Here is a 42,714-nt window from a genome sequence, read left to right as displayed (position 1 = left end):
CCGGCGGCGCTCGCCCCCGCGCTCGCTCCGGCGGCGGAGCTCGACGGGCTGGCGCTGGTGGCGGGACCGGCTCTGCGTACGTACGGACCGGTGGCGGCCGCCTTCGCCTTCGGGCTGTTCGAGGGCTGGCTGCTGGGCCGGCTGACCACCATGAGCCGGCAGCTGAAGGCGGCGAATCAGACATGAGCGACGCAGTCGTGAGCGAAGCGATCGTGAGCACGGGCACGGGCACGGGCGGCATCCCGGACACGAGCGCAGATGCAGGCGCAGGCGCAGACACCGGCACAGGCCGGTATGGACAGTCCACCGACAGCACCTACGCCCGCGCCGGTTTCGGCGCGCCGGTGCGCCGTGGCGGCAGGCCCGCGATCGTCGTCGTCGACCTCACCCGCGGCTTCACCGATGATGCCTTCCCCTCCGGCGCCGATCTGACCGAAGTGGTGCGCGCGACCGGCGAGTTGATCGAAGCGGGCCGCCCGGCCGGCGTCCCGGTCATCTTCACCGCCATCTCCTACTCCCCTGCCGAGGCGGCCGGTGACTCCGTCGCCTGGCTCCAGAAGGCGCAGGGCATGCGGGCGCTCGTCGAGGGCAGTGAGGCGGTCGCCATCGACCCGCGGCTGCCGCGCCGCCCGGAGGACCTGCTGGTGGTGAAGAAGGGGGCGTCCGCGTTCTTCGGCACCTCGCTCGACGCAGCCCTGACCGGTCTGGGCTGCGACACCGTGCTGGTGTGCGGTGCGACGACCAGTGGCTGTGTACGGGCCACCGCTGTCGACGCGGTGCAGTCGGGCTTCCCGGTTCTGGTGGCGCGCGAATGCGTCGGCGACCGCGCCCAGGGCCCGCACGAGGCGAATCTCTTCGACATCCAGGCCAAGTACGGGGACGTCGTCGACCTCACCGATGCCGCCACGTATCTGGGCCGACTGCCCGCTGTCCGGCCCGTGTCGGCCCGCTGACTCACCGCTCCGCCCCGCCCCGTACGCCTTCAGGAGGTTCCCGTGCCACACCCGCAGCGGTCCGTACCGCAGTCCGCTCTTGCCGATCTCGCCGACATCCCCGCCACCGGCCGGTGGGTGCGCTCCGGGTCCGCCCGCCTGCACATCCTCGACTACGGGGGCGACCGCACCCCGCTGGTGATCCTGCCCGGCATCAGCAGTCCCGCGGTCACGATGGACTTCGTGGCCCGTGAACTCACCGACCTGGTACGCCCGTTGGTGGTCGACATCCGCGGCCGCGGGCTGTCCGACGGCGGTGGCACATACACCCTGGAGGAGTACGCCGAGGACACCGAGGCAGTCGTGTCGGGGCTCCGCCTGGAACGTCCGCTGCTGTTCGGGCACTCCATGGGTGCGCGGATCGCGGCGGTCGTGGCGGCGCGCGGCAAGGTTCCGCTCGCCGGCACGGTGCTGGGGGATCCGCCGATGAGCGGCCCAGGCCGTGGCCCGTACCCGACGAGCCTCGACGCCTTCCTCGGCCAGCTGGCCGAGGCCGAGCGCGGCACGGACGCCGGGAGTGTGGCCCGGGCCTGGCCCCGCTGGCCGCGCCGGGAACAGGAGTTGCGGGCCCGCTGGCTGTCCAGCTGCTCGCGGGAGGCGATCGCGGCCACGCACCGGGGCTTCGAGACGGAGGACTTCTTCGACTGGTGGCCTTCGGTGCCCGGCCCGACGGCGCTGCTGTACGGGGCGGACAGCCCGGTGGTCACGGCGGCCGGGGCCGCGGAGGCCGCCGCCGTGCAGCCATCGGCCGCCCTGACCCGGGTCCCGGACGCGGGCCACATGCTCTTCTGGGACAACCCTCCTGCCGCGCTCGGCGCACTGCGCGAGACGTTGCGGCGGATGCCTGCGTGACCACACTGCGGGCCGGGCGGGGCCCCCGGACACGCCGTGATTGAGTTGGCCCATGGTTGACGCATCCGCCTCCGAGTCCTCGCCCGTGATTCCCGCGGCCCTGACGACCGCGCCCGGCTATCAGGTACGCCGCCTCTACCAGGCGTACCTCGCGGCGTGGGTCCGTGCGGTCGACCCGACGCTCACCGGACCGCAGTTCGCCGTACTGACCGCCGTGGACGCGGCGCCGGGCCACGACCAGCGGTCGATGGCGTCGGCCGTGGCCCTGGACACCTCCACGATGGCCGATGTGGCCCGGCGCCTGGAGAGCCGCGGCCTGCTGGTGCGCCGCACCGCTGCCGACGACGGGCGCCGCAAGCTGCTGTATCTGACCGAGGAGGGCACGAAGACCCTCCATGACGCGAACAGACGGGCGCGCCTGCTCGACCAGCGGCTCCTCTCGCCGTACGACCCGGCGCAGCAGAACGAGTTCATGCACCTCCTGACGTCCCTGGCCGACCACTGGGAGGCCCTGGCCAGGGAGTCCTGACCGCACCCGGACGACACGGGTGCTTCCGACACCGCCTTACCGAGGGAGAACCCGTGACGGACCACCACATCGGCATGATCGTCCCCAGTTCCAACCTGACCATGGAGACCGAGCTGCCGCGCATGCTGCGCTCCCGCGAGCAGGACCGGCCCGATGACCGGTTCGTCTTCCACAGCAGCCGTATGAGGATGCAGCACGTCACACCCGAGCAGTTGCGCGGCATGAACGCACAGACGCAGCGCGCCGCGCTCGAACTCGCCGACGCACGGCCCGATGTCGTCGCCTCCGCCTGCCTGGTGGCGATCATGGCGCAGGGACCCGGCCACCACTGCACGGCGGAGGCCGAGATCACAGCCGCGCTCAGCGAAGGGGGCTCGCAGGCCCCGGTGGTCTCCAGCGCGGGGGCGCTGCTGGACGGCATCGCGGCGCTCGGCGCCCGCAGGATCGCCGTCATCACCCCGTATCTGAAGCCGCTGACCCAGCTGGTCGTGGACTACATCGAGGACGCGGGCGTGGAGGTCGTCGACGCTCTGAGCCTGGAGGTCCCGGACAATCTGGCGGTCGCCCGCCTCGATCCGGCCGCTCTGCGCGAGCACTGGCGGAAGCTGGACCTGGGCAGGGCGGACGCGCTGGTGCTCTCCGCCTGTGTGCAGATGCCGTCGCTGGCCGCGATCCAGCCCGTCGAGGACGAAGCGGGCCTGCCGGTGCTGTCGGCGGCCACCGCCACGACGTACCGCATCCTTGCGGAACTCGGTCTGGACACGGTCGTCCCGGATGCGGGGAGCCTACTGAGCGGCCGGGTGCCGCACCCTGCCGCATCCGGCGCCGGGGCGGGCGGCAGCGGCACGACGGGCTGACCGTACGCGGCCTCCTGGAGACAGCCGGCGGAAGGCCGGGCTGCCGCACGGGAACAGCGGGGCCGGTCGGCACGGTTGCACCGTTCGAGGGACCGGTGTCCACGGGCGGGGACACGGCGGCCGCAAGGCCGCCCGTATCACCACGCCCCGGGCCCGGCACCGCGGTACACCCGCCGCGCCCTCGGACCACGATGTATTTCCGCAGGAGGACTTTTTCCATGGCTGACCGGCCCTTGACGCTCATGGCAGTACACGCCCACCCCGACGACGAGGCCACCGGAACCGGAGGGGTCCTCGCGCGGTACGCGGCGGAAGGAATCCACACGGTTCTCGTGACCTGTACCGACGGCGGTTGCGGTGACGGCCCGGGCGGTATCAAGCCGGGCGATCCCGGGCACGATCCGGCGGCCGTCGCCGCGATGCGCCGTCAGGAGCTCGAAGCGAGCTGTGACGTCCTGAAGATCAGCGATCTGGAGATGCTGGACTACGCCGACTCCGGGATGACGGGCTGGCCGAGCAACGACGCCCCCGGGTCCTTCTGGCAGACCCCCGTGGAGAAGGGCGCCGCCCGGCTCGCGGAACTCATGCGTCACTACCGGCCCGATGTGGTCGTCACTTACGACGAGAACGGCTTCTACGGCCACCCCGATCACATCCAGGCCAACCGCATCACCATGGCCGCGCTGGAGATGACCGATCTGACGCCGAAGGTGTACTGGACGACGATGCCGCGCTCGATGATGCAGCGGTTCGGGGAGACCGTGCGCGAGTTCTCGGAGGACATGCCGGAGCCGGACCCCGCCGAGGCCGCCGCGCTGGCCAAGATCGGCCTGCCCGACGACGAGATCACCACATGGGTGGACACCACCGCGTTCAGCGGTCAGAAGTTCGACGCCCTGGCCGCGCACGCCAGCCAGGGCGAGAACATCTTCTTCCTCAAGATGGGCAAGGAGAGGTTCAGCGACTTCATGGGCATGGAGACCTATGTACGCGTCAAGGACGCCACCGGCGCGGCCGTACCGGAGAACGATCTCTTCGCCGGACTGCGCTGACCTTCTCTTCGCAGGACTGCGCTGATCCGCCCGTGCGGCCGGGGGCCGGGGAGGCTCACCGGCCGCACAGCGCGAGCGGGGGGCCGGTGCGGCCAGTTGGAGGACTGTGTGGGGTCGACGGACACCGTGGTGGAGCGGCCCTCGATGCGGGACTCGCACTCCTCGACCTTGCCGTCGCCCGCCGACTGGAAGACTGGCGCGATGGACAGTGACAAGGCGCTGCCGCACGGCGTGCTGGGTACCGGTGTCGTATGAAGGGCGCCGACGGCTTTCTGGAGACCCTCGACCAGCGCGGTCTGCCGCCCCTGCGCGGCGGCCGTCCCCCTGTCGAGGACTTCCGTGCGAGCGTGGTGAGCCGTGATCTGGGGCCCTTGCGGCTGACCGAGCTGGTGACCCCGCAGGGAGAGTGCTTCCGCGATGCGCGGTCCGTGCGGGCCGCCGACAGCGAGCTGTGGCAGGTGGAGGTGGTGGTACGAGGGCAGGTCCGCGCCGAGCAGGGCGGCAGCACCGCCGTGCTGGGGGCCACGGACCTGGTCCTGATCGACCCGGTGCGGCCGGTCCGGTTCGCCAGTTCCGCGACCACCCATGTGACCGTGCTGATGCCGCGGCACTTGCTGCGGCTCGGAGCTGATGACGCCGCCCGGCTGACCGGTGTACGTATTCCAGGTGACCGTGGTCCCGGCGCTCTGGTGTCCTCGCTCGTACGCGACATGGCGCGGTCCCTGGAAGGATTCCGTGCCCATGAGGCGGACCGGTCGGCAGCTGCGGTGATCGAGCTGATCGCGGTGACGCTGTCGGCCCGGCTGGGTGATGCGCGTCCGGTCGCCGACGAGGTGCTTCGCACGCGGATCACCGGCTTCATCGAGGCGAGGCTGTCCGACCGGGATCTCACCCCGGCCAAGGTCGCCGCGGCACACCATGTGTCGGTACGGCGGCTGCACAAGCTATTCCAGGATCAGCCGCTGACGGTGGCGGCCCTGATCCGCCGGCGGCGCCTGGAGCGGTGCCGCGCGGACCTGGCTGCCCGGCAGCACTCCACGGTCGCGGCTGTGGCCGCCGGCTGGGGGTTCGCCGATCCGGCGCACTTCAGCCGGCTGTTCAAGGCCACCTACGGATACAGCCCGGGGGCGCACGTATCCAACGACTGTGCACAGATGGTCAAGGGGTCCGTCGCCCGGCCCGGCGAGGATGGTGGCTGAAAGCGCAAAAGGCAGAAAGGCCATGACATGGAACCTACGGTTGAAGCTCTGAGTGCTGTCCCCGCCCGAATGATCGAGGGATGGAACCGCGGCGACGCCGCCGCGTTCGTCGCCGATTTCGCACAGGACGCCGAGCTCGTGGACTTCGACGGAACCGTCCACAAGGGACGCGACACAGTGATCGCGTCCCAGCAGCCGGTCTTCGACACGGTGCTGAAGGGCTCCCGGCTCGTGCGGAGCGAGGTGTCGTTCGCCCGGGTCGTCGGGCCGGGCTGGGGCGTGGTGCACCACCGTTTCGGCATGGTGATGGCCGGTGAGAAGGAGCCGCTGCCGAGCCGCTACTTCCTGCAGTTGTTCGCATTGGTCTGGCAGAACGACCGCTGGGAGGTCGCGACACTGCTGAACTCGCGTCTGGTCTCGCTGGACGCCGCGATGGCTCTGGACGGACAGGCCGCCGGGTAGGGGCTCGTGCCCGGGAGCCGTGCTCTCTCAGCCGCTGTGGAGGATCCGGAAGCGGCCTGGTTCCGCCGGGTCCCGGTCGACGACCTGGACCGGTGCCCAGGTCCACTGCCGGACGCTGATCCCCGGCGTACGGGAGAACCGGATCGGCCCGCGGGTGCCGTCGACCACCACGCCGGGCCATGACCCGGCGATGGCCTCCCGGCCGGTGCCGTGGGAACGCAGCACAGCGGCGAGCACGGCCACGGTGTCCCAGCCCTCGAAGGCGACGAAGGAGGGCGCTTCGCCCAGCCGCTCGCGGAGCTCCTTCGCCACGCGTTCGCCGAGCGGGCCCAGGCGTGCGGGCAGGTAGCGCAGGAACGGGATCCCGGCGCCGTCCTCACCCAGTGCCGCCGTCCATTCGGCGAACTCCGGCTGGCCGGCCGGAGCACCGATCAGGATCTCCGCGAGCCGCCGGTCGCCCCGGACCGCCCTGACGATCGGCACCGCGGGCTCCGGATGTCCGACCAGCAGGAGGAGCGCCGTCGCGCCACAGTCGACGAGCGCGTCGCAGAGGGCATCGGGGGTGAGCGCGTTCGTGTCGAGCTCGACGACGGTTCCGCCCCGGGGAGCGAGGTGGTCCCGCAGGACGCGGGTCCCTGATGCCCAGTAGACGCTCGGCTGGGTCGCCACGGCGATCCGGCGCCGACCCGCGCCGAGCAGGAAGTCCGCGTAGCTCCGCCAGCCGTGGGACTGGGCCGGGGCCAGGCGTGCGACCCACTCCGTCGGCTCGTCGGTCAGCGCGTCGAGCACCGCGGACGAGCAGAGGAACGGCACGCCGAGGGCGTCGGCACGGGCGGCGGCGGCGCGGGCGACGACGCTGTGGTACTCGCCCGCCAGCGCGGCCACGCCCAGACCGGCCAGCTCCTCCACGGCCGCCGCGGCACGCTCCGGGTCGGCCGCGGTGTCCCGGACCACCAGCTCCAGCGGTCTGCCCGCGATCCCGCCTGCGTCGTTCACCTCGCGCGCGGCCAGCTCAAGTCCTGCGAGCAGATGCCGGCCCGCCTCGGCCCAGCCGGGCCGTGTCAGCGGGACGAGAACGCCCAGGCGGACGGACTCCCCCTCCAGGTGCTCCACAGCTCGTTCTCCCTGCTTCCTCTGCTCCCCCTCCGGGCGCTCCACAGTGCGCTCCCCCTGCTCCCCCTGCTCCCGCTGCTCCCCCATGTGCCCCTCTGTGTGTTCCGGTCCCGGTGGTCTGCTCCGGTCTGCGTCCTCTGCTCAGGACGGCGATCTCGGTGCCGGTCATTGGACCCGCCGCATCGCCGAGAAGCAAGCGGTTATTCACCGGCTTCGGGAGCCCCGCGGACCCCTTACAGACTGTTCTGCCGACAGGTGAGACACTCTTGTCATCATCTGAAGACATCACCTGAAGACATCGCTCGAAGACATCAGCCGAGGACATCGTGCGACGACCGCACTCGGCACCAGAACTCAACGGCAACGCCCGACGACAGGAACGGTCCGCCCCCGTGCATCCGATATCCGGCCCCACCCCCGCTTCCGCTGCCGCCCCCTCCCCCTGGCGGCAGCGGGCACTGGTCCCCGTGCTGGTCTCCCTCGGCATGCTGGTGGCGATCATCAGCAGCCTCGGTGCCCCGCTGATTCCGACCATCGCGGCCGCCGACCACGTATCGGTGGCGAACGCGCAGTGGTCCCTCACGGTGACCATGCTGGTCGGGGCCGTCGCCACCCCAGCCATGGGGCGGCTCGGAGACGGACCCCACCGCAGGAAGGTGATCCTGACCGGTCTCGCCGTGGTGCTCGTCGGGAGTCTGCTGGCCGCTCTGCCCCTCGGGTTCGCCTGCCTCATCGTGGGACGGGCGTTCCAGGGTGTGGGCATGGGCCTCGTTCCGCTGGCCATCGCCACCGCGCGGGACTCCGTGCCGCCCGAGCGCGCCAGGTCGGCGCTGTCGACGCTCTCGCTCACGACGGCGGCCGGTGTCGGTGTCGGCTATCCGCTGACCGGTCTCCTCGCCGAGAGCTTCGGCATGTACGCGGGGTTCTGGTTCGCCGTGATCGCCACCACCGTGGCCCTCGTCGCGGCGGCCGTCGTCCTCCCCGCGTCCCCGCCGCGTCCGGCACACCCGATGGACATCCCGGGTGCGCTGCTCCTCACGCTCGGGATGAGCGGGCTCCTGTTCACCCTCACCCAGGGCGAACACTGGGGCTGGGGATCGCCCCGGCTGCTGGTGCTCGGGGCCGTCTCGGTGCTGCTGCTGGCCGGCTGGGTGCTGCAGGAACTCCGTACCGCACACCCCCTGGTGGAGCTGCGGCTGGTCCGTGACCGTACGGTCTTCGCCGCGCATCTCACCACCATGATGGGCGGCGTCGGCATGTATCTGCTGATCTCCCTCGTGACCCGGTACGTCCAGACGCCGTCGGGCGCCGGGTACGGATTCGGGGCCTCGGTGGTCGTCACCGGCCTGGTTCTGGTGCCGTTCTCGGTGGGCAGCCTGGTGGCCGGCCGTGTGGTGCGGATCCTGGTCCGCAGCCAGCCGCCGGTCCGGATGCTGCCCGTGAGCTGTCTGCTCTCCTTCGCCGCCCTGCTGAGCTTCGTGTTGGCCCACGACCGTCTGTGGGAGGTGTTCGTGACGATGGCCCTGGCCGGACTCGGCGTCGGGGTCAACTTCGCGGTCACACCGGGGCTCGTCGTCGGAGCCGTGCCCGCGCACGAAACGGGGAGCGCGATGAGTTTCAATCAGGTCGTGAAGTACATCGGCTATTCGACCGGCAGCGCCCTCAGCGCCGTGATCCTCCAGGCCGCCACCACGTCCGGGGACGGTCTGCCCCCGGAGAGCGGTTACCGTACGGCGGGGCTCACGGGCTGCGCCGTGTGGGCCGCCACCGCTGTGGTGGCGTACGTCCTGACCCGCTCGGGCGCCCGTCGCACCTCGGCGGTCCGGGGCGGGCGTCCGGCGCCCGCGGGCGTCAACGGCCCGGTCCCGGACGGCGGGGACCTCCTCAGGAACACCGGGGCGGAACAGTGAGCGGCGGGCCCCAGGGGCGCCGCCGCGACGCGGCCCGCAGCCGCGAACTGCTGCTGACGGCGGCCAGCGAGCTCTTCGCCGAGCGGGGCTTCGACCGCACCACCATCCGCGACATCGGTGAGCGTGCCGGAGTCGATCCGGCCCTGATCGCGCGCTATTTCGGCAGCAAGACGCTGCTCTATGTGGCCGCGCTCCACGCCGAACAGGGCGATGTGACCCCGGCCGACCTCTTCGACGAGCAGCGGCTGCACGAGGTCCTCGACAGGACCGACCGGCGCGGCCCCGTCCCACTCCTCCAGGTCGCGGTACAGCCGCTGAGCGATCCGGGGGCACAGGACGCCGCACGTGCGGCGCTGCACACGCGGCTCGTCGAGCCGCTCCGCGAGCGCTTCGCCCGTGAGGGTGCGGACCGGCCGGCGCTGCGCGCCGAGCTGGTGGTGGCCGCCGTGACCGGGGTCCTGCTGGGCCGGCACTCCGGCGCCTTCGACGAGCTGGCACGGGCCGATTCGGGCGATCTGGTCGAACTGCTGCGGAGCACTCTCCTGCGGGAGGACTGACCGACCGCCTGTCGCCGTTGGTGCCGGCCGCACCCGAGGACCGGCCGCCGCTGCCCCCGTCCGGTCGTGACCGGCGCGGTACCGCCGGTGCCCCGTCCCGCCGCACCCGAGGGCCGGACCGCCGGTGGTCCTATCCGGCCGTGCCGAGGACGAGGCCGCTGGTGGGCACCCCGGTGCCCGCGGTCACCAGGACATGGGTCACGTCGGGCGGCTGGTTGACGGAGGTGCCACGGACCAGTCGTACCGCCTCGGCGATGCCGTTCATCCCGTGCAGATATGCCTCGCCGAGCTGGCCGCCATGGGTGTTGGCCGGCAACCGGCCGCCTATTTCGAGGTGGCCGTCGGCGATGAAGTCCTTCGCTTCGCCCGTCGCGCAGAAGCCCAGCTCCTCCAGTTGCGGCAGGACCAGCGGGGTGAAGTGGTCGTAGAGGACGGCGGAGTCCATGTCGGTGGGGCCGAGGCCGCTCTGGCGGTAGAGCTGTGTCCCGACCAGCCCCATTTCCGGGATGGCGGAGGTCCCTGTCCGGTAGTAGCTGGTCATCATGTGCTGGTCTCGGCCCGACCCCTGTGCCGCGCCCAGTACGCGGACCGGCGGGTGCGGCAGATCACGGGCGCGCTCCGCCGATACGAGTACCAGCGCCTGGCCGCCGTCGCTCTCCTGGCAGCAGTCGAGCAGCCGCAGCGGTTCGGCGATCCACCGTGATGCCTGGTGGTCATCCAGGGTGATGGGCCGCTCGTAGAACCACGCCGCCGGGTTCGTCGCGGCGTGCTTGCGGTCGACGACCGCGACCCGGCCGAAGTCCTCGCTGGTGGCGCCGTACTGGTGCATGTAGCGGCGGGCGAACATCGCCACCCACTGGGCGGGAGTGCTCAGCCCGTGGGGGGTCATCCAGGAGTACGCGGCCCTGTCGGCGCTGGTGTCCATGGCCCGGTCGGCCTGTCCGAGCCCGTAGCGCTCGCCGGAGCGTTCGTTGAACGCGCGGTAGCAGACGACGACTTCGGCCACTCCGGTGGCGATCGCCATGGCGGCCTGCTGCACCGTTCCGCAGGCCGCTCCCCCGCCGTAGCCCACACGGGAGAAGAACGTCAGCTCGCCCATGCCGGTGTTGCGGGCGATGTGGATCTCGGAGTTGGTGTCGGCGGTGAAGGTCACGAGTCCGTCGACGTCGGACGGTTCGAGCCCCGCGTCCGCGACCGCGGCGAGCACCGCCTCGCAGGCGAGCCGCAGTTCGCTGCGGCCGGAATTCTTGGAGAACTCGGTCGCGCCGATACCGGCGATCGCCGCGGCTCCGGACAGGCCGTTCATCGGGGTTCCTCCTGGGGAAGCCGGTGGGGCGGGGGTGCGGAGGCCACGGCCGCCGCACCCCCGCTGTCTTCTTCGTTCACTGTCCGCGCGGCGCCCACTTCGTACGCTGTCCGCGCGGCGCGGACCCGGGGCCTGTCACGAGCGGCGTCATGACACGACGGTGTTGCCCCAGTTGTCGCCCCGTGGGCTGGACCCCTCCACCAGGACGCAGCGGGTGCCGTCGAAGGACGCCGGCATGCACTTGTTGCAGTGGATGCACAGGGAGGGGGTGGCCTCGTCCTGCCGGATGCGGTTGACGAGGTCCGGCTCGCGGAGCAGGGCACGGGCCATGGCCACGAACTCGAAGCCCTCGGCCATGGCCCGGTCCATGACCGGTTTGTCGGTGATACCGCCGAGCAACACCATCGGCATCTTGATCGCGGCCCTGATCTGCCGGGCGTCCTCCAGCAGGTAGGCGTCCCGGTACGGGTAGCTGCGCAGCTTGTGCTTCCCGAACAGCTGGACGCCGAGCTTGACCGGCTGCGGCATGACCGCGGCGAACTCCTTGAGCGGCGCATCGCCCTTGAAGAGGTACATCGGGTTCAGCAGCGAGCTGCCCGCGGTCAGTTCGAGTGCGTCGAGGCAGCCGTCCTCCTCCAGCCACTGGGCGACCGAAATCGCCTCGTCGAGCCAGATACCGCCGGGAACGCCGTCGTCCATGTTCAGCTTGGCGAGGACCGCGATCCGGTCGCCGACGGCCTCCCGCACCGCCCGGGTGATCTCGCGGGCGAACCTGGCCCGGTTCTTGAGGCTGCCGCCGTAGCCGTCGGTCCGGTGGTTGATCTTCGGGCTCAGGAACGAGCTGGCCAGGTAGTTGTGACCGAGGTGGATCTCCACCGCGTCGAAGCCTGTGTCGGCCGCCATCCGTGCCGCGTCCGCGTGGGCGCGGATGATGCGGCCGATGTCGTCGTGGGTGGCCTCCTGCGCGAAGCTCAGTGTGGTGAGGTGGAACTGCCGGCTCGGCGACAGCGCGGGCATGCCGTTGCCCTTCGGGTTGGCTACGGGCCCGCCGTGCCCGATCTGTGCCGATATCGCGGCGCCCTCGCCGTGGACCGCTTCGGCGAGTTTGCGCATGCCTGGCGCGGCCCCGGCCTCCCAGAGCAGCTGGTGCCGGTCGGTCCGCCCTTCGGGGGCCACGGCGCAGTAGGCGACGGTGGTCATGCCCACCCCGCCCGCGGCGTACCGCCGGTGGAACTCGATCAGTTCCTCGGTGACCCGGCTGCGGTAGCTCAGGGCCTCGTAGGTGGCCGCTTTGATGATCCTGTTGCGCAGGTTCACCGGGCCGAGCCTGGCGGGCGCCAGGACGTCGGGCACCGCGGGGCGGTCTGAGGTCGAAGGGGTCTCTGGGCTCATGAAAGTCCTCCGTCCACGCGCGGGGCGTGGGGCGTGTGGCGGGTGGCGGCCGGCCGGTGGCCGGTCATCCGAAATGCGCCTGGCCGCCGTCGAGCGGAATGGTGGCGCCGGTCAGATAGCGGGCATCGGGACCCGCGAGCATCACGACCGCGCGGCCGATGTCCTGTTCGCAGTCGCCGATGTAACCCAGGGGGATCGTCCGCCGGAAGGCTTCCGCCTCGTCCGGGTTGGTGTCCGCCCAGTTCTTCAGAGCGGGGGAAAGCGCGTGGGGGGCGATGGAGTTGGCGCGGATCCCGTCGGACCCCCACTCGGCGGCGGCGGTACGCGTCAGCGACCGCAGCGCCTGTTTGGCGGCGGCGTAGGCCCCGTACGTCGTCGGGTCCCAGCGCACCATGGCGGAGCTGACCAGATTGACGATGCAGCCGGTGCCGCTGCGCCTGAGGTGCGGATGGCACGCCTTCATGAACGCGAAGGCGGCGAACGGGCCGCTCAGGAAACCCCGCTGGAAGTCGTCCTGGCTCATGGACAGCAGCGGTCCGTACGCACCGCTGTAGGCGTTGTTGACGAGGATGCCCACCCCGCCGAGGTCGGCGGCCACCGCGTCGACGACGTCGGGAATCGTCTCGGTCCTGCTCACGTCGCAGGGATACGGTTCTGCCCGTACGCCCCGCTCCCGCAGCGCCGCACAGGTCGAATCGAGCGGGGCGCGGGTGCGTCCGACGACCGCGATGTCCGCTCCCTCGGCGGCCAGCGCCAGCGCGATGCCCCGGCCGACCCCCTGGCCCGCGCCGGTGACGAGTGCGACCTTCCCCGCGAGGCTTCCCATGGGTCTTCCTCCCGTGATCGTCTGCTGGATGGCCCATCATCGGCACGCCGTGACGCGGGCGGCGCCGGGTGTCCCGCTCATCGGGACCGAAGCCCCGCCCGGTTCCCGGGGCACGGCGACAATGTCGGCGCACGGGGCTCGACGTCACCGAGGGAGAGATAAGACATGGCCAGGCCGACGGATCAGCGTGTGGTTCATTCCGCCCCAGCGCCCGGCCCGACCGGGCCGGGCGAAGCGTTCGAACTCGTCGACGAGGAGGTGCTCGGCGCCCGGATGCCGGTGTTCAGAAACCGGCGCAAGGCCCTGCACGAAGTGCTGGCCGACTCGGTGCGCCACGGCGAGCACGACTACATCGTCACCGCCGACGAACGGCTGACCTTCGCCGGCCACGCCGCCCTGGTCGCGTCGCTGGCCGAGGCGCTGCGTACCGACTACGGCGTACGCAAGGGCGACCGGGTGGCCGTGGCCGCGGCCAACTCGCCCGAGTGGATCGTCACGTTCTGGGCGGCCGTCTCCATCGGGGCGGTCGTCGTCGGGTTCAACGCCTGGTGGTCGCGGCGTGAGCTGGCGTACGGCATGGGACATGTCCGTCCCGCGGTCGTGATCGCGGACGCCAAGCGGGCGGCCCTGATCGACGATCCGCGGGTGCCCGTACTGACCGTCGAGGAGGACGTGCCGTCCCTGGCGCGGAAGTACCAGGAGGCCGCGCTGCCGTCCTGCGACGTCGACGAGGACGACCCGGCCGTCATCCTGTACACCAGCGGGACCTCGGGCCTGCCCAAGGGCGCGGTCCACTCGCACCGCAACCTCCTGGCGGTGATCGACTTCCTGGGGCTGAACAACGCCCTCGCACAGGCCGCGGGCGCCCCCGCGGCCCCGCGCCGCCATCTGCTCGCGCTGCCGCTGTTCCACATCGCCGGCCTGCACAATCTCGCGGTGCCCCAGCTCGCGTGCGGAGGCACGGTGGTGATGCACAGGGGCGCGTTCGACGTGGACCGGGTGCTGCGGCTCATCGAGCAGGAGCGGGTCACCAACTGGGGTGCCGTACCGACCATGGCCACCCGGCTCGTCGAGCACGGTGATCTCTCGGGCTACGACCTGTCGTCGCTGACCGCCTTCTCGCTCGCCTCCGCACCCTCGTCGCCGGCGCTCAAGGACCGGCTGCGCGAGACGCTGCCCGCGGCACGGCAGGCGCTCGTGGACAGTTACGGGCTCACCGAGACGTCCACCGCCGTGGCAGCGGCCTCACCCGCGGACCTCGCCGAGTCACCCGGCACCCTGGGGCGTCCCGTGACCACGGTCTCGCTGGAGATCCGGGACCCCTCGGGGGCGCCCCTTCCCGAGGGCGAGGAGGGCGAGGTGTGTGTGCGCAGCGCGTTCAACATGCTGGGTTACTGGGAGGACCCGCAGGCCACAGCGGCGACGATCAAGGCCGGCCGCTGGCTGCACACCGGTGACATCGGCCGGATCGACGACGGAAGGCTGCGGCTGACCAGCAGGCGTTCGGACCTGATCCTGCGGGGCGGTGAGAACGTCTACCCGGCGGAGGTCGAGAACGTTCTGACCGAGCATCCGGACGTCCACGAGTGCATCGTCCTGGGTGCGCCCCACCCGGACCTCGGGCAGGAGGTCGGCGCCGTCGTCGTGGCGCGCGCCGGCACGGCACCGACCGAGCAGGAGCTGACGGCGTACGCGCGAGAGCAACTGGCGTACTACAAGGTGCCGTCCCGGTGGCGGATCACGGGCGATGCGCTGCCGCGCGGGGCCAGCGGGAAGGTCGTGCGCCGGGACGTCGGGCTCTGACACGGCGACACGGCAGCACGGCAGCACGACAGCGGGACGGGGGCGGGGCACCGGAGAGATCCGGTGCCCCGCCCCCGTCCCGCTGTGCCGCGCCGGTGAGCAGAGCTGTTCTTCTCGTCCGCTCAGCGCGGGCGCGCGGGCTGCACGGCGATGAAGAGCCCCTCGGCGCTGACACAGACCTCGCCGCCGGCCTCGATGGTGCCGACCGTGCGGATCTTGCGTCCTTCGACCGATGTCTGGCGCCCGGTCACGGTCAGCGGCTCGAACAGCGGGGTCGGGCGGTGATAGCGGAGGGTCAGTTCGGCCGTCATACCGGAGGGGCCTCCCCAGTGGTTGGCGACGCCGAGCGTGTGGTCGAGCAGCAGCGCCGAGATCCCCCCGTGCACATATCCGGGCGGCCCCTGGTAGGGCAGTCCGAGCGTGACCGTGGCAGCCACCGACCCGTCGTCGTTGCCGCTGAGCAGCAGCGGCGGTGCGATGGCGTTCTCGGGGCCGGTGACCGGGTCGTGGCGGTTGACGCCCTCCCCGGCCCACATGGCGACGAGGCGCTCCTTCAACGGCGGGGCGTGCGAGTCGAGATGGTCGGCCAGCGCGTGCAGCGTCCCTGCCACCCGGCGGAGATCGGCGTCCGCTGTGTCGCCCGTGCCGAGCAGCGAGGCGATCACCCTGCGGGCCGCGGTCACCGCGGCGTCGAGGCCGTCCTCGCGGGTGTCGGCGATCAGGGCCGGTCCTCCGTCGGGGCGGGCGGTGGGCTGATCACCGGTGGGCTCAGCAGTGGGCTGGTCCGCGGGCTGAGCCGTGGGCGTTCCGGGCTCGGTGGTCATGAGCTCACCGCCGCGGTACCGCGGCTCAGCACGGGTGCGCCGTCGCGCTCCGGGCAGGTCGTCTCCAGGGTGAGTGTGCCGCCCTCGCGCCACACCGCGGTACGGAGGGTCTCTCCCGGCAGCAGCGGCCCCGCGAACCGGACCGAGAGCCCGGTGAGGGCGTCGGTGTCCCCGCCCAGCACTCCGTCGGCCAGGGTCTTGGCCACCACCCCGTACGACGCCAGCCCGTGCAGCAACGGCCGCTCGAAGCCCGCGGCGGCCGCGAATTCCGGGTCCACGTGCAGCGGGTTGAGGTCGCCGTTGAGCCGGTAGAGCAGCGCCTGCCCCGGTGTGGTCCGTGCGTCGAGGACGTGGTCCGGTACGCGCCCCGGCCGCTGCCAGGGTTCCTCCGTACCGGGGTCGCCGCCGAAGCCGCCCTCGCCCCGGGCCCAGATGTCCATGGTGGCGCTCCACAGCGGCTCGCCGTCCGGATCGGCCGCGGTCTGTTCGAGGGTGACCAGTGCGGCCTTCCCCTTGTCGCGGAGTCCGGTCACCGTGGTGGTGATGTCCGCGGTGCCCGAGGCCGGGAGCGGCCTGTGCACGGTCAGGCTCTGTCCGGCGTGCAGCATTCCGCGCGGGTTCAGATCGAGGCCGGGCAGGTCCATCGGCGCCGCCGTCCGCTCGCCCGCGGAGGGTCCGCGGCCGGCCACCATCGCGAAGGTGGGCAGCACACGGAGCCCGCGCTCGTAGGTGTACGGGAGTTCGGGGCCGGTGGCCGCGTCCGCGCCTGCGCCCAGCGAGAGGTGGTAGAGGAGGACGTCCCGCGCGGTCCAGCTCACGCGGTCGGCCGGTGTGCTGGCGCCGAGCGCCTTGTCGGGATCGATGGGCATCGTCGCTGTTCCTTCGTTCCGTGTTCGGTTGCGGGTCCGTTCCCTGTTCGGGTAACGGCCGTCGGGGTTCAGGTACGGGCGGGCGGCGCGGGGTCGCGGGAGAGCCCGAGCAGACGTTCGCCGATGATGTTCAGCTGGACGTCCGTGGTGCCGCCCGCGATCGAGAGGGAGCGGGTGTTGAGGAACATCCAGGTGGCGGTGCGCGGTGCGGAGGTACGCAGTGACTGCGGCCCGTCCTCCGGGCCGGACTCCGGCGCGGGCGTCACGGTCAGCGCGTCGGACCCCTGCCAGTCCATCGCGGTCTCCCACACCTGCTGGATGTGTTCAACCCCGAGGAGTTTGGCGACGCTGGATTCGGGCCCGGGCTGGCCTCCGGCCAGTGAGCGCAGGGTCTGGCGCAGGGCGAGCAGCCCCGTCGACTGGGCGTCGCAGAGGATCTGGCCGAGGGTGCTGAGCCGCTGTTCGCCCGGCTCCTGCCCTGAGGCGTCCTGGACGAGTGCGAGCAGCGTCTCTCCCCCGGAGCCGAGCGAGGAGTCGTTCGACAGCGAGACGCGCTCGTTGGCCAGGGTGGTGCGGGCGAGTTTCCAGCCGTCTCCCTCCCCGGCGACCAGCATCTCGTCGGGCACGAAGACCTCGTCGAGGAAGACCTCGTTGAACAGCGCTTCTCCGGTGAGTTCCCGCAGCGGGCGGATACCGATCCCGGGGCTGCTCATGTCCAGGAGGAAGTAGGAGATCCCCTTGTGCCGGGGTGCGTCCGGGTCGGTGCGGGCCAGGCAGATGCCCCAGTCGGCCTGGCGCGCCATGGACGTCCACACCTTCTGGCCGGTGAGTTTCCAGCCGCCTTCGGTCTTCTCGGCCCTGGTGCTGAGCCCGGCCAGGTCCGATCCGGCGCCCGGCTCGCTGAACAGCTGGCACCAGACGAGGTCACCGCGCAGCGTCGGCGGCAGGAAACGCGCTTGCTGTTCCTTGCTGCCGTGCTGGATGAGGGTGGGCACCACCCAGCCGCCGATGATCATGTCGGCCGGTTCCAGGCCGGCCGCGCTCAGCTCATCGGCGATGACGAGCTGCGCCACCGCGTCCGCGCCCTTGCCCCAGGGGGCGGGCAGATGCGGTGCGGTGTAGCCGTGGTCGGCGAGGTAGGTGGTGCGCTCGGCGCCGTCCAGGGCGGTGGCGGGCCGCAGTTCCTCCCGTATCCCGGCACGGACCGTCTCGGCCTCGGGCGGGAGGTCGACGGAGAGCCTGCGCCGGGTGCCGCCCCGGGTGAGTTCGGCGACCCGTCGCTGCCAGCCGGTGGTCGGGCCGAGCAGGATACGGAGGGTCTGGGCCCGGCGCAGCCCGAGGCCGGCGTCGTGCTCCCAGGTGAAGCCGATGCCGCCGAGTGTCTGCACACAGTCCTTCGCGGTGGTGAAGGCCGCCTCGACGCTCGTGGCGCCCGCGACCGCTGCCGCGAGTGCGGCCTCTTCGGCGGTCGTGACGGCGCCGGGTTCCTGGGCGCGGGCCGCGTCCCAGGCGCAGGCACGGGCCTGTTCGGCGCGGGCCGCCATCCGTGCGCAGCGGTGCTTGACGCCCTGGAACTGCCCGATCGGCCGCCCGAACTGCTCCCGTACCTTCGCGTAGTCGGCGGCGGTCGTCGTGGCCCGGTCGGCCAGCCCGGACGCCTCGGCGGCGAACAGGGTGGCGGCGAGGTCCAGCGGGAGGCGGGGATCGATGGCGTCGAGCAGCCGGTCCGCGTCGAGCGGCAGCCGCTCGACGGTCACGCGGGCCAGGCGGCGGGTCGGGTCGTGGCCGTCGATGGGGGTGACCTCGGCCTCGGTACGTGACACGGCGGCCCAGAGGGTCTGCCCGCCCGACTCGACAGGCAGCACGAACACGTCGGCGAGGCCACCGCCGAGCACCGGCGCGGAGGTGCCCGTGACGCTCAGGGTGCCGGCCGGGTCGCGGGTCGCTCGCAGTGTGCCGGGGCTGAGGACCGTGGCTCCCACCGCGCTGCCGTCCGCCAGCCGCGGCAGATGGGTCCGGTGGCCGGCCCGGTCCAGGATCGCGCTGGTGAGCACGGTGGACAAGAACGGTCCCGGGGTGAGGTGGCGGCCCAGTTCCTCGGTCACCACGGCGAGTTCGGGCATTCCGTACCCGGCGCCGACGTCATCGGGGAGATGCAGGCCGAACAGGCCCTGGTCGGCCAGAGCGGTCCAGAACGGCGGAAGCCGCTCGGAGTCCGCGTCGACCGCGGCCCGGACGACGGCCGGGGTGATGTGCCGTGCGGCGAAGCCGCGGACGGAGTCGCACAGATCGCGGTGCTCCTCGGTCAGTGCCATGGTCATGGTGGATCAGATCCGTTCGATGATGGTGCCCGTGGCGTGGGCTCCGCCGGCGCACATGGTGATGAGGGCGGTCGACCTGTCGGACCGTTCGAGCTCGTGCACCGCCTGGGTGAGCAGCCGGGCGCCGGTGGAGCCCACGGCGTGTCCCAGGGCGATGGCACCGCCGTTGACGTTGACCCGGTCCATGTCGGCCTTGTGGGCGCGGGCCCAGGACACGACGACGGAGGCGAACGCCTCGTTGATCTCGACCAGGTCGATGTCGGAGAGCGACATTCCGGCCTTGCGCAGGACATGGTCGGTGGCGGCGATGGGCCCGTCGAGGTGGTAGTAGGGGTCGGAGCCGATCAGCCCGGAGGCGATGATGCGGGCGCGGGGGCGCAGTCCGAGCTCCCGGGCGCGCTCGGCGCTCATCAGCAGGACGGCCGCCGCGCCGTCGCTGATCTGCGAGGAGTTGCCGGCGGTGTGGATCCCGTCGGGCACCACGGGGCGCAGCGCGGCCAGCCCTTCGGCGGTGGTCTCCCGGAGCCCCTGGTCCCGTGTGACGACGGCGGCGTCGCCCGGCGTTCCGTCCGGTCCGGGGGCGGGCGCCTGTACGGGGACGATCTGGCTGTCGAAGCGGCCGGCCGCCCACGCTTCGGCGGCCCGCTGCTGGGACGCCAGGCCGAGGGCGTCGGCGTCGGCGCGGGTGACGCCGCGGTCGCGGGCGATGCGTTCGGCCGCCGTGAACTGGTCGGGCATGTCGAGTGCCCAGCTGTCCGGCGCGGGGGATCCGGTGTCGGGCGTGCTCGCCTGGCCGAGGAAGACCCGGCTCATGGCCTCCACACCGCAGCCGATCCCGGCGTCGATGGCGCCCGACGCGATCAGTCCCGCCACCAGATGGACGGCCTGCTGGGAGGAGCCGCAGGCGCAGTCGATGGTGGTGCAGGCGGTGGTGTACGGCAGGCCGTTGTGCAGCCATGCCGTACGGGTGACGTTGTTGGACTGCTCTCCCGCCTGGGTGACACAGCCGCCGATCACCTGCCCCACCTCGTCCGGTGCGATGCCGGCGCGTTCGACGACACCTCGCTGCGCGGCTCCGAGCAGTTCCGCGGGGTGCAGTCCTGACAGGACGCCGCGGCGGCGTCCCACCGGCGTACGCACGGCTTCGACTATGACGGCCTCAGGCATGGGTTCTCCTCGCTGGGTGGCCGCGGGACAGCGGCTATCACAGCAAAACTAGAATGAATTCTCGTTCAGGACAAGAGCGGGGCGAGTGAATCTGTCGGAGTGTCAGAAATCCTCGGGCCCCCGCAGCGTGACCTCGGCGCCCCCGTCGACGTACACGACCTGACCGGTCATGTGGGTGTTCTCCGGCGCGATCAGCCAGCCCAGGGCGTGTGCCACGGCCTCGGGCGCCGCGTGTCCGTTCAGCGGCATGGGGACGGCCTGCCGTATCACTTCGAGCATCCGCTCGTCGTCGACCAGCGCGGCCGACATCGGCGTCAGCACCACACCGGGGGCCACCGCGTTGAGCGCGATCCCGGCGTCGGCCCAGCCCGGCGCCACACACGTACGCCGGACCCACTGGGCGAGCGCGGCCTTCGTCGAGGGGTAGAGCTTCTGCGCCTCGTCCAGGGCGACCACCTCGTCAGCCCGTGCGAGGGCCGCGGCCTCGTCACCGGCCAGACAGGCGGCCACGGTCCGCGGATCGTTCGGCTGCGTACCGGAGATGGAGCCGACCGCTCCGACCCGCGGCTGCTCCGCCGCGGCGAGCTCCGGGCGCAGCGCGGTCACGAGTTCGGTGGTGCCGAAGTAGTTGACGCTGACCATCAGCCGGCCGGGCTTCGCCACCCCGGCGCAGGTGACGAGCGCGTCGAGGACACCGCCGCAGCGTTCCCTGATCCCGTCGGCCGCTTCCCGGCGCCCTTCGGGCGTGGAGAGGTCCGCGCAGACCTCGGCGCCGGCCAGGTCGACACCGATCACCGTGTCCCCGCGCGCGGTGAGCTGGGCGGCGAGGGCGCGGCCGATTCCGGATGCGGCGCCGGTGACGGCGACGTGGCGTGTCATGTGGTTCTCCTTGGTGAGAATGCCGCTGGGTCTCTCAGCAGCGCGAGCCGGTACCGCTCCCCCGGGGCGCCCCGCGCCGCCCGTGCTGACGGCGGACGTTAGCGGGCGCGGGATCGGCGCACGTGCTTCCTCCCGGTGACCGGGAGGAAGCACCCGCCCGCGCCCGTTCCGCCGCGCCCCGGTACCACTGAGCGGAACGGACACACCGATGCGAGGCGGGCCGCGGTTCACTGGCCGCGGTACGGCCCCGGCGGACGTACGGCCGCATCGCGGCGCACACGGGCACGGGCACGGGCACGGAACAGGGCGGCCCGGCTCGCAGCCGCCGCCCCTGAGGCAGCCGACGAGCCATGTGCGGAACCGCGCGTCGAGCCTTGCGCGGGCCACCGGGAATGGGGGCTGTGCCGGTCGGACCCGGGGCGCAGCCCGCTCCATCCAGTCCGTCCCGGGCCGCCCCCGTCTCAGACCAGGTTGTCCTCGACCGTGAGGCCGAACACGCCCTTGCCGTACATCGCCAGGGTGCGCGGCGCGTCGTTCGCCACATGCACGCTGCCCGCGTGGGCGTCCCGCCAGGCGCGTTCGACGGGGTTGCCCCGCTTGAGGGAGTTGCCGCCCGCCGTCTTGAAGAGGATGTCGACCGCCTCCAGTGCCCGCTCGGTGGCGCGCACCTGGTCCCGGCGGGTCCGCAGCCGCAGTTCCATGGGGATCTGGCCGCCGCTCCCCGCGCAGGCGTACAGCTCACCGATGTTGCGGTCCGTCTGGAGGATCGCCGCGTCGATCTCGGAGGCCGCGCGCGCCACCGCGACCTGCGCGAAGCCGTCATCGGCGAAGCGTCCGCCGCCCAGGCTCCGCCGGAGCCGGTCGCTCATGGCGTCGACGTACGACCGGTAGCAGCCGGCCACGGCGCCGATGACGGGTGCGGTGATCGTGGACGTGAAGACGGCGCCGAACGGCATCCGGTACAGCGGCCCCGGGTTCACCTCCTGTCCCGGTCCGCGCAGCCTGGAGTGCTCGTAGTTGCGCAGGATCCGGTGCTCGGGGACGAAGACCTTGTCGGCCACGATGTCGTTGCTCGCGGTGCCGCGCAGCCCGATGACGTCCCAGACGTCGAGGATGCGGTAGTCCGCACGCGGCACCAGGACCGTGAAGAAGTCGACCGGCCTGCCCTCGGCCCCCACCACCAGTGCGCCCAGGAGCGCCCAGGAGGCGTGTGCGCAGCCCGAGGAGAAGCTCCAGCGGCCGCTCAGCTCGTAGCCCCCGTCGACGTGGGTGAGCCGGCCGACCGGGGCGTACGAGGACGAGACCAGGGTGTCGGGGTCCGGGCCCCACACCTCGTCCTGGGCGCGCTCGGGGAAGAGCCCCAGCTGCCAGGCGTGCACACCGAGCACGGAGGCCACCCAGCCGGTCGAGCCGCAGGCGCCGGAGACCTCCCTGACCACCTCGTAGAAGTGTGTGGGGTCGCTCTCGGATCCGCCGTACCGCTTCGGCTGGAACATCCGGAAGAATCCGGCGGCGGTGAGTTCACGGATGCTCTCGGCGGGGACCGCCCGGTTCTCGTCGGTTGCTCCCGCGCGGGCCGCGATGGCGGGGAGCAGCGGGCGGACCGACTCCAGAACGTCGTTGCTCGCCATATGTCCTCCCAGGGTGTCGGAACTGCCGGGCCCGATGGTGCGCCGTCTCCGCCGCCCCGCACCCCGGCGGTTCCGGTCAGTGGGACTCGCCGGGCGCCCGCCCGCGGCCCCGGCCTACGTTGCGGCAGGAGGAAACCGGGCTCTCAAGGGATGGGTGAGCATGACCGCAGTGGAGTCTCAGAACGACGTGGTCCGCAGCATCGAGGCCGCGGCGGCGCCGGTCCGCTTTGCCCGTGGCTGGCACTGCCTGGGCCTGGCCGAACGGTTCAAGGACGGTTCGCCGCACGCGATCCACGCCTTCGGGCAGAAGCTGGTCGTCTTCCGGAGCGGTGACGGCTCACTGAACGTGCTGGACGCCTACTGCCGGCACATGGGCGGTGACCTGTCGCAGGGCACGGTCAAGGGCGACGCGCTGGCCTGCCCGTTCCACGACTGGCGCTGGGGCGGGGACGGCCGCTGCCGGCAGATCCCCTACAGCCGCCGGGTCCCGCTCCGGGCTCGCACGGCCGCCTGGATCACCATGGAACAGGACGGCCTGCTGTTCCTCTGGAACGACCCGGAGGGCAATCCTCCGCCGCCGGACGTGACCATCCCGCGGATGGAGGGGGCGGGCAGCGACGACTGGACCGACTGGCTCTGGAGCGAGATCACGGTCGAGGCCAACTGCCGTGAAGTCGTCGACAACGTGGTGGACATGGCGCACTTCTTCTATGTGCACTACTCCTTCCCGACCTACTTCAAGAACGTCTTCGAGGGGAATGTCGCCACCCAGTTCCAGAAGGGCGTCGGCCGCGAGGACATGCGCCCCCAGGCCACCGGGGACGAGCCGAAGCTCCTCGGGAACACCTCGGTCGCGTCGTACCACGGTCCGTCGTTCATGATCGACGAATTGACGTACCACTACGACCGCACGGACCTCAACTCCATCCTCATCAACTGCCACTACCCCGTGGACGAGAACTCCTTCGTGCTCCAGTACGGCGTGATGGTGCAGCGCGGCGACACCCTCGAAGGCAGCGCGGCGGACGAACTGGCGGCGAAGATGGCCGACTTCATCAAGCTCGGCTTCGAGCAGGACGTGGCCATCTGGAAGAACAAGACCCGGATCGACAATCCGCTGCTGTGCGAGGAGGACGGTCCGGTCTACCAACTGCGCCGCTGGTACGAGCAGTTCTACGTGGATGTCGCCGACGTCCGGCCCGACATGGTGGAGCGCTACGAGTTCGAGCTCGACACGGACCGGCCCATCGAGGCGTGGCGCCAGGAGGTCGAGGAGAACCTCGCGCGCAAGGCCGCCGAGGCCGCCGGAACCGAAGGCACCGGAACCGAAGACGCCGCCGAGACCGCCGGAACCAGGACCGCCCGCACCGGGTCGCCGCGGTGACGCCGCAGGACAACCGGCTGCTGGACGCACCCATGCGGCCGGTGGTGTGCGAGCGGTGCGCTGCCACCGTGCTGGTCCGCAAAGGGAGTTGGCACCAGACCAGCATCCAGTGGGACGGCGCGGCCATGGACGCGTGCGAGGAGAGGCGCTCGACCGTGACGGTCGCCGGCGAGCGGAGCGGCACCCGGCTCGAAACCTGTGGCCGGCTGCGTGACACGGTCCGCCGGGCCGCGCTGGACGGCGTCATCGACGTACCGGACCCAGGGGCCGGCGACCAGGAGGACACACTGTGAGCGGCACCAGTGCCAACGGCACCCGCACCACCCGCGCCCGGACCGTCGACAGCCGCACCTACGGGCCGTGGGCGGTCGTCGCGGGCGGCTCGGAGGGGGTGGGCGCCTCCTTCGCCCACCAGCTGGCCGACGCCGGTATCAATCTGGTGCTGATCGCCCGGAAGCCCGCACCGCTCCAGGAGACAGCGGAGCAGGTACGTGCGAAGGGGGTCGAGGTCCGCACTCTCGAACTCGACCTGCTCGATCCCGGGGCCCTGGCGGCCGTACGCGAGGCCACCGACGGCCTGGAGGTCGGGCTGCTGGTCTTCAACGCGGGCGCGAACAGTTACGGCCACGAGTTCGTCACCGGCGATCTCGACGGCGTACAGGGTGTCATCGACCTCAACATCACCGCCCAGCTCCGGCTGACCCACCACTTCGGCGCACTGATGAAGGAGCGCCGCCGCGGCGGCATCCTCCTGGTCGGCTCGCTCGCCGGCTATCTGGGCCAGGCCCACATGAGCATCTACTCGGCGGCGAAAGCGTTCAGCAGGATCTTCGCCGAAGGGCTGTGGCTGGAGCTCGGGGAGTACGACGTCCAGGTGCTGGAGCTGGTGCTCGGCGTCACCCGGACCCCCGCCATGGTCCGGGCCGGCCTCGACTTCACCCTCCCTGGCCTCCGGGTCGCCGACCCGGACGACGTGGCGCGCGAGGGGCTCGCCCATCTCCACGAGGGGCCGGTGTGGATCGCGGGCGGCAACGAGGAGACCGCGGCGCAGCGCGGCGGGCCCGACCGGGCCGCGCTGGCGGCCGGAGCGCACGAGGCGTCCAAGCGGCTGCTGCGGCGCACCTGAGCACCGTCACCACCGCCTCCTCCCCCGTCTCCTCCCAACGAAAGGTGCGCCGATGCGTATCGGCATTGTCAGCCCCGTCGTGACCCAGGTCCCCGGCGGGCACGCGGAGTGGGAACGCTCCGCGGGCATCGAGGAACTCGCCCGCATCGCGCGCACCGCGGACACTCTGGGCTTCCACCACCTCACCTGCAGCGAGCATGTCGCTGTCCCGGCCGATGTGGCCGTACAGCGGGGCGGGACCTACTGGGATCCGCTCGCGGCCCTCGGCCATCTCTCCGCGGTCACCGAGCGGATCCGGCTGGCGACGCAGGTGCTCGTGCTCGGCTACCACCACCCGCTGGAGATCGCCAAGCGTTACGGCACCCTCGACCGGATCAGTGGCGGCAGGCTCGTCCTCGGGCTCGGGGTGGGCAGCCTGGAAGAGGAATTCGCCCTGCTGGACGCCCCGTTCGAGGGGCGGGGGGCGCGTGCGGACGACGCGCTCGGTGCGCTGCGCGCCTCGCTGTCCCGGCGCGAACCGGCGTACCACGGGGCCTTCTACGACTTCGAGGGCTTCGTCGTCGAACCGCACGCCGTGCAGGACCGGGTCCCCCTGTGGATCGGCGGGCGCACCCCGCGCTCACTGCGCAGGGCCGTGACGTACGGCCAGGGATGGGTGCCCTTCGGGCTGCCGGTGGACCGGCTGGCGGAGATGCTCGGCGGCAGGGAACTCCCGGAGGATTTCGACGTGGTGCTCTCCGCGGGACGCGTCGACCCGTCCGGGGCGCCTGAGGCGGCCGTACGGGCGGTACGGCGGGTGCGGGAGGCCGGAGCCACCGTGGTGAGCGTCGGAATCGACGCACGGTCGGCCGCACACTACTGCGAGCAGCTGGAAGCCCTGTGGGCACTGACCGGGGAGACCGGCTGACCGCCGGCCGCAGACCGCTGATTGCCGATTGCTGACAGCCGACCGACGGTGAGAGCCGACCCACGCCAGGAGCAGGAGACAGACATGGACGACACCGCGCGGCGCATCGCCGCCCTGGAGGCACGCCTCGCCCTGCTGGAGGACGAACGGGAGATCGCCCGGCTGATCGCTTCGTACGGGCCGCTGGTCGACAGCGCGGACGCCGAAGCCGTCGCCGCCCTCTGGGAGCCGGACGGTGTGTACGACGTCGATGAGCTGCTGATGACGGGCCGCGCCGAGATCGCCGCGATGGTCGGCTCCGACCGGCACGGACAGTGGGTCTCCGGGGGCTGCGCGCATGTCGTGGGACCGCCCCGTGTGACGGTGACGGGCGACGAGGCGGTGGCGGTCTGCCATTCGCTGATGGTCGTACACGACGCGAGCGGCTTCACGGTACGCCGGGCCACCGCCAACCACTGGCGGCTGCGCCGGAGTCAGGACGGGTGGCAGGTGACGTACCGGACCAATCGGGTACTGGACGGGCGCCCGGAGTCACCCCGGCTGCTCGCGTCGGGCTTCGGCTCCGGGACGTGACGGAGCCGACAGAATCCGGCGGATCCGTCACCACTCGAACGTAACCACCCGCGCGCACCACCCGCCCGCACTGCCCGCCCGCGCGCACCACCCGCCCGCGCGCACCACCCGCCCGCACTGCCCGCACGCCCGCACCGCCCGGCCCCCGCCCGTGGATCAGCCTGTGGCGTCGTCGTCTCCGAGCGACATGCCCCGGAGCAGCAGGGTGCAGGCGAGGCGGAGATCGGCCTCGGCGTCCGGCATGGAGATACGGCCGTTGAGGCTGGACTGCAGGATGCCGAACCAGACCTGGAGCAGCAGCCGGACGACGGCGAGATCGTCGGTGGTCGGCCTGTCGACCCCGGCCGCGGCGAGCAGCACCGTGCGGAAGGTGGAGTCGATCCGGGCGACATCGGTCACGACGGCTGCGTTGGCCGCGTTCGACGACTGGATCATGGCCTTCGCCAGGGCCGGCTTGCTCAGCAGCGACCGGTTGGCGCGGACGAGCACCCCGAAGACCCGTTCAGCGGCGTCCGCCGTGCTGGGGGGACGCCTGGCGATGCCTTCGCTCATCCGGTCGACCTGGTCCGCCATCACACCCACGAACAGATGGATCTTGGACGGGAAGTAGCGGTAGAGGGTCCCGATCGCGACCCCGGCCCGCTTGGCCACCTCGTGCATCTGGACGCGGTCGAGGTCCTTCTCCGTGGCGAGCTCTTCGGCGGCCTCCAGGATCCGGACATGGCGGGCCCGCTGCTCGACCGAGCTCGGTTCGACCGCGGCTCTGCCCGCTGCGACTCTGGGCACCATTCCTCCACCGTGTCATGGTCCGACCGGCCGAGGATACCCAGCCGGGCCGCACCGGGCCCACCTGCCTCTCCGCCCGGCTCCCGGGCGGAGCGCTCACCGCGCGGGCGGCGGATGCGAAAGACCGGTCAGCAGCATCCGGCAGCCGAGCCGCAGGTCGGACTCCACCTCGGGCATCGAGATCCGCCCCTGGAGCCCCGACTGGAGTACCCCGTACCAGAGTTGGAGCAGCAGCCGCAGCCGCGCCTGGTCCCCGGGCGTGGGGTGTTCGAGGCCGATGACGTCCAGGAGGACGGTGCGGATGCCGCCGTCGGTGGCCGCGGCTTCGGGCACCTTGGCCACCTCCGCGTTGTTGGCGGACGTGAGCATGGCGGTCGCCAGCGCCGGGCGGCGCAGCAGTGCTCTGCTGGCCTGCTGGAGTACGGCGAACGCGGCATCGCAGGGCGGCAGCCCCGGGGTCGGCCGGCGTCGGCCGAAGGTGTCGCCGAGACGGTCGATCTCGTCGGCCAGTACGCCGACGAACAGATGTGTCTTGGACGGGAAGTAGCGGTACAGGGTCCCGATCGCGACGCCCGCCTGCTTGGCCACCTCGTGCATCTGCACGCGGTCGAGCCCGTGGAGGGAGGCGAGGTGGGCGGCGGCCTCCAGCAGCCGCAGCCGCCGGGCCTGCTGGCCCGGCGAGCTGGGCTCCGCGGCCGGCCGGTTCTCGGCAACTCTGGGCACCGGCTTCCCCGTTCGTCGGCTTTCAGCGTGATGGACCAGGTCTGGGTCGGTGCGCGGACATCGCCGCCCGCAACACCGGCTGCCCCCAGCCGACACCAGATCGGCCCGCTGTGCGGGTTTCCTTCCGGTGAGTGGGACAGCGGGCGGGCCGGTGGCCCGTTCTGCGGTTGATTCGTCCAGGCAGGAATCCGTCCCCCCGCCGGACCACTCCGGCGCGCGGCGAACAGGCACACCCGGAGAGCAGGCACTCATGGAGGAGGAGCGGTGAGCGGAACCCCGCAGGACCTGGAGACGGAGTGCGACGTACTGGTGGTGGGGTCCGGTGCGGGAGCGCTCACCGGCGCGTACGCGGCCGCGGCCCGAGGGCTCGATACGACGGTGATCGAACGCACCGCGCTGTTCGGCGGCACCTCCGCCTACTCGGGCGCGGCCTGCTGGCTTCCCGGCAGCCGTGTGCAGTCCAGGGCCGGGGCGGGCGACTCCACGGAGCTGGCCCGTGCCTACCTGCGGGCGCTGCTCGGTGAGGAGACGGCCGACCGGCAGGACGCCTTCGTCGCATACGCTCCGGCCGTCGTCGACCTCCTGGAGCAGAACCCGGACATCGCTTTCGCCTGGCAGGCGTTCCCGGACTACTTCGCGGCGCCGGGCCGGCTGGACCGGGGGCGTTCCATCGTCCCTGTGGACCTGCCCGCGGAAGCCCTGGGTGAGCTGCTCCCGCTGGTACGGCCGGCCGTCGACCGGGACCGGGCGGGCCTGGGCCAGCCCGGTACGCCGCTGACAGCGGGCCGCGCCCTGATCGGCCGGCTGCTGCTGGCCCTGACCGGCACCGGCCGGGCCACGCTCAGGACCCGTACCTCGCTGCGGAGCCTGGTCGTGGAGGACGGCCGGGTCGTCGGTGTGCGCGCGGAGAGCGAAGGCCGGACGGTCACTCTCCGGGCCCGTCGCGGGGTCCTGCTGGCGGCGGGCGGCTTCGAACGCGACGCGGCGATGCGCACCGAGGAAGGCGTACCGGGTGACGCTTCCTGGAGCATGGCGCCCGGCGGCAGCAACACCGGCGCTCCCATCCGGGCGGCGGTCGCCGCCGGGGCCGCGACCGCCCTGATGGACGAGGGGTGGTTCTGCCCCGCCGCCGAGGGCCCGGACGGCGCGGTGTCGTTCGTCCTGGGTCTGCACGGCGGGCTGTTCACGGATGCGTCGGGAGTGCGGTTCGCCAACGAGTCGCTGCCCTACGACCGGATGGGCCGCGCCATGGCCGCCGATCCGGCCGGCCGCATCCCGGCCCACTTCGTCTTCGACTCCCGTGAGGAGGGGGCGCTGCCCGCGATCGCCGTCCCCGGTCTCGATCCGGGCGCCTGTCTGGAGTCCGGGGTGTGGGTCAGGGCCGACACGGTCGACGAGCTGGCGCACCGTATCGGCGTCCCGGCCGCCGCGCTGGGGCGGACCGTGGAGGAGTTCAACGCCAGTGCACGGTCCGGCACCGACCAGGCGTTCCACCGCGGCGAGGACCCCTACGACCTGTTCTTCGCCGGTCCCGCTCCGGACGGCGTGCCCAACCCGTGCCTGCGGCCGCTGGACCGGCCGCCCTACTACGCCGCCCGGATCGTCCTCGGTGACCTGGGGACCAAGGGCGGGCTGCGCACCGATACGGACGCCCGGGTGCTGCGGGCGGACGGTTCGGCGATCGAGGGTCTGTACGCGGCGGGCAACACCGCCGCCTCGCTCAGCGGCAGCGTGTACCCGGGCCCCGGCATCCCGCTCGGCACCGCGATGACCTTCGCCGCCCTCGCGGTGCGGCATCTGTCCGGCGGCGTGTGACCGTACGCTCCGTCCGGCCGCCCAGCGCTGCGGGGCGGCCGGACGCACCCCTACGAGGCCGGGCGTGATCGCACCGGCCTCGTAGGGGCGGGCCCGGGGGCCCGGGTCGTGGCGGGTCCAGCGACTCGAACAGTGGTGGGCCCAGCGGCCCGAGTCGTGGTGGGCCCAGCGGCCCGAGTCGTGGTGGGCCCGGTTGCTCAGGGCCGCGGCGCGAAGGCCGCGAGCGGCTCGGTGCCCGACCAGTCGTGGCCCCAGTAGCTGTCGGCGGTGATCTCCTCGGCCGTGTAGTGCGCCTCGTCGACGAGCAGGCCGTCGGTGCCGTACTCGATGTCCCAGCCACCCGGCGCCCGTACGTAGAAGGACACCATCTTGTCGTTGGTGTGCCGGCCGAGTGTCGAGGACAGCGAGAAGCCGTGCTGGTGCACCCGGTCGAGCGCGATCCCCACGGCGTCCAGGCTGTCCACCTCGACCATCAGATGCACCATGCCGGGCGCCTCACCGTGCGGCGCGGGCACCACCGCGAGGCTGTGGTGGCGCTCGTTGACCCCCATGAAGCGCACCCGGCGCGCCGGCCCCGCCGCGCCGGCGCCGCCGAGCCGCATCGCACCCCGCGGCAGGAAACCCAGCACCTCGGTGTAGAAGGCGACCGTCTCCTCCATCCGGGTCGTGGGCAGCACCACATGTCCCATACCTGCTCCGGCGGTGACGAACCGCTGGCCGGCGCCGGTGAGCAGCGGACTGTGGTCGAGGATCGGGGCGAAGAAGACTTCGAGCGGGGTGCCGCCCGGATCGCTGAAGGCGATCGCCTCCTCCACTCCGCGTTCCGCCGCCTCATCGGCAGAGAGCTCACGGACCGCAGTACCGGACTTCTCGACGGCCTGCCGGACACGCGCGAGCGCGAACTGGTCGCGCACCTCCCAGCCCACCGCGTCCACCCGGTCGGTGTCCCCCGGCAGCAGGGTCAGCCGCGCCCTGCGCTCGTCCATGCGCAGATACAGCGCCTCGGGGACGGGCCCGGCCCCCTGGGCGAACCCGAGTGCCTCGACGGCGAGTTCACGCCAGCGGTCGAGGTGTGGGGTACGGACCGTGAGATATCCCAGTGCGAGGACATCCGCCATCTGTCTCAGCTCCATCGTCAGATCTGGCCGGGTCCGGTCGGCCCGGCTCGGTCGGGGATACGGTGCGGTACGGCATGGGCTCAGATCATCGAGCGCATCGGCCCCTGCGGAGGTTCGATCCCGAGGTCGGTGAGTGCCGAGGCGTGGAACACCGAGCCGGGTACGTGGATGGCGTGGGCGAGGCCGGTGTGCGCGTCGCGCCAGAAGCGCTGCACCGGGTTGTCCATCCGCATGGCGTTGCCGCCGGAGCGCGCGACGATCTCGTCCATCGCGCGGACCGCGCGCCAGGCGGCCTGGACCTGGGTGCGCCGGCCCACCGCCCGCTGCCCGAAGGTCACTTCACGGCCGGACGCGACGATGTCGTACATCCGGGAGAGGTTGTCGAGCAGGGCCGCACGGGCGGCGGCGATCTCCGCCGCGGCCTCGCTGAGCGCGTACAGGGCGTGCGGGTCGTCCTTGATCCTGGTGCCGGCCACCGTGGTCCGGTGACGCTGGTAGTCCACATGGTGCGCGAGCGCGCCCTCGGTGATGCCGATGACCGCCGATGTGATGCCCAGCGGGAAGGCGCAGGAGAACGGCAGCCGGTAGGCGGGGTTGGTGAGGCCGGCCTCACGGGCTGCGGTGCCGTCGACCACCTTGTTGTACGGGATGACGCGGTGCTCGGGGACGAAGGCATCGGTGACGACGATGTCCTTGCTGCCTGTGCCGCGCAGCCCGACGACGTCCCACGAGTCGTCGACGATCCGGTAGTCCGAGCGGGGCAGGATCAGGTGCAGGGACTGAGGGGGCGACACGCGTTCGCCGTCGGCGTCCGCCAGGAAGCCGCCCAGAAAGATCCACCGGCAGTGGTCCGTACCGGACGAGAACTGCCAGTGCCCGCTGAAGAGATAGCCGCCGTCGACCGGCCTGGCCAGGCCCATCGGGGCATAGGGCGAGGCGATCCAGGTGTCCTGGTCTTCGCCCCAGACCTCTTCCTGGACCTTCGGATCGGCGAAGGCCATCTCCCAGGGGTGCACGCCCACCACACCGCTGACCCAGCCGGTGGCACCGTCCAGCGCCGCGATGCCCATCACGGTCTCGGCGAACTCTCTCGGGTGCGCCTCCATGCCTCCGTGTGTCTTCGGCTGGAGCATCCGCATGGTTCCCGCTTCACGGAGCAGCGCGGCCGTCCGGTCGGTGAGGCTGCCCTTGGCCTCGTTGTCCGGGCCCAGTTCGCGGAGTTCATCGGCCCTGGCCACGATCTTGTCGAGTACGGTGTCCGCCATCTCTTCCTCTTTCGTCTGCTGCGCCGCGCCACTGCGGGGCAGGGCTTCTCAGGCGCCGACGGCGGCCTCGTTCTTCGGTTCGTTCTGCGGTTCGTTCTTCGGTTCGTTCTTCGGTTCGTTCTGCGGTTCGTTCTTCGGTTCGTTCTTCGGTTCGTTCTTCGCCGCCAGGCCGACGGCGATCTCGATCAGCTGGTCCTCCTGGCCGCCCACCAGGTCCCGCCGTCCGGCCTCGATGAGGATCTCCGCGCCGGACACCCCGTAGCGCCGGGCCTGCCGGTCCGCGTGCTTGAGGAAGCTGGAGTACACACCGGCGTAGCCCATGGTCAGCGAGAGGCGGTCGAGCAGGCACTCGCCGTCCATCACCGGGCGGACCACGTCCTCCGCCGCGTCGATGATCTTCAGCGTGTCGATGCCGGTACGGATGCCGAGCTTCTCCGTCACCGCGGCGAAGCCCTCGACGGGGGTGTTGCCCGCTCCGGCCCCGAAGCGCCGGGTCGAGCCGTCGATCTGGAGGGCCCCGGCCCGTACGGCGAGCACGGAGTTGGCGACACCGAGGCCGAGGTTCTCGTGGCCGTGGAACCCCACTTGCGCGTCGTCGCCGAGTTCGGCGACGAGGGCCGCGACGCGGTCGCTGGTCTGCTCCATGATGAGCGCACCCGCCGAGTCCACGATGTACACGCACTGGCAGCCGGCGTCGGCCATGATGCGGGCCTGGGCCGCCAGGGCCTCGGGCGGGCTGCTGTGCGACATCATCAGGAAACCCACGGTCTCCAGGCCGAGTTCGCGGGCCAGTCCGAAGTGCTGGACGGAGATGTCCGCCTCGGTGCAGTGGGTCGCGATACGGCAGATGGCGGCGCCGTTGTCGGCCGCGCGCCGGATGTCGTCCCGTACGCCGAGCCCCGGCAGCATCAGAAAGGCGATCCTGGCCCGGGTGGCGGTCTCCACCGCGGCTTTGATCAGTTCCTGCTCGGGGGTGTGGCTGAAGCCGTAGTTGAAGGACGAGCCGCCGAGTCCGTCGCCGTGGGTGACCTCGATGACGGGCACTCCGGCGTCGTCCAGGGCGGCCACGATGGAGCGGACGTGCTCGACGGTGAACTGGTGCTGCTTCGCGTGCGAGCCGTCCCGCAGCGAGGAGTCGGTGACCCGGATGTCCAGGTCTGCGCTGTAGGGCATGTGCAGGTGTCTCCCTCGGAGGAATGCGGGCGGGTGGGGACGCGTGTGGGGGCCGGCCTGCCGGGATGTGGCACGGTCAGGCACGGGCGGCGGTGATCCCCCGGGCGAAGCCCTCGCCGACCCTGGTGGCCGCGGCGGTCATGATGTCGAGGTTCCCCGAGTAGGGCGGCAGGAAGTCACCCGCGCCCTCCACCTCCAGGAAGACCGCCACCCGGGCGAGCCCGCCGCTGCCGGGTCCCGCGTCGTCGAACTGCGGCTCGGCGCGCAGCCGGTAGCCGGGTACGTACGCGGCGACGTCGGCGACCATCCGGTGGATGGAGGTGGCGACGGCCGTGCGGTCGGCGTCGTCGGGGAGCGAGCAGAACACGGTGTCCCGCATGAGCATGGGCGGCTCGGCCGGGTTGAGGATGATGATGGCCTTGCCCTTGCGGGCGCCGCCGATCCGCTCGATGCCCCGGCTGGTGGCATGGGTGAACTCGTCGATGTTCTGCCGGGTGCCCGGCCCCGCCGACGGTGAGGCGACGGAGGCCACGATCTCGGCGTACGCCACGTCGGTCACCCGGGAGACGGCGTGGACGACGGGGATGGTCGCCTGCCCTCCGCAGGTGATGAGGCTGACGTTCGGGGCGTCCAGGTGCTCGCCCTGGTTCACGGCCGGTACGACCGCGGGGCCCAGGGCCGCCGGTGTCAGGTCGACGGCCTGGATGCCCAGTTCGGCGTAGCGCGGGGCGTTGACCCGGTGCACATGGGCGGAGGTCGCCTCGAAGACGATGTCGGGGAGTTCGTCCTGCGACAGCAGCGGGTCCACCCCGGCCGATCCGGTCGTCAGACCGTGGTCGGCTGCGCGCTTCAGCCCGGGGCTGTCCGGGTCGACCCCGATCATCCAGCGGGGCTCGATCGCTTCCGAGCGGAGCAACTTGTACATCAGATCGGTGCCGATGTTCCCGGAACCGACGATGGCTGCACTGGCCTTGGTCACTTCTCTCGCCTCACTGGGACTCGTCTCACTGGAAGGTGACGGACACGGAGCCGAGTCCGCCGAACTCGGCCTGGAAGACATCGCCGGGCCGGACGTCGACCGCCCGGGTGCACGAGCCGGGCAGGACGACCTGTCCGGCCTCCAGCCGTACCCCGAAGGCGGCGACCTTGCGGGCCAGCCAGGCGACGGCGTTGGCCGGATCGCCCAGTACCGCACGGCTGTTGCCGCGGGCCACCTCCTGGCCGCCCCTGTGCAGTACGGCCGGTACGTCCGTGAGATCCAGGTCCGATGGGCGGACCCGGGCCGCACCGAGCACCAGGCCCGCTGACGACGCGTTGTCCGCCACGGTGTCGGGCAGCGCGATCCGCCAGTCCTTGATCCTGCTGTCGATCAGCTCGATGGCCGGTACGACGTACTCCGTCGCGGCGAGCACGTCGTACGGTGTGCAGCCCTCGCCGGGCAGGGCGGCACCCAGCACGAACCCGACCTCGACCTCGACCCGGGGGAAGCAGTAGTCGGCGGCCGGCACGGGGACGTCCTCGGAGAGCTCCATGTCGGAGAGCAGATGGCCGTAGTCCGGTTCGTCCACGCCCATCATCTGCTGCATGGCTTCCGACGAGAGACCCACTTTGTGACCGCGCACCGTGGCGCCGTGGGCGACCTGTCTGCGGATGTTCGTCAGCTGGATCTCGTAGGCGTCGACCACGTCGATGCCTGGGTAGCCGTCCGTCAGCGGTGAGACCGGGGTGCGGTCCCGGCGCGCCGCCCACAACAGATCTGCGGCTTCGGCACGTTGCGCCGCGTCGAGCATCGGGACCTCCTGGAACAGGATCGGGAAAGGGACGGGAAGAGGGGGGCGGATCCGGGCGGGCCGGCCGGTTACCGGAAAGGTTCCAGGCCGCGCGCGGTGAGCGGGAGCACGCTCCCGCTCAGTGGGAGTCGCGTCCGGCCGTGCGGCGGCGCCGCCCGTTCCGCTACTCGGCGTCGTAGCTGACGCGGAGGTGTTCGGTCAGCGCCGTGGACTGGCAGGCGAGGATGTAGCCGTCGTCGAGATCCGCCTGCTCGAGTACCTCGTTGTGCTCCATCGTGACCTCACCGGACAGGAGGCGGCAGGCGCAGGCGCTGCACGAGCCCTCCCGGCAGGAGAACGGCGCGTCCAGACCCGCCGCCAGCAGCGCGTCGAGGAGCTTGGTGCCGGCGGGCAGCGGCACCGTACGGGTCTCGCCGTCGAGCCGGACCTCCGCCGAGCCCGCGGGGGCCGCGGGACCCGTCTGTGCCGGATCGCCCGCCGGCGCCTGTTCCGCGAACGGGTCGCCCGCCGACGAGGAGAAGCGCTCGACGTGCACCCGGCCTGGCGGGGCGCCGAGTTCGGTGAGTACCTCGACGACGGTGTCCATGAACGGGCCGGGGCCGCACACGAACGCCTCGGCGGCGGCGCGGGGCGCGGCCAGTTGACGCAGCCCGGCCGCGGTGGGCAGGCCCTGGACCGACTCCAGCCAGTGCACGACGTGCAGCCGCAGCGGGTACTCCCGGGCCAGGGCGATGAGCCCGTCCCGGAAGATCACCGAACTCTCGTCCCGGTTGGCGTAGAAGAGGGTCACCGTGCCGGAGCCCGCGTGCAGCGCCGACCTGAGGATGGACATGACCGGCGTGATGCCGCTGCCCGCGGCGAACAGGACGAAGTCGGTGTCCAGGGTCGCCGGGGTGAACGTACCGGCGGGACGCAGGACTTCGAGGGTGCAGCCCTCCTCCACCGTGTCGCAGATCCAGTTGGACCCGTGACCGCCCCGGGTGCGCTTGACGGTGATCCTCGGTTTCTCGCCGATGACCGGCGAACTGGCCAGCGAGTAGCAGCGGGCCACGCTGCCGGGCCCGCCGCCCGCCTCGGGGATCCGGACGGTGAGGAACTGGCCCGGCCGGTAGGCGAACCGGCCCGCGTCACCGGGTTCCGGTTCGAGGACGAGCGAACAGGCGTCCGGCGTCTCGGCGATCACCTCGGCGACACGGACGCGCAGCGGACGGGGATATGACATCGGTCGGTCTCCTGGGTGTGCGACACGGCCTGGGGTCCTGCGTCCGGAACCGCCGGACAGGTCCTAGGCCGGGCTGTTCCGGCGGGCCCGGGCCGCGTGCTGTGCGGCGATGTGGCCGAACACCATGGCCGGGCCGATCGTCGCGCCCGCCCCCGCGTACTCGCGGCCCATGACGGAGGCGGAGGTGTTCCCGGTGGCGTACAGGCCGGGGATCACGCTGTGGTCGGCGCGCAGTACACGGCTGTGTTCGTCGCAGACGAGCCCGCCCTTGGTGCCCAGGTCGCCGACCTCGATACGGATGGCGTAGAAGGGGGCCCGGGTGATCTCGTCGAGGTTGGGGTTCTTCAGTGTCGGGTCGCCGTAGTACCGGTCGTAGGCGCTGTCGCCCCGGCCGAAGTCCTCGTCCCGGCCCGTGACGGCGAAGCCGTTGTACCGCTGGACGGTACGGGTGAGGGCGTCGGCCGGTACGCCGATGCGCTCCGCGAGTCCGGCCAGGGTGGCGTCCCGGTGGACGACTCCGCTGTCGTAGTAGCCCTGCGGGAACGGCGCTCCCGGCAGGACCTGGGCGAACGGGTACCGGGCGCGGGCCTTCGCGTCCATCACGAACCAGGCGGGGACATGCCCGCCCGCGAGCTGGTCGTGGACGAAGTTCACATAGGGCGCCGACTCGTTGGTGAACCGCTCCCCCGCCGCCGACACGATGACGGAGGGCGGGATGCAGCGCTCCGAGACCAGCGGGATCACGGCGCCCGACGGGTGCCTGACCGACGGCATCCACCAGGCGTCGTCCATCAGGTCCACGGCCGCGCCGGCCTGCTGTCCGGCGACGATGCCGTCCCCGACGTTCTCCGGGGCCCCGGCGCTGACGTCCTCCTGTCCGCCGTCGGGCAGATGGCGTGCGCGCAGGCCCGCGTGGTGGTCGAAGCCGCCGCTGGCGAGCAGGACGCCCTGGCGGGCCCGGATCCGCAGCATGCGGCCCTCGCGCTCCACGACCGCGCCGGTGACCGTGCCGTCGGCACCGGTCAGCAGGGTGCGCATCGGGGAGCGCAGCCACAGCGGAACGCCCTGGTCCTTGAGTGCCATCCGCAGCCGGGCCACCAGGGCGCGGCCGCCGGTGGACATATGGCGCCGGCGGATCACGTTGGAGGAGACCCGCCAGGCCGCGACCAGCGAGGCGCGGCGCCCCTGCCAGGTCCGCTTGACCATGGCCAGGTCGTGGTAGTCCTTCGAGGTCAGCCAGAGGCCGAGCGGCCCCTTGAGGCTGTTGGGGCGCTGGTGGGCCTCGTCGTCGCCGAGCTTGCGGGTGTCGAAGGGCAGCGCTTCGATGGTGCGGCCGAGCGGGCGTCCGCCGCTCTCCTCCGGGTGGTAGTCGGAGTATCCCCTGACCCAGAAGAAGCGCAGATGCGCGCTGCGGTCGAGTAGCTCCATCAGCGGGGCGCCCTGGTCGACGAAGGCGTCGAGACGGGCCTGCGGCACCGTTCCCTCGGTGATGGCCTCCAGGTAGCGCAGGACGGATTCCCGGTCGTCGACAACGCCCGCACGGCGCAGGGTGGGGTTGCCGGGGATCCAGATACCGCCTCCGGAGATCGCGGTGGAGCCGCCGAACGTGCCGCCCTTCTCGACGATCAGTGTGTCGAGCCCGGCATCGGCCGCGGTCAGAGCCGCGGCCATCCCGCCGCCCCCGCTGCCGACGATCAGGAAGTCGACCTCCTGGTCCCAGCCGTCGGACCCGGCACCGGAGTCCGTGGCGCGGGTGGTGCTCCCGGTCATCGCCCGCTCCCTTCGCGGGTGGACTCTCGGGTGGATGCGCGGGTCAGGAAGGCGAGTACCGCGCTCTCGAAGGCCGCTTTCTGTTCGATCATCACCCAGTGCCCGCAGTCGGGGAAGACGTGGAGTTCGCCCCGGGGAAGGGTGCGCATCGGCAGGAGCGCCATGTCGACGGGGCTGACCCGGTCGTCCCGGCCCCAGGTCAGCAGGGTGGGCGCCTGCACCTTGTGCAGCATGGCCCAGTAAGGGGCGGTGTCGGAGGCCGCCGTGGACCGTGCGGCGAAGGCCGTCCTGCCGTACATCTCGCGGGCGCTCGCGAGGGTGTCCGGTGCGGTGGCCTGGGTCCAGCGCTCCTCGATGAGTTCCTCGGTGACCAGGGCCGGGTCGTACACCATCGAGTGGAGCCACCGCACCAGAGCCTCGCGGGTGGGGTTCTCGGTGAAGTCCATCAGCAGCCTGATGCCTTCGCCGGGGCCGGGGCTGAAGACGTTCTTGCCGATGCCGCCGATGGTGACCAGCCGGTCCACGCGCTCGGGGTGGCTGATCGCGAAACGGGTGGCGACGATCCCGCCCATCGAGTTGCCGACGATGTGCACCCTGTCGAGACCGAGCCCGTCGAGGAAGTCCGTCACGCTCTGCTCGGCGGTCACCATGGGGTGGCCTCCGGCGGAGTCACTGACCCCGAACCCGGGGAACTCCAGGATCAGACAGCGGAAGTGCGCGGCGAAGAAGCCCAGGTTTCCCCGGTAGTTGCGCCAGCCGGTGACCCCGGGCCCCGACCCGTGCAACAGCAGCAGCGGCGGCCCTTCGCCGGCCTCGTGGTAGCGCAGGACGCCGCGGTCGGTGGCCAGTTCGCGCAGGGTGGATTCGTAGCTCGGATCAGTGGTCATCGTCCGCCTCGGTCAGAAAAGGGAGGGGGTAAGTGCCGTCCTCAGGACCGTAGGCCGCCGGTCCCGGCCCCACGGGGCCCGTCCCGATCAGCGGGATCGGATGGCCGTGCCAGGGCCCGTGCCCCGATCAGCGGGATCAGGCGCACGGGCCCCGGCACGGCCGCGGCTCAGATCCACTCCCCGTCCCGGCCCGCGCTGGTCAGCCGGTCCATGAGCTCCGGCGACCAGGTGCGCTCCGGGATCTGTGCCTCGCGGCTGTTGCGGCGTACGGTCTCCCGCTCCGGGAACAGACTGCGGGACACCTCGCGGGCGGCGTTGGCCACGAGCGGGGCCACCCGTTCCAGCCGGGCGGTCCGCTCGTCGCCGCTGAGGGAGATGGCGGCCACCGGGCCGTCGGGTCCGCGCAGCGGCGCCGCGGCGCACGACACGCCGGGGAGCGCTTCGCCCCGGTCGAAGGCGAGGCCGTGCCGCCTCCTGATCCGGTCGAGTTCCTGCCGGAGTGCCGGCAGGTCGGCGATGGTGCGTTCGGTGCGGCGGAACAGCACCTCGGGCAGGAGTGTGTCCACCAGCTCGGGTTCGAGCCAGGCCAGGATCGCCTTGCCCACCCCCGTGGCGTGGGCGGGCGCGTGCCCGCCGACCCGGGACGGCAGTCCGCTGGCGAAACGGCCGCCGATCTTGTCGAGGTATACGACTTCGGCGCCTTCGAGCACGGCGAGATGCACCACCATGCCGGTGCGCAGATGCAGTTCGTGGAGCAGCGGCGCAGCGGCTTCGCGGATCTCACCGCGGCTGCCGTCCTGGCCGCCGAGGCCCAGGGCGCGCGGGCCGAGCCGGTAGCCGTACGAGGTGTGGTCCAGCCACTGGCAGCCGACGAGCTGGTCCAGGATGCGGTGCGCGGTCGAGCGCGGAAGCCGGGTGCGGTGCGCGACCTCCTCAAGGGTCAGCCGTGCGGAACGGCTTTCGAATGCGTCGATGATCAGGGTCATCCGCCCGATCATCGACGGCGGGAGCTCACAGGGTCGTGGTGGGGCCCACCCGGGGTGGGGTGATGCGACGAGGGGCATCGAAGCCTCCGAGTCCTTCGCCAGAGCGACGGAAGTTCACAGAACTGAAATGAATTCTTGAAAAACGTAGCAGGACTCCTCCCTCCGGGGAAGACATCGGACACTCCGGACCCGATTCGGCCGGCCCTGCCGCCGCACACACGTGAGGGGCGGACACGGGATCGGTCCCGTGTCCGCCCCTCGGGGCACCTCAGGCAGTGGCGGTCTTCTGCGTCCCCGTGGTGTCGAGTCCGGCGACGTCGTACGCCGCGTACGTCCGGTACGGGTCGCGTCCGCTGAAGTACGGCGTCAGCTGGGCGTCGAGCTCCTCCGGGGTGAAGCTGCCGTCGGCGGCGGTGAACTTCCGCTCCACGGTGGGCGGGGCGAGCAGGGCGACCATGTCGCCGTATACGACGAAGACCTGCCCGTTGATCCCGTCGGCGGCCGGCGAGGCCAGGTGGGCGACGAGGGTGGCGACCCGCTCGGGCGCCATGATGTCGAGGCCGCCCGGCGCGCTGACGCCCTCGCCGAAGGACTCGGCGGTCATGGCGGTGCGGGCCCGCGGGCAGATCGCGTTGGCGCGGACACCGTAACGGGCCATCCCCTGGGCGGTGGCCAGGGTGAGAGCGGTGATCCCGGCCTTGGCCGCCGAGTAGTTCGGCTGCCCCGGGGAACCGAATAGGAACGCCTCGGACGAGGTGTTGACCACGCGGCCGAAGACGGGGCCGCCGGACGCCTTGGCGGCCGCGCGCCAGTGCACGGCGGCGGCCCGGGAGAGCCCGGCGTGGCCCTTGAGGTGGATGCGGATGACGTCGTCCCAGTCGGACTCACTGAGGTTGAACAGCATCCGGTCGCGCAGCACACCCGCGTTGTTGACGATGACGTCGAGGCTGCCGAAGGTCTCCACGGCCGCCTGCACCAGGCGGTCGCCCATGGACCAGTCCCCGACGTCGCCGGTCACCGCCACCGCCGCACCGCCCAGCGACTTGATCTCGGCGACCACGCCGTCGGCCGACGGGCCGACGTCGTTGACCACCACACTGGCACCGAGGCCCGCGAGTGCGAGCGCCTCGGCGCGGCCGAGTCCGGCCCCGGCACCGGTGACGACGGCGGTACGCCCCTCCAGGGTGTTCGTCGAGCTCATGCTGCCTCTTTCCGTGTTCCGTCGAGCCGTTGGATACGCCGGCGCACCCCCTGGATGCGCCTCACTCGCGAAACTAGTATCTATTCTATTTTTCCATCCGGTGCTGTCCCGTTGAGTGGACTCACCCGGCCTTCACCGGCAGTTGTACGGTCACGGTTCCGGCCACATGGGTGCCGAGGCCGTTGGTGCCCTCGACCGCGATGTCGACGGTGCGGTCCGCGTCGGACCTCGCCGTCACCGTGCCGGTGAGCACCAGGGTGTCGCCGGGGTGGCTGGGGGCGCCGAGCCGGATACGGATGGCCTTGACGACGGCGGCCGGGCCCGCCCAGCCCGTGACGTACCGGTCGACCAGGCCGTTGCTGGTCAGGATGTTCATGAAGATGTCCCTGGAGCCGTGCTCGCGCGCGAGTCCGGGATCGTGGTGCACATCCTGGTAGTCGCGGCTCGCGAGCGCCGATGCCACGATGAGGGTGCGCGTCACCGGGATCTCCAGACGGGGGAGTCCGTCGCCCGCGGCCACCTCTCCGTACGCCCTGGTACGGGGCAGGGCGGCGGCCGGCACGGGGGTGTCAGGTACTGGGGTGTCAGGTAGCCGCGCGTCCGGCTGGATCACGGGGGTGGCACGCGGCTCGGTACCGGGGTTGGTGTCCGGCCCGGTCATGAGGTCACCGCGCCACTGGTCAGGAGAGCGCCCAGGCGTTCCAGGTCGGCGCCCGCACCGCCCAGGGTGGTCGAGATCTGCTTGCCCCACAGGAAGTGCCGGTGCACCGGATAGTCCGTGTCGACCCCGATACCGCCGTGCAGGTGCTGGACCCGGTGGACGGTGTTCAGACCCCCCTCGGTGGCCCACCACTTGGCGACCAGGGCTGCCCGGTCGGCGGGCGCGGGGCCGGCCGGGGCACCGGACAGGTCGCCGGACGGCTCGGTCAGCGCGTCCACCGCCTGCCACAGCGTGACCCTCATCGCCTCGACGTCGATGTAGCAGTCGGCGAGCTGGTGCTGCACCGCCTGGAAGGTGGCGAGCGGACGGCCGAACTGGTGGCGCTCGCGCAGATGGTCGGCCGCGTGCCGCAGCGCGCCCTCCGCCACCCCCAGCTGGACGGCGGCGAGCGCCACCGAGGCGTCGCGTACGAGCCGGGCGACTCCCCCGTCGCCCGGGGTGCCCACGGGATCACCCGGGGTCCCGTCGAGGGTGAGGTGGGCGCTCAGATCGTGGCTGGTGGTCTCGGCATGCTCCCAGGACACCCCGGGGGCGTCCCGGGCCACCAGGAAGAGGCCGGGCCCCGCCTCCGTGGTGGCCGTCACCAGGACGTGCCGCGCACCGGACGGCGCGGGCACCACGGCCTTGGTGCCGGTCAGCCGCCAGTGCGGGCCGTCCGCCACGGCCGTGGTCCGCGGTGTGCGCGGATCGGCGGGGCCGAACTCCTCCAGGGCGAGCGTCACCCGG

41 protein-coding genes and 1 pseudogene are annotated in these 42,714 nt (G+C 71.9%); 18 read left to right on the top strand and 24 right to left on the bottom strand.

Annotated elements, in window-relative coordinates:
* The 9 genes and pseudogenes from G3I19_RS10540 to G3I19_RS10505 all read left to right on the top strand — a co-directional run.
* Positions 1 to 186 (top strand): annotated as a pseudogene (locus G3I19_RS10540) (carbon monoxide dehydrogenase); the annotation flags it as partial.
* Complete coding sequence (locus G3I19_RS36850) at positions 183 to 953, top strand: isochorismatase family protein (RefSeq protein ID WP_203599413.1); 771 nt, start codon at positions 183 to 185, stop codon at positions 951 to 953. The pseudogene G3I19_RS10540 and the gene G3I19_RS36850, both read left to right, overlap by 4 nt.
* A gap of 42 nt (positions 954 to 995) precedes the next feature.
* On the top strand, positions 996 to 1,844 hold the full coding sequence (locus G3I19_RS36845) for an alpha/beta hydrolase (RefSeq protein ID WP_343235056.1): 849 nt from the start codon (positions 996 to 998) through the stop codon (positions 1,842 to 1,844).
* A gap of 52 nt (positions 1,845 to 1,896) precedes the next feature.
* Positions 1,897 to 2,373 carry a MarR family transcriptional regulator gene (locus G3I19_RS10530; RefSeq protein ID WP_164262468.1) on the top strand — a complete coding sequence of 159 codons (477 nt, stop codon included), beginning with the start codon at positions 1,897 to 1,899 and terminating at the stop codon, positions 2,371 to 2,373.
* A gap of 53 nt (positions 2,374 to 2,426) precedes the next feature.
* A complete protein-coding gene (locus G3I19_RS10525; RefSeq protein ID WP_164262466.1) occupies positions 2,427 to 3,230 on the top strand; it encodes an aspartate/glutamate racemase family protein in 804 nt (267 codons plus the stop codon).
* A 218-nt stretch (positions 3,231 to 3,448) separates the two neighbouring features.
* Entirely contained in the window at positions 3,449 to 4,282 is an 834-nt protein-coding gene (locus G3I19_RS10520) for a PIG-L family deacetylase (RefSeq protein WP_164262464.1), read from the top strand.
* Between the two features lie 108 nt (positions 4,283 to 4,390).
* Positions 4,391 to 4,537: a hypothetical protein gene (locus G3I19_RS10515; RefSeq protein ID WP_164262462.1), complete on the top strand. Its 147-nt coding sequence runs from the start codon at positions 4,391 to 4,393 to the stop codon at positions 4,535 to 4,537.
* Positions 4,534 to 5,481 (top strand): helix-turn-helix domain-containing protein, encoded by a 948-nt coding sequence (locus G3I19_RS10510; RefSeq protein WP_164262460.1) that lies wholly within the window; start codon positions 4,534 to 4,536, stop codon positions 5,479 to 5,481. The genes G3I19_RS10515 and G3I19_RS10510 overlap by 4 nt, the downstream gene beginning before the upstream one ends.
* A 27-nt stretch (positions 5,482 to 5,508) precedes the next feature.
* Positions 5,509 to 5,943: an SgcJ/EcaC family oxidoreductase gene (locus G3I19_RS10505; RefSeq protein ID WP_164262458.1), complete on the top strand. Its 435-nt coding sequence runs from the start codon at positions 5,509 to 5,511 to the stop codon at positions 5,941 to 5,943.
* A 27-nt stretch (positions 5,944 to 5,970) separates the two neighbouring features.
* On the opposite strand, the gene G3I19_RS10500 is transcribed toward G3I19_RS10505, so the two are convergent.
* Entirely contained in the window at positions 5,971 to 7,056 is a 1,086-nt protein-coding gene (locus G3I19_RS10500; protein ID WP_343235055.1) for an ABC transporter substrate-binding protein, read from the bottom strand.
* Between the two features lie 392 nt (positions 7,057 to 7,448).
* Between G3I19_RS10500 and G3I19_RS10495 the strand changes: the two genes are divergently transcribed.
* Positions 7,449 to 8,966, top strand: a complete 1,518-nt coding sequence (locus tag G3I19_RS10495) for an MFS transporter (RefSeq protein WP_343235054.1) — start codon at positions 7,449 to 7,451, stop codon at positions 8,964 to 8,966.
* Positions 8,963 to 9,523 carry a TetR/AcrR family transcriptional regulator gene (locus G3I19_RS10490; RefSeq protein ID WP_164262448.1) on the top strand — a complete coding sequence of 187 codons (561 nt, stop codon included), beginning with the start codon at positions 8,963 to 8,965 and terminating at the stop codon, positions 9,521 to 9,523. The genes G3I19_RS10495 and G3I19_RS10490 overlap by 4 nt, the downstream gene beginning before the upstream one ends.
* A 130-nt stretch (positions 9,524 to 9,653) precedes the next feature.
* On the opposite strand, the gene G3I19_RS10485 is transcribed toward G3I19_RS10490, so the two are convergent.
* The 3 genes from G3I19_RS10485 to G3I19_RS10475 form a co-directional block, all read right to left on the bottom strand.
* Positions 9,654 to 10,829 (bottom strand): lipid-transfer protein, encoded by a 1,176-nt coding sequence (locus G3I19_RS10485; RefSeq protein ID WP_164262446.1) that lies wholly within the window; start codon positions 10,827 to 10,829, stop codon positions 9,654 to 9,656.
* A 147-nt stretch (positions 10,830 to 10,976) separates the two neighbouring features.
* Complete coding sequence (locus G3I19_RS10480) at positions 10,977 to 12,221, bottom strand: NADH:flavin oxidoreductase (RefSeq protein ID WP_164262444.1); 1,245 nt, start codon at positions 12,219 to 12,221, stop codon at positions 10,977 to 10,979.
* A 64-nt stretch (positions 12,222 to 12,285) separates the two neighbouring features.
* Positions 12,286 to 13,047 (bottom strand): SDR family oxidoreductase, encoded by a 762-nt coding sequence (locus G3I19_RS10475; RefSeq protein ID WP_164262443.1) that lies wholly within the window; start codon positions 13,045 to 13,047, stop codon positions 12,286 to 12,288.
* Positions 13,048 to 13,236: 189 nt separating this feature from the next.
* Here G3I19_RS10475 and G3I19_RS10470 point away from each other — a divergent pair, with 189 nt between their 5' ends.
* The gene (locus G3I19_RS10470; protein ID WP_343235053.1) at positions 13,237 to 14,850 is read left to right on the top strand and encodes an AMP-binding protein; all 1,614 of its coding nucleotides are present in this window, start codon (positions 13,237 to 13,239) and stop codon (positions 14,848 to 14,850) included.
* A 122-nt stretch (positions 14,851 to 14,972) separates the two neighbouring features.
* On the opposite strand, the gene G3I19_RS10465 is transcribed toward G3I19_RS10470, so the two are convergent.
* From G3I19_RS10465 to hsaA, 6 genes are all read right to left on the bottom strand, one after another.
* The gene (locus tag G3I19_RS10465) at positions 14,973 to 15,674 is read right to left on the bottom strand and encodes a hotdog domain-containing protein (protein WP_164262439.1); all 702 of its coding nucleotides are present in this window, start codon (positions 15,672 to 15,674) and stop codon (positions 14,973 to 14,975) included.
* Positions 15,671 to 16,543 (bottom strand): MaoC/PaaZ C-terminal domain-containing protein, encoded by an 873-nt coding sequence (locus tag G3I19_RS10460; RefSeq protein WP_164262437.1) that lies wholly within the window; start codon positions 16,541 to 16,543, stop codon positions 15,671 to 15,673. The genes G3I19_RS10465 and G3I19_RS10460 overlap by 4 nt, the downstream gene beginning before the upstream one ends.
* 68 nt (positions 16,544 to 16,611) lie before the next feature.
* Positions 16,612 to 18,864 carry an acyl-CoA dehydrogenase gene (locus G3I19_RS10455; RefSeq protein ID WP_164262435.1) on the bottom strand — a complete coding sequence of 751 codons (2,253 nt, stop codon included), beginning with the start codon at positions 18,862 to 18,864 and terminating at the stop codon, positions 16,612 to 16,614.
* Between the two features lie 6 nt (positions 18,865 to 18,870).
* On the bottom strand, positions 18,871 to 20,031 hold the full coding sequence (locus G3I19_RS10450; RefSeq protein ID WP_164262433.1) for a steroid 3-ketoacyl-CoA thiolase: 1,161 nt from the start codon (positions 20,029 to 20,031) through the stop codon (positions 18,871 to 18,873).
* A 102-nt stretch (positions 20,032 to 20,133) separates the two neighbouring features.
* Positions 20,134 to 20,910, bottom strand: a complete 777-nt coding sequence (locus G3I19_RS10445) for an SDR family oxidoreductase (protein WP_164262431.1) — start codon at positions 20,908 to 20,910, stop codon at positions 20,134 to 20,136.
* Positions 20,911 to 21,371: 461 nt separating this feature from the next.
* A complete protein-coding gene (gene hsaA, locus G3I19_RS10440) occupies positions 21,372 to 22,541 on the bottom strand; it encodes a 3-hydroxy-9,10-secoandrosta-1,3,5(10)-triene-9,17-dione monooxygenase oxygenase subunit (RefSeq protein ID WP_164262429.1) in 1,170 nt (389 codons plus the stop codon).
* Positions 22,542 to 22,701: 160 nt separating this feature from the next.
* Between hsaA and G3I19_RS10435 the strand changes: the two genes are divergently transcribed.
* From G3I19_RS10435 to G3I19_RS10415, 5 genes are all read left to right on the top strand, one after another.
* Positions 22,702 to 23,925, top strand: a complete 1,224-nt coding sequence (locus tag G3I19_RS10435) for a Rieske 2Fe-2S domain-containing protein (protein ID WP_164262428.1) — start codon at positions 22,702 to 22,704, stop codon at positions 23,923 to 23,925.
* Positions 23,922 to 24,218: a ferredoxin gene (locus G3I19_RS10430; RefSeq protein ID WP_343235052.1), complete on the top strand. Its 297-nt coding sequence runs from the start codon at positions 23,922 to 23,924 to the stop codon at positions 24,216 to 24,218. Before G3I19_RS10435 ends, G3I19_RS10430 begins: the two co-directional genes overlap by 4 nt.
* Positions 24,215 to 25,051 (top strand): SDR family NAD(P)-dependent oxidoreductase, encoded by an 837-nt coding sequence (locus G3I19_RS10425; RefSeq protein ID WP_164262426.1) that lies wholly within the window; start codon positions 24,215 to 24,217, stop codon positions 25,049 to 25,051. The genes G3I19_RS10430 and G3I19_RS10425 overlap by 4 nt, the downstream gene beginning before the upstream one ends.
* 52 nt (positions 25,052 to 25,103) lie before the next feature.
* The gene (locus G3I19_RS10420; RefSeq protein ID WP_164262424.1) at positions 25,104 to 25,958 is read left to right on the top strand and encodes an LLM class F420-dependent oxidoreductase; all 855 of its coding nucleotides are present in this window, start codon (positions 25,104 to 25,106) and stop codon (positions 25,956 to 25,958) included.
* Positions 25,959 to 26,042: 84 nt separating this feature from the next.
* Complete coding sequence (locus G3I19_RS10415) at positions 26,043 to 26,531, top strand: nuclear transport factor 2 family protein (protein ID WP_164262422.1); 489 nt, start codon at positions 26,043 to 26,045, stop codon at positions 26,529 to 26,531.
* Between the two features lie 156 nt (positions 26,532 to 26,687).
* On the opposite strand, the gene G3I19_RS10410 is transcribed toward G3I19_RS10415, so the two are convergent.
* Both G3I19_RS10410 and G3I19_RS38065 read right to left on the bottom strand, forming a co-directional pair.
* Positions 26,688 to 27,317: a TetR family transcriptional regulator gene (locus G3I19_RS10410; RefSeq protein ID WP_343235051.1), complete on the bottom strand. Its 630-nt coding sequence runs from the start codon at positions 27,315 to 27,317 to the stop codon at positions 26,688 to 26,690.
* A 96-nt stretch (positions 27,318 to 27,413) separates the two neighbouring features.
* A complete protein-coding gene (locus G3I19_RS38065) occupies positions 27,414 to 28,040 on the bottom strand; it encodes a TetR family transcriptional regulator (RefSeq protein ID WP_343235050.1) in 627 nt (208 codons plus the stop codon).
* Between the two features lie 264 nt (positions 28,041 to 28,304).
* Between G3I19_RS38065 and G3I19_RS10400 the strand changes: the two genes are divergently transcribed.
* Positions 28,305 to 29,855 carry an FAD-dependent oxidoreductase gene (locus G3I19_RS10400; RefSeq protein ID WP_164262416.1) on the top strand — a complete coding sequence of 517 codons (1,551 nt, stop codon included), beginning with the start codon at positions 28,305 to 28,307 and terminating at the stop codon, positions 29,853 to 29,855.
* 197 nt (positions 29,856 to 30,052) lie between these two features.
* Here the strand turns inward: G3I19_RS10400 and G3I19_RS10395 are convergent, their stop codons facing one another.
* The 12 genes from G3I19_RS10395 to G3I19_RS10340 all read right to left on the bottom strand — a co-directional run.
* Positions 30,053 to 30,973, bottom strand: a complete 921-nt coding sequence (locus G3I19_RS10395) for a VOC family protein (RefSeq protein WP_164262413.1) — start codon at positions 30,971 to 30,973, stop codon at positions 30,053 to 30,055.
* Between the two features lie 80 nt (positions 30,974 to 31,053).
* On the bottom strand, positions 31,054 to 32,238 hold the full coding sequence (locus G3I19_RS10390; protein WP_164262411.1) for an acyl-CoA dehydrogenase family protein: 1,185 nt from the start codon (positions 32,236 to 32,238) through the stop codon (positions 31,054 to 31,056).
* A gap of 48 nt (positions 32,239 to 32,286) precedes the next feature.
* Positions 32,287 to 33,411 carry a 4-hydroxy-2-oxovalerate aldolase gene (gene dmpG / locus G3I19_RS10385; RefSeq protein WP_239074132.1) on the bottom strand — a complete coding sequence of 375 codons (1,125 nt, stop codon included), beginning with the start codon at positions 33,409 to 33,411 and terminating at the stop codon, positions 32,287 to 32,289.
* 76 nt (positions 33,412 to 33,487) lie between these two features.
* A complete protein-coding gene (locus G3I19_RS10380) occupies positions 33,488 to 34,390 on the bottom strand; it encodes an acetaldehyde dehydrogenase (acetylating) (RefSeq protein ID WP_343235049.1) in 903 nt (300 codons plus the stop codon).
* Positions 34,391 to 34,415: 25 nt separating this feature from the next.
* A complete protein-coding gene (locus G3I19_RS10375) occupies positions 34,416 to 35,201 on the bottom strand; it encodes a 2-keto-4-pentenoate hydratase (protein WP_164262407.1) in 786 nt (261 codons plus the stop codon).
* Between the two features lie 163 nt (positions 35,202 to 35,364).
* Positions 35,365 to 36,423, bottom strand: a complete 1,059-nt coding sequence (locus G3I19_RS10370; RefSeq protein WP_164262405.1) for a ferredoxin--NADP reductase — start codon at positions 36,421 to 36,423, stop codon at positions 35,365 to 35,367.
* Between the two features lie 63 nt (positions 36,424 to 36,486).
* Positions 36,487 to 38,193, bottom strand: a complete 1,707-nt coding sequence (locus G3I19_RS10365) for an FAD-binding protein (RefSeq protein WP_164262403.1) — start codon at positions 38,191 to 38,193, stop codon at positions 36,487 to 36,489.
* On the bottom strand, positions 38,190 to 39,080 hold the full coding sequence (locus G3I19_RS10360; RefSeq protein WP_164262401.1) for an alpha/beta fold hydrolase: 891 nt from the start codon (positions 39,078 to 39,080) through the stop codon (positions 38,190 to 38,192). Before G3I19_RS10360 ends, G3I19_RS10365 begins: the two co-directional genes overlap by 4 nt.
* 167 nt (positions 39,081 to 39,247) lie before the next feature.
* Positions 39,248 to 40,066: an IclR family transcriptional regulator gene (locus G3I19_RS10355; protein WP_239074131.1), complete on the bottom strand. Its 819-nt coding sequence runs from the start codon at positions 40,064 to 40,066 to the stop codon at positions 39,248 to 39,250.
* A 268-nt stretch (positions 40,067 to 40,334) separates the two neighbouring features.
* Complete coding sequence (locus tag G3I19_RS10350; protein WP_164262396.1) at positions 40,335 to 41,267, bottom strand: 3-oxoacyl-ACP reductase; 933 nt, start codon at positions 41,265 to 41,267, stop codon at positions 40,335 to 40,337.
* A 121-nt stretch (positions 41,268 to 41,388) separates the two neighbouring features.
* On the bottom strand, positions 41,389 to 41,787 hold the full coding sequence (locus tag G3I19_RS10345; RefSeq protein ID WP_343235057.1) for a MaoC family dehydratase: 399 nt from the start codon (positions 41,785 to 41,787) through the stop codon (positions 41,389 to 41,391).
* Positions 41,788 to 41,924: 137 nt separating this feature from the next.
* The coding region (locus G3I19_RS10340) for an acyl-CoA dehydrogenase (RefSeq protein ID WP_164262392.1) at positions 41,925 to 42,714 on the bottom strand (790 nt) is incomplete at its 5' end.

It is taken from the genome of Streptomyces sp. SID10853, from assembly GCF_010548145.1.
Classification (GTDB): domain Bacteria; phylum Actinomycetota; class Actinomycetes; order Streptomycetales; family Streptomycetaceae; genus Streptomyces.
Note: the sequence above shows the minus strand (reverse complement) of the source record. Positions and strands in the feature narration are given on the sequence as shown.

Bases quoted from the DNA above. Each gene is read 5' to 3' on its own strand.
- G3I19_RS36850 (WP_203599413.1), top strand. From the start codon at position 183: ATGAGCGACGCAGTCGTGAGCGAAGCGATCGTGAGCACGGGCACGGGC.
- G3I19_RS10415 (WP_164262422.1), top strand. From the start codon at position 26,043: ATGGACGACACCGCGCGGCGCATCGCCGCCCTGGAGGCACGCCTCGCC.
- G3I19_RS10375 (WP_164262407.1), bottom strand. From the start codon at position 35,201: ATGCTCGACGCGGCGCAACGTGCCGAAGCCGCAGATCTGTTGTGGGCG.
- G3I19_RS10350 (WP_164262396.1), bottom strand. From the start codon at position 41,267: ATGAGCTCGACGAACACCCTGGAGGGGCGTACCGCCGTCGTCACCGGT.
- dmpG (WP_239074132.1), bottom strand. From the start codon at position 33,411: ATGCCCTACAGCGCAGACCTGGACATCCGGGTCACCGACTCCTCGCTG.
- G3I19_RS10360 (WP_164262401.1), bottom strand. From the start codon at position 39,080: ATGACCACTGATCCGAGCTACGAATCCACCCTGCGCGAACTGGCCACC.
- G3I19_RS10510 (WP_164262460.1), top strand. From the start codon at position 4,534: ATGAAGGGCGCCGACGGCTTTCTGGAGACCCTCGACCAGCGCGGTCTG.
- G3I19_RS10455 (WP_164262435.1), bottom strand. From the start codon at position 18,864: ATGACCATGGCACTGACCGAGGAGCACCGCGATCTGTGCGACTCCGTC.
- G3I19_RS10390 (WP_164262411.1), bottom strand. From the start codon at position 32,238: ATGGCGGACACCGTACTCGACAAGATCGTGGCCAGGGCCGATGAACTC.
- G3I19_RS10485 (WP_164262446.1), bottom strand. From the start codon at position 10,829: ATGAACGGCCTGTCCGGAGCCGCGGCGATCGCCGGTATCGGCGCGACC.
- G3I19_RS10355 (WP_239074131.1), bottom strand. From the start codon at position 40,066: ATGACCCTGATCATCGACGCATTCGAAAGCCGTTCCGCACGGCTGACC.
- G3I19_RS10445 (WP_164262431.1), bottom strand. From the start codon at position 20,910: ATGACACGCCACGTCGCCGTCACCGGCGCCGCATCCGGAATCGGCCGC.
- G3I19_RS10420 (WP_164262424.1), top strand. From the start codon at position 25,104: ATGCGTATCGGCATTGTCAGCCCCGTCGTGACCCAGGTCCCCGGCGGG.
- hsaA (WP_164262429.1), bottom strand. From the start codon at position 22,541: ATGGCGAGCAACGACGTTCTGGAGTCGGTCCGCCCGCTGCTCCCCGCC.
- G3I19_RS10460 (WP_164262437.1), bottom strand. From the start codon at position 16,543: ATGCCCATCGATCCCGACAAGGCGCTCGGCGCCAGCACACCGGCCGAC.
- G3I19_RS10370 (WP_164262405.1), bottom strand. From the start codon at position 36,423: ATGTCATATCCCCGTCCGCTGCGCGTCCGTGTCGCCGAGGTGATCGCC.
- G3I19_RS10450 (WP_164262433.1), bottom strand. From the start codon at position 20,031: ATGCCTGAGGCCGTCATAGTCGAAGCCGTGCGTACGCCGGTGGGACGC.
- G3I19_RS10365 (WP_164262403.1), bottom strand. From the start codon at position 38,193: ATGACCGGGAGCACCACCCGCGCCACGGACTCCGGTGCCGGGTCCGAC.
- G3I19_RS10530 (WP_164262468.1), top strand. From the start codon at position 1,897: ATGGTTGACGCATCCGCCTCCGAGTCCTCGCCCGTGATTCCCGCGGCC.
- G3I19_RS10435 (WP_164262428.1), top strand. From the start codon at position 22,702: ATGACCGCAGTGGAGTCTCAGAACGACGTGGTCCGCAGCATCGAGGCC.
- G3I19_RS10465 (WP_164262439.1), bottom strand. From the start codon at position 15,674: ATGACCACCGAGCCCGGAACGCCCACGGCTCAGCCCGCGGACCAGCCC.
- G3I19_RS10520 (WP_164262464.1), top strand. From the start codon at position 3,449: ATGGCTGACCGGCCCTTGACGCTCATGGCAGTACACGCCCACCCCGAC.
- G3I19_RS10505 (WP_164262458.1), top strand. From the start codon at position 5,509: ATGGAACCTACGGTTGAAGCTCTGAGTGCTGTCCCCGCCCGAATGATC.
- G3I19_RS10395 (WP_164262413.1), bottom strand. From the start codon at position 30,973: ATGGCGGATGTCCTCGCACTGGGATATCTCACGGTCCGTACCCCACAC.
- G3I19_RS10475 (WP_164262443.1), bottom strand. From the start codon at position 13,047: ATGGGAAGCCTCGCGGGGAAGGTCGCACTCGTCACCGGCGCGGGCCAG.
- G3I19_RS10480 (WP_164262444.1), bottom strand. From the start codon at position 12,221: ATGAGCCCAGAGACCCCTTCGACCTCAGACCGCCCCGCGGTGCCCGAC.